This is a genomic window from Arcobacter aquimarinus, from assembly GCF_013177635.1.
Taxonomy (GTDB): domain Bacteria; phylum Campylobacterota; class Campylobacteria; order Campylobacterales; family Arcobacteraceae; genus Aliarcobacter; species Aliarcobacter aquimarinus.
Map to the genome: position 1 here is coordinate 115,343 of NZ_CP030944.1, position 57,671 is coordinate 173,013.

Consider the following 57,671-nt stretch of genomic DNA (forward strand, 5'->3'; position numbering starts at 1 on the left):
AAATAGAAATTAAAAATTAACAGTAAGTTACTTACTGTTAATTTTAATTAAGAGAAGTAGAAATAAATTTGATAAAGAAGTGATGCAAATATTCCTCCAGCAACACCCGCAATAAGATCATCCCCCATTACACCCCATCCACCAGATACTTTTTCATCAATTTTCCCAATGATAGAAGGTTTCCAAATATCAAAAATTCTAAATCCTATAAATGCTAAAATAGCCATAATTATGAAGTTTGATTCATTTATTCCACAAATAGATAAAGCTATCCACATACCAGCTAATTCATCAATTACAATCTCTTTTCCATCATGAATACCTGTTTCTTTTTCATAAATATCTATTTGTTTAACTGCAATGACTGTAATTAAAATAGCTAACATAAATAAAGTTGAAACATGTAGAAATTGAAGTAAAAAAACACCTAAGATTAATGAAACAAAAGAACCAACAGTTCCAGGTGCTTTGGGACTTAAACCACTAAATCCAACTGTTAAAAAAAACTTTCTAAAATTCATAACATTACCTACTTTTTCTTTTCAATATCTAGTTTTTTTCTTTTTTCCCAAAGAGATTTTCTTGAAATTCCTAGTTTTTTTGATAATTCTGTATCAGGATATTTATTTTGATAAGAGATAACCATCATTTTCACGTAATCATTTATAGTCATGATATTTGCATTACCAAGCAGTATTTTTTCATCATTAAACTCTATTTTTCTAAAAGGAAATTCATCTTCTACTTCTAAACTAGAAATAACACAATTTTTATCTTCAATAATTTTATGTAATTGTTCTTTCATATTTTTTTTCAAAGAGTGATAATTTGTTAGATAAATGATAACCTTACGCGATATAGAATTTAACTCTTTTAACCAATTAGAAGAAGTTAAAGAGATAAAACAAATTGGTAAATCTATTCTTTTAGATAGTTCAAAAACCAATTTATCTGCACATTTTTGAGAATTAGTTTCTATCAATGTTGGAAAAGATGATGGTAATAAAATATCACTTGTATCTATATCTTCCATAGTAAAATTAAAATACTCTCTTAGTGTTTGAAGTTCTCTTCGCATACTTCTACACTCTTTATAATGATAAATTTTTCTTACAAGCTCGTCCATTATAAAAGGCTTCATAATATAATCTTTTGCACCATCTTTTATAGGGTTAGTAACTGTTTCATCCGAGATATAAGATACAAGAAGTAAAATAATAGAAGTATCGCAATATTTTTTTATAATACTTTTACATAAACTAGATGGCAAAGAAGTAGAAAGTAGCACGGTATCATAATCTTTTGTTAGATTGTCAATGTTAGGTGATTCTATATAATCACAGCTATGCCCATCATCAAGTAATCTTGAAACTACTTTTTGAGCTAAATAGATTTCATTTTCGATAATTAATATATTCATTTTTGTTTCCAATTATAATATTTCAATGTTGCTATACTTTGAACAGCTAAACCTTCCGCACGACCTATAAATCCCATCTTTTCAGCAGTAGTAGCTTTTATATTTATAAACTGTTTTTCAATATTCAATAACGCAGATAAAGAATTTTTTATTTCATGTTTAAAAGGATTTATTTTTGGTTTCTGAGCAATAATTGTTGTATCAATATTTACAATTTCATATCCAACATTATAAATAAATCTAACAATATGTTCTAACAACAATTTTGAATCAATTCCTTTATACTTTAAATCAGTATCAGGGAAAAATTCACCAATATCTCCAGCTCCACAAGCTCCCAATAGTGCATCAATAATAGAGTGTATTAAAACATCACCATCACTATGTGCTTTAAATCCATAATCATAAGGAAGTTTAACTCCACCTAAAAACATCTCTTTATTATCTTCAAAAGCATGTATATCAAAGCCTATTCCTGTGAAGAAATTATTTGAAGGTTCTTTTAAGCAAGGAAGTTCTTCTAACTCATTTCCAAGAGTAAGTTTTTTACTTTCATTACTTCCTTGAATATATTTGATTGTTCCATTTATTGCTTTTATAGCTGAACTTTCATCTGTAAATTCAGTATTAGTATTTAAGGCTTTTTTTAAAGTTGAAGTTAGGGAAAGTTGAGGAGTCTGGATTAGTTTAACTTCATCGCGATTAATAGTATTTGTTTCATAAATTACTGTATCAGTAACATTTAAAATAGGAACAATGCAATCAGCACAATTTTTTTGGTCTAAAAGATTTTTAATTACATTTTGGGGAATACAAGCACGTGCTACATCACTTATCATTACATATTTTGTTGTTACAAATTCTAATGAGTTTAAAATAGATTTTTGTCTAGTCTCCCCACCTTTTACAAAAGTAAAATCATCAGTGAAGTTTTTCATATAGTTTAATTCATCTTCGTGAGAAGCTACAATAATTTTTGCAAAATTTGAAAAAGAAGCCAATCTTTGTGTAACATTTAGCCATAAAGGAATATTATCTATTCTTATCCATTGTTTTTTTGTTTTATGTTCAAAACGTGTGGAATTACCAGCGCAAAGAACTATAAGTGTAACATCTAACAACAAAACCCCTTTGTGTAAAAAAGTTACAAATTATACAATAATTTTACTTATCTTTGCTTAAGTATTCTCTTCTATTACAGCTTTTATAACATCAATAGAATTTAAAAAATTTTCGACATCAAAATTATAAAGTGCCACTTTTTCTAAGGCTTTTTCAATATTTTTATCACTAAGTGGATATCTAACATCACACAATATTTTAATTATTTGGAGAATTTGTGCTTTTTGTTGAAACTCTTTTGGACAATTTTCTATATCTTCAGCAAAAGCAATAGGAAATATTATATTATGGCTCAATTGCCAATTCTTGAAGATATTAGCTGTAATTCTAGCACAGGTAAAACCAGTAAATGTTTCTTCACAATAACTAGTATCTTTTGTTTCTTCTAATTCTTTTAAGAATTCTTCAGTTTTTTTCTCGTTTTGTATGGCTTGAGAAATTACAAATTTACCAATTTCTTGTAGAAAAGCAGGAAGTAATAGTTCATTTTTTAAATCAAAATTTATTGTTGAAATCCAAGTATTTACTATATTTGTGGCTAAAGAACAACTAAATAAAAAGTCATCATTAGTAACAGCATACGCAAGAAGATTTGATTTTATTGATTCATTAATTGAAGAACCAATAGCAATAGAAATAGCAAATTTTATTCCTAAAAGATTTATCGCACGACTAAGTGTTTCTACCTTACTTCTAAATCCAAACATACTAGAATTTGCTACTTTTAATATATTTGCAACAATTAAAGGATCTTTTTTTAAAATTTCTAAAAGTTCTTCTACATTTGTACTATCTTTTTTTCTAAAATTATCAAGTTCTATTATATTATTTGGTAAAGGAGGCAAATTATTAATTTGATTAATTATATGTTTTTTCATTTCAATCCTAAAATATTAATAATTTAGTTCTATTTCATCATCATCAAGATAAAAATTTAATTTTTTTTGATTAAATATTTCAATAATTGTTGAAATTTGAAGTTTAATTATTTCAGAATAATGATAAAAAATTGTATAAAAATTATTTTCATTAGATTTTGGAATTAAAAATTCTATATTAAAATTGGAATTTATATTAATAATTTCTTTTTTTAAATCATTTTCTAAAATTATTGTTTCATTATTCTGAGTTAATAAAACTTTACATAAATTATAAAAAATTTTCTCTTCAATAAAATTAGTTGAAATTTTTTCTATTTCTTTAAAATCTCTATTTTCATTGAAACTTTTATCTTTCAATAAATCAAAAAAATGTGATATATCTTTTTCTTTTTTTATTAAGAATTCTTTTATTAATTTACTTTCATTTGTTATTTCCAAATTTTTAACTATAAGTTCTTTATTTTTAGAGTAAATTTTATCATTACTATAATTCCCACTTAAAAAAAGGAAAATTACATAAAAGTTTTTTGATTTATTAGTATAAGAAATATTTGATGAATATAATAGAGATAAATTAAGATAAATTCTTGAATATATAGATACAAGATGCGAATTAAAACTATTTTGAAGAGTATATGACGCAATTTTTGAAAATAGTTCGTCTAAATTATCATCAAGGGGTTTATTTAAAAATTTTTTTATAAAAAGATTAAAAATTGCTAATTTAAAAAATTCTAAATAATCATTTTTTATTATATTTGAATCAACTAAAATTTGTGCAATATGAATAAAAGTGTAAGATTTTATTTCCGAAACAAAAAACAGTATTCTATAAATAGTCTCTAGATTTTTGTTATCAAAATTTTTATTAGATAGAATGAAATCATTTATTACTTCTTGATATGTGTATATTTTATTAGAAGAAGAAAAATTGTAATTGTATAAAAAAGATTTAATTAAAATTTTTTCAAATTGCTCAATACTATTAGGAATCTTCTCATTTTCATCTATAGAAAATTTCTTATAGTAAGTTTTTACTATTTTTTGAAAATATTCATTATTAAAATAAAAATCTATTTTTTTGTTCTTCAATTCTTTTATCATTTTCAAAAGAAGAATAGAAGCATAATTTCTAAATTTAAAAAACTCTAAATCTTTATCTATATCTTTTTCATATCCAAAATTATTATTACTTGATAAAGTAAAACCATCTTCTTGTTTTTCAAGAGATAATAAATAATTTTTGAAATAATCATCTAAATCATTGTTTTTTAAAGTGATGTTTTCCAAATGTGAAAAATAATAAAGATATTTTCCTTGTAAGTTATTTATTTTACAAAGTTCATAATCATCAAGCTGTATAGTGAATTTTATTATATTTATAGTTTCTGTCATTAGTTCAATAATTTCAAAAATATCAGATTTTTTTATCATATTTATTGAATAACTAGCGATTAATTGAATTAATGTTTTTAATAAAATAATGTATGAAGTAAATGTTACAAAAAAAAGCTTTTTATTTGTGAAAAACAAATCTTTTAAATAGCTTTCATAAAACCTAAAAATTTCACTTATAGGTTGTAAATCATCTGCATTTGATATGTTCAAAATATTTTTATTTGTTCCAATAGAAGTTATAAAAATTATCAAATTTATTTCATTTGTAAAATCAATATTATCATTGTCATTTATTAGATTATGGAGTTTTTTATTTAAAAAATCATTTATTTGTTCTTTAAAAAATATATTATTTAAAAAAAGTGATTCTATATCTTTTGGTATCTCTTTTTTTTCCATAAAAAGATTGAGAGTATAATTTATAATATATAAAAAACTTTTTTCTGTGGAACTGATAAGTTTATTTTCATTTTCTAAAATAGAGTATTTTTCAGTTAAAAAATTTATTTCTTGTATGTTTGATTGATATTGTAATTCCTCATTTGTAAATAATGAAAAATTAGAGGTATGATTATTATTTTCATTTTGAATCATTGTACACTCCATATCTATTTGTTGAATATTATATAGAAAAGAAACTTATATCAATAATAATTTCAAAATATCTAAACTACTTAAGATTATATAAATATATTTGGCTATAATCACTTTACAATTTAAAAAATATTATAGGATTTTAAAATGAGAAATTGGTTAGACAATCATAAAAATGACAAAGTTAGAACTCAAATGTATTATGCAAAACAAGGAATTATTACTCCTGATATGGAGTATGTAGCAAAAGTTGAAAAACTTGAACCTGAACTTGTAAGAAGTGAAATTGCAAGGGGAAGATTAATAATTCCAGCAAATGTAAATCATAAACATTTAGTTCCAATGTCAATTGGAATTGCATCTTCTTGTAAGATAAATGCAAATATTGGTTCTTCAGCTCTTGCTTCAAATGTTGAAGGTGAAATAGAAAAAGTAAATGTATGTTTAAAATATGGTGCTGATACTATCATGGATTTAAGTACAGGTGGTGACTTAGATATGATTAGAACAGCTGTAATTGAGCACTCAACAGTTCCAATTGGGACAGTTCCAATTTATCAAATTTTACACGATGTAAAAGATAAAATTGAAGATTTATCAATTGATGTTATGCTAAAAGTTATTGAAAAACAAGCTCAACAAGGTGTTTCTTACTTTACAATTCATGCAGGATTCTTGCTTGAGTTTATGCCTCATGTTGCTAAAAGAAAAATGGGTATCGTTTCAAGAGGTGGTTCTTTAATGGCTGCTTGGATGATGCATTATCACAGAGAAAACCCATTTTATGAAGCATTTGATGAAATTTTAGATATTTGTGCAAAATATGATGTTTCTTTATCTTTAGGAGATTCATTAAGACCTGGATGTTTAGCTGATGCATCTGATGAAGCACAATTAAGAGAATTAAAAGTTCTTGGAGAATTAACTCTAAGAGCTTGGGAGAAAAATGTTCAAGTTATGATTGAAGGTCCAGGTCACGTTCCTTTAAATCAAATTGAAAGAAATATGAAACTTGAAAAAGAGTATTGTCATGAAGCACCGTTCTATATTTTAGGACCATTAACTACTGATATAGCTGCAGGTTATGATCATATTTCATCTGCAATTGGTGCAGCTGTTGGTGGATGGCATGGTGCATCTATGTTATGTTATGTAACTCCAAAAGAGCACTTAGGTTTACCAAATGCAGAAGATGTTAGAAATGGAATTATTGCATATAAAATTGCTGCTCATAGTGCTGATATTGCAAGAGGTAGAAAAGGTGCAAGAGATATTGATGATGAAATGAGTGATGCTAGATATGCATTTAACTGGAATAAACAATTTGAACTTTGTTTAGACCCAGATAGAGCTAGAGAATACCACGATGAAACTCTACCTCAAGATGTATTTAAAGAAGCAGAATTCTGCTCAATGTGTGGACCAAAATTTTGTTCATATAAAATTACACAAAAAATCGTAAAAGAACATGGTCAAGCGATGGTAGATATAGCTGGTTAATTAAGATAAAAATTATCCTATTTAAAATATAATACAGTGATTAAAAAAATATAAAGGAATTTTTATATGTCAAATGTAGAAAATATTAAAAAAGAGTTAGAAAATATTAAATATCCAGGTTTTGCAAAATCTATTGTTGATTTTGGCTTTGTTAAAGATATTCAAGTGAATGGAACAAATTGTTCTATTCTTCTTGATATAACTTCAACAGCTCCAGAAGTTGAAGCACAATTGAGAAAAGAAATTACATCATGTATGAATAATCTTGGATTAAACGTAACTTTGAATTTTAATAAACCTCAGGAAATTAAACAAGCAAGTAATAGTGTAAGTGGTAAAAATATTGCTCCACAAATCAAAAAAATTGTGATGGTTAGTTCTGGAAAAGGTGGAGTTGGAAAATCGACTACAACTGTTAATTTAGCAGTTGCTTCTGCAATGCAAGGTAAAAAAGTTGGTATTTTAGACGCTGATATTTATGGACCAAACATTCCTAGAATGATGGGTTTAAATGGAAAAGAAGTTGAAGTAGTTGGAGATAAAGCAAAACCATTAAATGCTTATGGTGTTGATGTTATGTCTATGGGAATGCTTATGGAAGAAGGTCAAGCTCTTATTTGGAGAGGTGCTATGATTATGAAAGCAATTCAACAACTTTTAAGAGATATTTTATGGGAAGAGTTAGATATTTTATTTATTGATATGCCTCCAGGAACTGGTGATGCTCAATTAACTTTAGCTCAAAGTGTACCTGTAAGTGCTGGTATCAATGTTACAACTCCTCAGCATGTTGCTTTAGATGATTCAAGAAGATCTTTAGATATGTTTAAAAAACTTCATATTCCAGTTGCTGGAATTGTTGAAAATATGAGTGGATTTATTTGTCCTTCATGTAATACTGAATCTGATATTTTTGGAATGGGTACTTGTGAAGCATTAGCAACTCAATACAATACTCAAGTATTAGGAAATCTTCCTATTGAACCTGCTATTAGAGAAGGTGGAGATAGTGGAAAACCTATCGTTTATTTCAATCCTGAATCTGTATCTGCGAAAAGATATATGATAGCAGCTGATAAATTAATTCAATTTTTAGCAAATGTTGATGACAATATTGATAATTCAGCAATTCAACCAATTATGCCAGCAGGTGTAAGTGCTTGTTCAACAGAAGGACAAAAAATAAAAGCAGAGCATGAAAAAGCTCAAAAAAGTTCTGGAAGTTGTGGAACAGGATGTGGTTGCCACTAAGAAACAGATAAAAAGAGATTAAAAACTCTTTTTATCCACATTTATAATATTCTTGATAAAGCTCTTCGATTTTCTCTTTTACAAGTTTTTCGTGCCAATTGTGTCTTTTTGCAAATATTTTTATTTCAAATTCTCTTTGTTCACTAGAACAGAAAAAATACAGTTTTTTAATAAAAGGTTTTGGAACAGAGATTACAATTTTCTGAAAAAAACTCTCTTTGCATTCATTAGAACAAAAAACTTTTGATATAGGTATCTTTTTAGAGCAGTATTGACAATTCGTCATAGTAACTCCTTTTTTTAAAATTTACATTATAACAATGCTTGATTAAATGCAACTTAGTTGCAATGTATTTATGTATATTCAAGAATCTTTTCTGCTATTTTTCTCTGCTATTCCTGAAATACCAAATCTTCTTGCTAATTCTTGTTTAATCCTATCAGGATTTATGTTTTTAGAAGCAAGAGCAACTAACATGTGGTATGTAACATCAGCAGCTTCATAAATTATTTCTTCTTCATTATTGTCTTTAATTGCAAAAGTAAATTCTCCAGATTCTTCTACTATTTTTTTTAGCATAGAATTTTCTTTTCCTTGAAGAAGTTTTGCTGTATATGATTTCGTTGGGTCATCATTTTTTTTCTTTTGTATAGTGTGATATAAAGTATCAATAACTCCATAAGCTGCACTAGTATTAACTTCTATTTCACTTATAGTTTCATTAGTTGTTAGATTTGTAAAAAAACAAGACTTTCTTCCTGTATGACATGCAACACCCTTTTGATTTACTTTTAAAAGAATTGTGTCATTATCACAATCTAGTAGAATTTCTACAATTTCTTGAAGATGATTTGAACTTTCACCTTTTTTCCAAATTCTTTGTTTACTTCTACTGAAGTAGTGTGCATAATTTGTATTTATACTTAACTCTAAAGCTTCTTTATTCATATATGCAAGCATTAGAACTTCATTGGTTGTTGCATCTTGTGTAATTACTGGGATTAAATCATTCATCTTTACCCAGTCAATTTTATTTAATTGTTCCATTAATTACCTTTAAAACTTTGTTTTAATATCAATTCTAAATCCTTCTATAGTCATTAGTTCAGGATTTAAGTCAATATCTATACCAAAATCATAATTATTTTTTTCATCTTCTTTTTTTTCTTTATATTTATTGATGTTTTCGTATTTTAAGCTTTGTTCATATTTCGTTTCGGGTTTTATTCTTAAAATCGATTCAATTTCACTTCCATTTAAATAGGAAATTAAGAAAAAATAGAAAATAAAAAAAGATTTTTTCATAGATTTTCATTTTCAAGAAGTAGAAAATTCTACTTCTTTTTTATTGATTTATTGCTGCATCTCTTGATTTGTCTTTTGTGTCAACCCAAATATTTGGAGTTGAACCACCAGGAGTTAAGAAAATTTTAGCATCTTTGTTTTCTCTAAGTGCTTCATTAAATTTACCTTGAACTTCAATTTGTTGCATATGTAATAAATTAGGAGTTAAAGATTGAGCAATTTCTTTATTTGCTGCTGCTTGAGCTTTTGCTTCAATAGTTACAGCATCTGCTCTACCTTGTGCTTCAATTCTTCTAGCTTCAGCTTCTCCATTTGCAAGGGCTGCTCTTTTTTCAGCTTCTTGTTTTGCTCTTAAAACTTCGTATCTAACTCTTTCAGATTCTTGATTTGCAATTTGAACTCTTTCAATTTGCTCTTTAATTTTTGCTGGAAGAACAATTTCTCTTAATTGAACTGATTCAATTGAAACTGGTTTCCCATCAAGTGATTCAATTTGTGATCTAATTCCATTTTCAATCATAGTAGCAATTTCATTTCTTTTTGTTGGTAACTCTTCTGCATTAAATCCACCAACAACGTTTCTCACAATATTTCTTACCACAGGATTTACAATTTTATCTTCCCAAGCTGATCCCCAAGTTGCAATAGTTGCAGGAGCACCAGATGCTGTTAATCTATATTGAACAGTAAGTTCAATAGAAACAGGTAATCCTCTTGCATCTAAAATATTAATTGCAGGATTACTTTTAATACTTTGGTCAAATCCAGTACTAGTTTCAATAGTAGCAAAATTCATAAGTCTAACTTTTGTATCAACTACTGTAACTTTTTGATATCCAGGAAGAATAAAGTGAAAACCTGGATTTAATGGTTGTTCATCATATTTTCCTAATGTTTGTTTGATTCCTACATTACCAGACTCAATTGTCATAAATGGTTTGAATAAAAATAAAGCTCCAATTATAATAATAACTAAATATAACATTCCTGCTTTTTTACCAAAATTTTTGAAAATTTCTGGTGTTTCAAAAGGTGGTTGGAAATTTCCACCATTTCCACCTCCTCCATTGTTTTGCTGTTGACGGTTTTTAAAATAGTCGTTGTCTATCGGCATTTTTTTCCTTATTTAAAAATATAAAATTATTCAATAATAGTTAAGTTTAGTTAACGTAAGTTAAATACTTAATATATTTCTCATTTTTCCCTGCAACTACATCAAAGTATGCTGATTGGATTTTTTCAGTAATTGGTCCTCTTGAACCACATCCTATAGTTCTTGCATCAACATCTCTAATTGGTGTAATTTCAGCAGCAGTTCCTGTGAAAAATGCTTCATCAGCTATATAAACTTCTTCTCTTGAAATTCTTCTTCTAACAACTTCAATTCCCATGTCATTAGCTAACTCAATAACTGTTGCTTGAGTAATTGATTCAAGTGAATTATCATTTGGAGGAGTAATTAATTTCCCATCTCTAACGATGAAGAAACAAGCTCCAGAAGCTTCTGCAATATAACCTTGGTCATCTCTTAATAATGCTTCATCATATCCTGCTTCAACTGCTTCAAATTTGGCCATTTGAGAGTTTAAGTAATTTGCAACAGCTTTTGCTTTTCCCATTCCTGAAGTATTAGGAGTTCTTGTAAATGAAGAGATTTTAACTCTAACACCTTTTTTAAGACCTTCTTCACCTAAATAAGCTCCCCATTCCCATGCAGAAACAGAAACTTTTACAGGTGCTTCTTTATGATAAAGTCCCATAACTCCATAACCTAGATAAACTAAAGGTCTAATGTATGCACCTTCAAATAATTCATTTTTTTGTAATAATTCAATTTGTGCTTTATTTAATTCTTCTAAAGAAAAAGGAACATTCATTAGTGTCATTTTTGAAGAGTTTATTAATCTTTGTGTGTGTTCATTTAATTTAAAAATTGCACATCTCCCATCAACTGTTTTATAAGCTTTAGTACCTTCAATAGCACCATTTCCATAATGTAAAGTATGACTTAAAACATGTACTTTTGCATCATGCCAATTTACAAATTCTCCATCCATCCATATATATTTTGCTTCAGTCATTTTATAAATTCCTAATGATTAGATTTTTTTAGCATTTATTTTATCTAAGATAATTAAAAATAACTCTTAAATGAATTAAAATTAGAAATTTAAGAGTTTTTTATGTATATTAATCTATAAATAAAATTTAAAAGGTAGTTACAAAAATGTTTAAAAATATTTTATTATTATTTATGGTTTTAATTTTTATTGTAGGTTGTAGTGTTAATCAAGTTAACGTTAATAATTTATCCAAAGAAGATAAAAAAGTAGAAAGAGAAGCTATTTCTAAAGAGTTTTTAGATGAGATTTCATATATGTTATTTTTATTAAAAAACAATGATTTACCTACTTTAAATTCAAAATATATAAATCCCAAAATTGGTGTTTATGAAGTTTTTAAAAGTGATATTAGTAATAAAATAGTTTTTAGAAGAAGTATTCAAATAACTGAAATAAATGATATTATAGAAGATTTTAATATAAAACAAGAAACAGTTGATTTTAATTGCAGTCCAAATGATGATGCTTATTATGGCTGGAATAAAGAAGGAACATTTTTATCAGTAAATATAAAACCTTATCTATCACAAATAATAGAACAAGAACATAAAATTTTGCCAAATAAATATAAAGAAAATGAGTTAAAAAATGTAGAGTTGATTGAAAAAACAAGCTATGAATTAATTGTGACTAATAATGTGATTTTTTACTTAACAAAAATTGATGGTAGATGGTATATTACATTGATTGATAATTTAAAAACTGATTGCAGTCAATAAATTTGCAACTAAGTTGCAAATAAGAAATCTTAGATAAAATTCATAAAAATTTTATGGAAAGAATTATGAATATACAAATATCAAATATAGCAAAATTACCAACTAAATATGGAAAATTTAAAATAAAAGCATATAAACAAGAAAATCAAGAGCATTTAGCAATTATGAGTGAAGATTTTGAAACACTTGATTCTCCTTACATAAGAATACATTCTGAATGTTTAACAGGAGACACTTTAGGAAGTTTGAAGTGCGATTGTCAAAATCAATTGGATTTATCTTTAAAATTTATCTCATTAAATGGTGGTTTAGTGATTTATCACAGACAAGAAGGAAGAAATATAGGTTTAGTAAATAAAGTAAATGCTTATGCTTTACAAGATTTAGGAAGAAATACTATTGAAGCAAATCTTGAATTAGGATTTAAAGAGGATGAAAGAGACTATTCAATAGTAAAATATATATTTGAAGATTTAGGAATTAAAAAATTAAAATTAATAACAAATAATCCTAAAAAAATTGAATATGTTGAGAGTTTAGGAATAAATATTGTGGAAAGAATTCCAGCTATTACAAAATCAAATAAGTATAATGAAGGTTATATATCAACAAAAAAAGAGCAAATGGGACATATGTTTTAAAATAAAAGGTAAAAAATGGATCAACAAGAGTTTTGGAATACAAAGTTTTCAAAAGCTGATTATTTTTATGGAATAAATCCAAATGAATTTTTAGCTTCAAATATAGAAATATTAGAAAATCATAAAAAGCTTTTATGTTTAGGTGAAGGTGAAGGAAGAAATGCAATATTTTTTGCAAAAAATGGATTTGAAGTTACTGCAATTGATGCTTCTAATTTAGGTTTAGAAAAACTTGAAAATAGGGCGAAAAAAGAGAATTTAAATATAAAAACTATTTGTATGGATTTGAATCATTGGCAAACAAATGATAAGTATGATGTTATCGTGGCTTCATATTTACATATGTATAAAAATGAAAGGGAAGATTTATTTAAAAAAATAGAAGATTCCTTGATCAAAAATGGTTACTTTATAGGTGAATTTTTTTCAACAAAACAGCTTACTTACAACAGTGGTGGACCTAAAGATTTGGATTTGCTTTATACAGTTGAAGATTTTAAAGAGCATTTTAATAATTGCCAAAAAGAGATAAAAGAAGAGATAGTTGTTTTAAATGAAGGAATAGGGCATCAAGGGGAAGCTTGTGTGATTAGAGTTATTATAAAAAAAATCTCTTAACAGCTTTTTAACTACGATTTTAGTACACTATTCTAATAATAAATATAAAATAATTAATAGTACAAAAGAAGTATATATGTTAGAAACAATAAAAAATTTGATTGAAAAAAAAGTTTTGATTATAGATGGCGCTATGGGAACACAGCTTCAATTAGCTCAAATAAAACCAGAAGAATGGTTATTTGAAGATAAAGATTTAGAAGGTTGTAATGAACTTTTAAATCTTACTGCTCCTCATGTTTTAGAAAAAATACATGATGATTATGCACTAGCAGGCGCTGATTTGATATGTACAAATACCTTTGGTTCAATGCCTTGGGTTTTAGATGAGTATGATATAGGTCATATGTCTTATGAATTATCACGTCTTGGAGCTAGTTTAGTAAAAAAATCTTGTGAAAAATATAGCACAAAAGAAAAACCTAGATTTGTTGTAGCTTCAATCGGTCCTGGAACAAAACTTCCATCACTTGGTCATATTAAATATGATGAGATGTATGAAGGTTATAAAATCATGGCTAAAGGATTAGTTGATGGTGGAACTGATATATTTTTACTTGAAACTTGTCAAGACCCACTTCAAATAAAAGCAGCACTTCATGCCTTGAATGATACAGCACCTCATATTCCTATTATGGTATCTGTTACTATTGAGTTAAGTGGTACGATGTTAATAGGAACTGATGCTATGACAATAGCAGCAATCATGGCACCTTTTAATATCTTATCTTTAGGGTTTAATTGTGGAACAGGACCTGTTCAAGTACATAAACATATTAAAACTTTAAGTCAAGTTTGTAAGTTTCCAATTTCAGTTCATGCAAATGCTGGACTTCCTCAAAACAGAGGTGGAAAGACTTATTATCCAATGCAACCAGAAGAGTTTACAAAACTTACAAAAGAGTTTTTACAAATCAATGGAGTTAGTTTTCTTGGTGGTTGTTGTGGAACAACACCTGCACATATAGAAGCTTTGGCAAATGCAGTTGAAAATGAGATTCCACTAAAGCCTTGTGGATTTTTGAAAGCTTCATTAGCTTCACTTTTTGGAACAGTTCCATTAAAACAAGAACCTGCTCCACTTTTAATTGGTGAGCGTTCAAATGCAACTGGAAGTAAAGCTTTTAGGGAGTTGTTAAAAGCAAATGATTATGAAGGAACTTTAAGTGTTGGTCAACAACAAGTACGTGCAGGGGCACATGTAATTGATGTTTCTGTTGGATTCGCTGGACGTGATGAAAGAGAAGATATGGATGCGGTTACTGCTCTTTATTCTCAAAAAGTATCACTTCCTTTGATGCCTGACTCTACTCAAATATATGCTTTAGAAGCAGCACTTAAGCAAATAGGTGGAAGAGCAATTATCAACTCTGTAAACCTTGAAGATGGTGAAGAAAAATTTGATGCAGTTTGTAGCCTTGCTAAAAAATTTGGAGCAGCTTTAGTTTGTCTTGTAATTGACGAAATTGGAATGGCAAAAACAGTAGATAGAAAACTAGAAGTTGCGGAGCGAATCTATGATTTATGTGTAAATAGACATGGTTTTGACCCAAATGATTTAGTATTTGATATGCTTACATTTACAATTGGAAGTGGAGATGATGAGTACAGAAATGCTGGAATTGACACCCTTGAAGCAATAAGAGAATTCCAAATTAGACACCCTGAAGTTGGAACTACCTTAGGTTTATCAAATATTTCTTTTGGATTAAGTACAGATGCTAGAATTTATTTAAATTCTATCTATCTTGACCATTGTGTAAAAGCTGGATTAACAAGTGCTATTGTAAATGTAAAACATATTTTACCTCTAAATAAAATTAGTGATGAAGATAGAAAAGCTTGTGATAATTTGATTTTTAATATTTGGGAAAATGGTGCTGATCCATTATTTGCTTTTATTGAACATTTTTCAAATGTTGGTGCGCAAGAAGAACAAAGTGATGAAGAGTATCAAAAACTTGAACCAATTGAAAAAGTAAAAAAACTTCTTCTTGATGGAGATAAAGATAGATTGATTCCTTTAGCTTTGGAGTTAAAAGATAATATTAGTCCAGAGATTATTGTAAATGAGTGGTTAATTGATGGGATGAAAATTATTGGAGAGTTATTTGGTAGTGGGCAAATGCAGTTACCATTTGTTCTTCAAAGTGCTGAAACAATGAAGGCAACAGTTGATGCACTTAATCCATATTTACCAAAACAAGAAAAAGCAAGTGAAACAACACTTATTTTAGGAACTGTAAAAGGTGATGTTCACGATGTTGGTAAAAACTTAGTTGATATAATTTTAAGTAACAATGGATTTAAAGTTGTAAATATTGGTATAAAAGCTGGTTTAGACTCTTTTGTTGAGAAACTTCAAGAGCATAACGCTCATGCGATTGGAATGAGTGGATTACTTGTAAAATCAACAGCCGTTATGAAAGAAAACCTTGAAGAGTTACAAAAAATGGGAATAAAAGTTCCTGTACTTCTTGGAGGTGCGGCTTTAACTAAAAACTTTATTGATGAGTATTGCCGACCATATTATGATGGTCCGATTTTTTATTGTAGAGATGCTTTTGATGGTGTTGTTTCTATGCAAAGAATTGAAAAAGGTGATGAAAATAATACTGCACTTGCTGCTGATTTAATCCAAATTCATGATACAAGTGATAGAGTTGAAGAAGAGGTTGTTGAAATTCCACCTTATGAAGAAATACCAATGCCCCAAAGTGGAAAATTTGTATTTCCTCCAATTTGGGATAGAATAGCTAGAACTGGTAAAAAATTAGATAAAGAGTTGATTTTTAAATGGATAAACCATAGGGTTTTATTTAGACAAAGATGGGGATACAAAAGAGGAAAACAAGATTCAGCTAAATTCTTACAATATGAAAAAGATGTAATTGAACCAACTTATGAAGCTTTAAAAGCAGAGTTAGTTGATAAAGATATTTTTGACCCAATTGCTATTTATGCTTATTATCCTTGTATTTCTTTTGATAATAAACTTTATATTTTTGATAGAAAATATCTGTTTAATTCACTTGAAGAATCAAAAAATGTACCACCACTTGAAGAAGCTATAAAAGTTTTAGAATTCCCTAGACAAAAAAGAAAACCATTTAGATGTATTCCTGATTTCTTTGCAAATGATAGACTTGATGTGGTTGCCTTTACACTTGCAAGTGCTGGACTTAAAATCTCTGATTATGAAAGAAGTTTATACGATAAAGGTGAGTTTACAAAATATTATCAAGTTCATGGACTTGGAGTTGAACTAGCTGAAGCTTTAGCTGAGGTTTTACATAAACAAATAAGACTTGATTTAGACATAGTGCCAAAAGAGGGACATACTTTAAATGATGTTCAAATGAAACAGTATGTAGGTTGTAGATATTCTCCAGGATATGCTGCTTGTCCTGATTTAGCTATGAATAGAGATATTTTTGATTTATTAAATCCAGAAGAGTTTGGAATAGAATTATCTGAAACATTCCAAATGCATCCAGAACAAACAACTTGTGCAATAGTGGTTACTAATCCAGAAGCAAATTATTATAATATATAAATAAAAAAAGGTTAGGAAAAACCTAACCTTTTTTCTGATAATTATAAGTGGATTTAAATATAAACAAAAAAATATTAAGACATAATCTCTTCAACAGTGATATAATCACCAACTCTTCCCGTCATTTGTTCAACATCAGTGTTTACTGGAAGTGTTTTTTTACCTGGTACCCAACCTGCTGGACAAACTTCACCTGTTTTTTCTGCATGTTGCCAAGCTCTAACTTGTCTTAAGAATTCATGTACATTTCTTCCCACCATTGGAGCTTGAACTTCTTGAGCTACAACAACACCATCTGGATTGATTAAAAATCTTCCTCTTAACGCAACACCTTGCTCTTCAATCATAACGCCAAATGCTCTTGAAACAGCACCAGTTGGGTCTGCACCAATAGTAAGTTTTAATCCTTTTAATAAAGGTTCTGTTTCAACGAATCTTTTATGAGAGAATTTTGTATCAGTTGATACAGCTAAAATTTCAACACCAAGTTCTTGAAATTCATCATATTTTGCATTCATAGCAGCAATTTCTGTTGGACAAACAAAAGTAAAATCAGCTGGGTAAAAACAAACTACATGCCATTTTCCTTTATAATCTTCACTACTTACGTTTGTATAGTGACCTGTTTTTGAATCATACGCATCCATTTTAAACTCTGGAACTTTTCTTAAAACTAAACTTGAACTCATATTTTTTTCCTTTTTTATTTCATTATTATTTTCATTTTTTACAATATTTTTATTTTCTTCAATTGGTTTTGAACCTGTATCACAAGCCATATTATTCTCCTTGTTTACAAAGGATAATCTTTTTCCTTTGATAAAAGAATTCTACATTAATGGAAATAAAATTTAACTTAAATATAAAATAAATTTATAAATTTATGATAACTAAAACTTATAATAATAAATCAGACTACATAATTACAAGCATATTGTTATTTGATGTTATATATAATCCCAATTTATTTTATATATAACATAGGATTAATATTGACAAATAGTGCAAAAGGTATTGCCTTAACATCAACTGGTATATTAATAATGAGTTTAGAATCATTATTTATAAAGTTTACAAACATATCATCTTTTCTTTTTTCATTTTATATTGGAATATTTATGTTTGCTTCAATGGCTTCAACATTTTTATTTAAAGATTTTGATTATTTAAAAAAGGCTTTGAAAACATCTTTTCCATTTTTATTAATTTGTTCAACATTTATGGCTGTATCAAATATATTTTTTATAACGGCTGTAAAAACAACAACTGTTGCAAATGTAGTTATTATTTTTAGTACTTCTGCACTTTTTTCTGCGTTAATTGGATATTTGATTTACAAAGAAAAAGTGAATAAAAACATCTATTATGCATCTTTTTTTATGTTTGTAGGATTATTTATAATATTTAACGATAAGTTAGAAATAGGAAGTGTAGAAGGTAATATATTTGCTTTATTATGTACTTTACTTTTTTCTGTTTCATTTGTTTTATTATCAAAATATAAAGATATGAATAGAGTGGTTTTAACAGCATTTAGTGGAGCTATTTTAAGTATCATTGCATATTTTTTCTGTGATGAATTAGCAATTGATTTTAAAACATTGATGATAGTAATGATTATGGGATTGTTAATAAGTCCAATTTCAAGAGTTTTATTAGGAACAGGTGCGAAATATATAAATGCTAGTGAAGTTAGTCTTTTGATGTTAATAGAGACAATAATGGCACCTATTTGGGTTTGGATATTTTTGGCTGAAGTTCCAAGTTCTTATACATTTATTGGAGGATTTATAATTATTTTAACTTTAATAATAAACTCTTTATATACTTTAAAACAAGAGAGAAAAAATCTCTCCTTATAGTTTTATTATCTTCTATCAAAACTAAATCTTCCCGCTCCAATGAACATTAAAGAAATAGAAGTTAAAAGATAAATCAAAGCAAGTTCAATAACAGGACCACCTGTCTTACCAAGAGTAAACAAGTCATTTCCATGTGCTAAAAATATAGCAAATACCATTGTTAGTGCAAAAAAGAAAGAAGAAACTCTAGTATATAAACCTATGATTATCAAAATTGGGAAAACAATTTCACCTAAATACACACCATAAGCTAGAAATTCAGGAAATCCAGCTTTTACAACTAAACCTTTAATTCCAGCTATTCCATTTATTAGTTTGTGGTAACCATGAAATAACATAAGTGTAGCAATACTTACTCTTAGTATTAGTTTTCCAATATCTTCATTTAAAATGCGAGATAATAGATATTCAAAATTTCTCATAATAATCCTTTATATTTTTTCAGATTGTAACTTTTTTATTATTAAATTAACTACTAATTAGTATTAAAATATATATTCATTGCAATCATTTAGAAATAATAATCTATAATAATTAATAAATATCAAAAAAAGGATTTATCGTGAAATATACATATTTTAATCCAACAGCTGTTGAGTTCGGAGAGGGAAAAATAGAGTCAATAGTTAATTATATTGATAAAAATCAAAAAATTTTAGTTGTTTATGGTGGAGGAAGTATCAAAAGAAATGGAGTTTTTGAACAAGTTTCAAAAGTTTTAGAAGATTATACTTGGTTTGAGTTTAGTGGAGTTGAGCCAAATCCATCGGTTGAAACACTAAATAAAGCAGTTGAATTTATAAAAGAGAATAAAATAGATTTTGTTTTAGCAGTTGGTGGTGGTTCGGTTATTGATGGAAGTAAATATATAGTTGCAGCATCTGTTTATGAAGGTGATGGATGGGATTTTTTAGAAGGAAAAACTATAGAAAAAGCTCTTCCTTTAGGTGCTATTTTAACACTTCCTGCAACAGGGAGTGAATCAAATCCTACGGCTGTAATCTCAAAATATTCAACTAATGAAAAAAGATATTTTGCTTCACCTTTGGTTTTTCCAAAGTTTGCTGTTTTAGATTCAACAGTTATGAATAGTTTAGATGATAGACAATTAGCAAATGGTTTAGTTGATGCTTTTGTTCATACTTGTGAACAATATTTAACATATCCTAATAGCTCTCTTTTACATGATGGTTATGCACAAACTATTTTAAAAGGCTTACACACTTTAGCACAAGATTGGCAAAACAGAAGAACAGCTTTATGGCAAGAAAATCTTATGCTTTTAGCAAATCAGGCATTAAATGGATTTATAGGTTCAGGAGTTCCACAAGATTGGGCAACGCATATGATAGGACATGAGCTTACAGCATTTTATGGACTTGACCATGCAAGAAGTTTAGCAGTTGTTCAACCACATCTTTTAAGAGTTATGATAAAAGATAAACAAGAAAAATTAGTTCAAATGGGTAAAGAAGTTTTTGATATGCCACATAACTATGAAATGGTAATAGAAGCAATAGAATATATGTACCATAGTATAGGAGTTTCAACAAAACTAAAAGATTACAATATCGATGATAAAGTAGTTGAAAATGTAACAAAAGCTTTAGAAAAACATGGAATGAGCAAAATAGGAGAAAGAGGAACTATCACTTTAGAAAAAGTGGCTCAAATTTTAGAATTATCAATGAAGTAGTTTTAAGCTACTTCATTTTCTAAAGGAATAGAAATAGTAAAAATAGCTCCTTTATGGCTATTTTTATCAAATTCAAAACTTGTATTTGAAGCTTTTAAAGAACTTTTTAGATGTTTTTCTACTAAAAGTTTACTCATATAAAGACCAATTCCTGTTCCATTAAATTGATGTTTAGTTGTAAAATATGGTTCAAATATTTTATCTATAATATTTTCATCAATTCCATTTGCATTATCTTTTACTTCAATAACAATATTATTATCTTGTTTTTGTGCATTTATTAAAATAATTCTATCTTCATCAGGTTTTTTTGATAGTTTTAAAGCATCTTTAGAATTTACTAAAATATTCATTAGAACTTGGACAAGTTCATTTTCTAGTGATAAAAAGTTAATATCTTCTACTTTTTTTATAACTTTTATATTATGAGTATTAAAAGAGGGAGAAACTAAATCAAGAGTTCTGTTTATTAGTTCTTTTAGATTTATTTTATTTATAGTTTTTTCTTCACTAAAAAAGTTTCTAAAATCATCAATTGTATTTGAAAGATAAGTTGTTGATTGTTTTATATGTTTTATTGATTGAAAAAACTCTTCATCACTTAATTGTTCTAACTCTTTTTTTATTTCTATTCCTGAAGCACAAACGCTTATTGTTGAAAGTGGTTGTCTCCATTGATGAGCTATATTTTCAAGCATTTCACCCATTGAAGCCATTCTTGATTGTTGGATTAAAATCCTATTTTTTTCTTCATTTTTATTTATTTCAATAGCCACTTTTTCCAAAAGTTCTTTATTGAGTTTTTTTAATAAGTATTCTCTATAAATTAAAACAAAAATTACAATAAAAATAAGTAAAACAACCAAAACTTTGTTTAAAAAAGTATAGTTAACCTCTTTTTGAAGATTAATTGAAATCCATTTATTTATGATTTCTTGTTTTTGTTGTTCACTTATATTTGAAATAGCTTTATTTAAAATGGTTAAAAGTGTTAAATCATCATTTCTAACAGCAATTCCTAGTTTAAAAGTTTCATCAAATTTGGCACTAATTTTTAATTGTCCAATATAATTATTTTGTATTTGGTAACCAACAGTTAGTAAACTTCCTATAAATCCATAAACTTTTTCTTTTTCTACTAAGCTAAGTCCTTCTTGTACATTTTGAACATCTATAAAATTTATATCAGGAAATTTGATTTTTAATAGTTCAGCATAAGCATAATCTTTTACAATTGCTAGTTTTTTATTTCTTACATGGCTTAGGTCATTTATAAATGGTGTATCTATTTTTGAGGCTAAAACTAACGGTATATCCAAATAAGATTTTGTAAAATTAAGATAAGTTTCTCTTTGTGGAGTTGGCATAAGTAAAGAGAAGATATCACACTCTTTATTTTTTCCCTTTTCCATAGATTCACTCCAAGTTTTTGTAGGAACTAAAGAAATAGGAATTTGAATGTTTTCTTGGATGATTTTTAAATAATCAGCAGAAATACCAATATGTTTACCATTTTCAATTTTTTCAAGAGGCATCCAATTTGGGTCAACACAAACACTAATTTTTTCTTTTTTATTTAGATATAATTTTTCTTCATTTGAAAGATATATAGTATTATTAAGATGGTCTGTGTAGATTAAATCATCAACATCAATATGATTTTCAAGTAATCCCATAACTCTATAAGTATTGATGATTAAATTTATTCTTTCAGGAGTAATTGTTCCAATTTTTCCATGTTTATCATAAACTAATTTTTTCATCTCATTAGCTTCATATATTAAACTTTTTAAGGTTTTATTTTGAGGGTTATATTTTTCATAAATTAATTTTGCAACTTCATCAATATTTTCAAAAGCATATTCCCAACCTCTAATAGTTGCACTATAAAAATCTTTTACTAACTTAGGATTATTTAAAGCAAACTCTTTTGACGTGAAAATAATTCCTTCGTAAAAATCAAAACCATAATCTTTAGGTGCAAATATTTTACTTTTATAACCTTTTTCTTTGAGTATAAAAGGTTCATTTGTAATATATGCAAGCATTAAATCAGTGTTTCTATTTATTAAGTTATCAACATTGAAACTATGCTCTTGTACTTTTAAATCATCAATTCTTACACCTTTACTATTTAACATTGATTTAAAAGTTGCAAATTTTTGCTGTTCTTGTGTAATCATCAAAGATTTGTTTTTCATATCTTCAACATAGTTTATATTTGAGTTTTCTAGGGCAAGTAAAATTAAAGGAGAAGATTGAAAAATAGAACCTAATAAAACAATATCTTTTCCATTTGATTTATCAACTATCAAAGAGCTTGAACTTGTCCCAAAATCTGCATTTTTATTTAGAACTTCTTCAATAATATTCATTGAAAGGTCATATTTTTTTAGTTCAACTTCAAGACCAATATCCTTATAAAAGCCTTTTTCGACAGCAACATAAAATCCTGCAAATTGAAATTGGTCAAGCCACATCAGTTGAATGGAAGTTTTTCTTAAAGGTTCTGCTTTTAGTGAAAAAAGAAAAAGAAAGAAAACAGAAATTGTAATTAATAATTTTTTTATAAGATAACCTTTTAAATGCTTTTTAACGCAATATTATATCAAAGTAAGATAAAATATATTTAATTTATAAGAGGAAGATATATGTCTAAAGAAAAGAGTATTAAAAGTAGTATATTAGAATATATTTATACTATTTCTAAGCAGCCAGTGTTATTAAAAGATTTATTAGTTGCTAATAGACAGCATAATGAAGGTATGCATGTAGATCCAGCAAAACTAGGCTTTAGAATAAGATTAACAAGAGCATATTTTGTTTATATCTTGATTGTTTTAGCTATTTTAGTTCCAATTTCTCTTTTAACTCATAAACCTTTAGCAAAAATTGACCCACATATTTCAATATTAGGTGCTATGATTATAACAGCAGCAATATTTATTGGGTTTAATTTTTTCAGAGATAAGATGAGAGATGTTATGACAAAAGAGCTTATCAAAAAAGGTTGGAAGTTACACTTTCCATTTTTTTCTTATGAAGAATATTCAAAGAAAATAGATAAAATTTTTGAAAATTCTATAAAAGATGAAATTTCAAAAAGAGATTTAGAAAAATATATTTTAGAAAAACTAACTAAAATTTAGTTAGTTTTACTTTTGTTTCATAATTGTATCAAGAGCTAGTTTCGTATTTTCCCATCTATTTTGAGCATTTAACATAACAACTAAAATATCTTTTTTACCCTCTTTTGCTCTTGCAATTAAGCAAGGTCCTGCTTGATTTGTATAACCTGTTTTTACACCAACTATATATTTTTCTTTATCTAAAAGTTTGTTGCTAGTATGTATTTTATAAAGTTTTTTTGTATTGATTGCTCTAAAAGAGTAAGAATTCATTTTTACAATTTTGTTAAAAGTTTTGTTTTTTATAGCATATTCTGTAAGTTTAAGTAAATCACTAGCAGTGCTTTTGTGATTTTTTGCATCAAATCCTGAAGGATTTTGGAAACTTGTATTTTTCATACCAAGTTTTTTTGCTTTTAGATTCATCATATTTACAAATTTTTGTCTGTTTCCATTTCCTAAATAAATGGCAATAGCATTAGCAGCATCATTTGCTGATTTGATTAAAGCTGCATTTACTAAATCTTTTAGGTAAAACTTTTCACCGACTTTAAAATTCAAAATTGTAGGTTGAACTTTTTTCATTTCAGGAGTAATAGTTACAATACTATTCATCTTTCCACTTTCAATTGCAAGAATTGAAGTCATAATTTTTGTAAGACTCGCAGGGCTTATTTGTTGGTTTGCATCTTTACTAAAAATAAGTTTTTTAGTATTTAAATCTTTAACAATTATAGAATCTAAATCCTTTTGGATTTTTTGAAAGACTTTTGTTTCATTGTATGAAAATGCTAATGTTGGAATTAAAACTAGAAAGAGAAGTGAACTTAATAACTTCATTGGTACCTACTATTTTGGGATGTGATTTATAAAAAAATCTTGGTTTGAATTATATAATAATTTACTCCTTTTTTATTAAAAAAAATAAATTATTTATCATATAATGCGCTTGCTTCTTTATTTCTTTGTTTTTTTAATTCCATATCTACATATTTTCCAATGATGTTTTGTTTAGTTTTTGAGGCTATTGTTATTTTTCTTTTTGTTGGTATATGTTGATATATAAAAAATTTAGCTTCATACATAGATAATCGTATAGAAGTTGCAACAGCATAAGAACTCATAATAAAATCATCTTTTGCAAGTTTATAAATATCATCAAAATACTCTTTTGTCCAAAGTTCAAAATTTACCTCACTTGAAAAAGCATCTTGAAAAACTATATCAAAAGAGTTTTCTTTTAGGGTTTTTATATATTTTCTAGCATCACCTATAAAGAGTTCTATTTTTATTTTTTCATCTTCGTATTTGTTGTTTTTTGCAATTGATTTTATAATGTGTTTTATATCTTCAAACTCTTTTGGAAACTCAAAATTTTCTAAAGACTTTACTAAGTTTCCATCAAGTTCTGGCGAATAAAAGTTTAGTTTTACGTCAAGATTATTTTTGATTACATAATAAATAGTTGAAAAAGTGTTATATCCAATCCCGAAACAAATATCTAAAATAGTAAGCTCTTTTTTGTTTTGATGATAAGTAAAAGCTGGAATTATGTGTTTTGTAAGAGCTTCGTTTATAGCACCATCATCAGGATTGTGATAGTGCTGATTATATAGTTTTGAAAATAGGGTGTTTGAACCATCTTTTGTGGTAACCATTGAGTTTTGATTATCTTGCAATTTTATTCTTTATAGACCATTGTCCCAATGGTGCATTTTTTTTGCTGTAAAAATATGAAAATCATCAAAAAGTTCGATACAGTTCGGTGCTTGAAATCCAATATTTTCTAAAAGTTCTAAAATCTCATATTTATTATCATTTGAGATTTTTTCAAGTATTATGATATTTCCTGAGTTTTCCAAAGCTTTATACATTAGCTTTAAAATCATCTCTTGATTAGAACAATATGAGAGAATATCTCCTAAAACTACATATTCAAACTCTCTTGCTGTTGCTTTTAGTTTGGCAGAGTTTTCATCAATAAAAGGAATATATTTTATATTCCCATTATTTTGAACTTTTATCTCTTCAAGAGTGTTATTTATAAGTTCCAAAGAGTTATTTATATGTAAAATAGCTATATTTGGATAATCAGTAAATAACTCTTTGAAAAGTGAAAGTTTTTTTTTCACTTTTTTAGTTACCTAAAGCTTTTAATTTTTCTTCAGATAAATATAACTCTTCATTTGACATAACACCAATTTTAGAAGATAAGATATCACGTGCTATATCTTTTGCTTCATCTAAAGAGTGCATTGCACATGTTCCACATTGGTAAATATTTAGTTCTGGAATATCATTTTGTTCTTTTACTTCAAGTACATCTTTCATAGCTTTTTCCCAAGCATTTGCTACTGTTGATTCATCAGGAGTTCCTATTAAACTCATATAAAAACCTGTTCTACAACCCATTGGTGAAACATCGATGATTTCAACTGTATCAGAGTTTAAATGATTTCTAATAAATCCTGCAAATAGATGTTCTAAAGTGTGGATACCTTTTTCACTTAACATCTTTTCATTTGGTACACAAAATCTTAAATCAAATACTGTAATATTATCACCTTTTGGTGTTTTCATCTTTTTTGCTACTCGCACAGCAGGTGCTGGCATAATAGTGTGGTCAACTCTAAAACTATCTAATAATGGCATAATAATTTCCTTAAAATTTATAAAAATAATGGAAAATTATAGCTAAAGAAAAGTAAAGGGGTATTAAATCGTAGATTTATAATTTTCAAGTAGTTCTTTTAGATATTTAGTAGCTTTTACTTTTTGAAAATATGTAAACATAATAATAGGAATAATCCCTAAACCATAAGTAAAGGCAATAGCAAGGACAATAAAAATAGTCAAAATCAAAGTATCTTGTAATTCTGCTGTGATGATGGCTTGTGATGTTTTCTCTTTTTTATTTGTTGAAGTTGTGATATTTAGTTTATATCTTAGAAATGAACCTAATTGTAACTTTTCAATATCTAAACTATCTTTTTCTATTTTTATTTCATAATTTTTGTTTTTTAAAAACTGCTTTTTGAAAAACTCAAATAGATTTGAATTTCCCTCTTTTAGATTTAAATTTTCGTGAAACTCCACATCAAACATACCCATAAATAGCCTTTTTTATTTTGAGTATAACAAAAAAAGTGAAATGAATAAAATGTTATTTGTATATAAAATAATCTATTGTATAAAAAAGATAGGAATAAGAAAAAGAGAAAATAAATAATATTTTAACTAAGATTAGTAATAAAATTATTTATAAAGAGTTTTTGATGGAATTGGTTTATTTGTGGCTTGAAGAGTATAAAAATATAGAGAAACAAGGGTTTAATTTTTCTCCTAGGTTTGGGTGTGAATATGATGAAAAAAAGAATAAATTAGAAATTATTGATAAAGAAAAAACGGGTGAATTTTATCCTAAGAATTTTTTTGGTGATAATATAAATGTTACTGCTATTGTTGGAGAAAATGGGAGTGGGAAAAGTAGTTTACTGCTAGGAATTACCAATGATAAAATTTTAATAAAAAAAGATGAAGAGTTTTTTACTAATGATTTTAAAAGTAATAAGTATAATTTTAAAGAGATTAATAGAGAAAAAGATTATGATATTGTTTACTTAGATTACGATTTGATTAAATTACATGAAGTAAAAGATTTTTGGGGTTATGCCTCTCAAAATATATATGATAAAAACTTATATAGAAAAATTGAAAATGCTTTTGGATGGGATTCAAATTTCAATATAGAAAAATTTAGAGAACATTTTTTTAATATTATTATTGACCAAATAGATTCTTTTGCTTTAAATATATTTTTTTACAATCCATTAAAAATAATTTTTGCTGATTATTTACATTCTATAACTGGTGAAGAAAAATTTGAACATATAAATAAACTTATAAAAGAAGTAGAAAAAAGTAATTTTACAAAAGAAAAGTTTTTAGTTTTTTTATATTCAAATATAAGTATGAAAGTTCCTCCTGATGTTCAGAAGGTAGATTTAATTCCTGAATTACTAAAAATTGAAAATGATATTATTGAAAATGCACATCATTATAAACTAGATAATATTGATGAAATTTATGAATTTTTAGAAGAATTAAATAATCATGAATTACTAATTGAAGAATTCAAAAGTATATATAAAAAACACAAAAAAGCATTTTTAAAATTAATTGAAATAGGTTACTTAAGAATTGATTTTGAAGATGAAATTACTAGAAAGTATTTTGATTTAAGTTTTGGAGAAAGAAAACTTTTTACTGAAATGTTAATGATATTTGATGCAATAAGAAAAAATAATAGAAATGATATTTTAGTAGTTTTAGATGAACCTGATTTAACACTTCATCCTGATTGGCAAAAAAAATATATAAATGAAATGATTAAATTACTATTAACTTTTTCAGACAAGAAATTTCATTTAATAATAACTTCCCACTCCCCATTCATTCTTTCAGACCTACCAAAAGAAAATATAATATTCCTAGAAAAAGGAAAACAAGTTTATCCTTTTGAAGATGGAAAACAAACATTTGGAGCAAATATTCACACCTTACTTTCTCATGGATTTTTTATGAAAGATGGACTTATGGGTGAGTTTGCAAAAAGTAAGATAAATAATCTAATAGAAAATTTAAAAGATAGGAATTACAACCATTCAAATAAAGAAAAAGAGGAAATTCTCTCTGCTATAAAGATTATTGGAGAAGAATTTTTAAAAACAAAACTTTTAAATATGTTTTATAAAAAGTATGATGATGATTTTATAAAAAAACAACGAAAAGAAGATTTACTTATTCAACAAGAAAAAATAAAAAAAGAGTTGGAAAATTTATGATAAAAATTCCATATCCATCTCAATATGATTTAGATAATTATTTTGATGAGATAAAGACTGAACTTTTAAAGAGAATTAGATATATAAAATCTCAAAAAAATATTAGTATTGATGATAAAAAATTTCGAGTTACAAATAAAATAAAGAAAATACTTGTATGGCTAGAAATTGAGAATAATTTAAAAAAATTAATCCAGTTAAAGCCAAATGATATGATTTGTTTAATAAAAGATATGTATAAAAAATTTCCTAAATCACATTATAAAAAAGAAAGTTTAAATAGAATCTTTTATAGAATTTTTGTTGATTATGGTTATGATAAAATAGATAAGTTAAAATTCATTCAGAAAATTAATCTTGGAAGTTGTCCTTATTGTAATAGAAATTATATTTTTTCTATAAATAAAAAAGGTTCTGTTAAACCAGAAATTGACCATTTTTATCCAAAATCTATTTATCCTTATTTAGCAGTCTCATATTTCAATTTAATACCATCTTGTCCTACTTGTAATGGATTTGGTGTTAAAGAAGCAAAAGATACATTTTATGTTTATCCTATTTCAAATCCATATGAATTAAATGAAAATGATTTTAGATTTTCAATTAGTCCTGAAAGTATTGATTTTTTTAATGTTGAAAATAAAAAATATGATTTTAATAGCTTTGAAATTGAGTTATACGGTAATAAAGCAAATTTAGAAATCTTTAAATTAGAAGAACTTTATAAACAACATAAAGATATAGTTCTTGAACTTTTGATTAAGAAAGCTTATTATCCAAAAAGTTACATTAATGAATTAAAAGGTTTTGGATTTAGTGAGGATGAAGTTTATAGATATTTATTTAGTAATTATCTAAAAGAAGAAGACTTACACAAACGCCCACTTTCAAAACTAATAAAAGATATAAGTGAAGAGTTAGATTTGATATAAAATCAAATCTAGCTTTTTATATCTTAAAGCCCAAAAGTTACCAAAAGTTCTGAATCTTCGATTTTTACATCTTTTACAAAAGAGCCTTTGAAAGATGATTTATCGATTTTATAAACGGGAATCGTATTAAAAATATTATCAACGATAGGTTTTATATTTGCTACAACATTATCTAAGATTGTTTTATCGATATTTAGATTTGTCATTTTTAATTCATTTAGTTCAATATCTTTTAGATAAATTGCTGATTTTTCTTTATCAAAATATGGTATTCCACTAAAAGTTAACGTTCCATTTGAGTTTGGTATAAAAATAGCAGAGATATTTAGATTTATATTTGCACTTAGTCTATTTGTTCCATCTTTTATAAACAGATGAGGTTTTAAAAGTTCGATATTTGCAACTACAAAATCTTGTCTTATTGGGAACTCTTGTGAAAAGTTGTTTAGTTCGCTTTCTTGAACTTTTAAAGTCAATCCATCACCATCAAATTTTTTTATACAAGCAGTAAAAAATATAAGTGAAAATAAAACCAATAGTAAATGAAATTTTTTTTGAATGTACATTTTTTGCCTTTAAAATTTTAATGAAATAATACTAAGATAAATAAAAAGTTGGCTTTTTTATTATTTGACTTAAAATAAACATTGGGATAAAATCATTTCTATGAATACTTATTTTGAAATAAAAAATTTACAAAACAATACTTTTGAACTTTTGTTATTTGATATTTGGACAAAAGAAAATTTAAATAAAATTATACAAAATTTAGAAAAAATGCAGATACCAAAAAACGCATCTTTGGTTGTAGATTTTGAAAATCTAAAAGAGTGTGATAGTAGTGCTGTTATATATTTGATTTCATTTGTAAAAAGATTTTCAAAAGATTCAGTATTTTTGAAAAATAGCCAAAACTATCAAAAAATTTATACTTTTTATGAAAAACATTATCAAGATAGTTTTGATGAAATAGAAAATAAAAACCAATTTATAGAAAACATAGGAAGAAAAACCTATGAATTTTACAAAGGAAGTAAAGCTTTTATTGATTTTATTGGAAAAGTTTTTTATTTTTTTATTCACTCTTTATTTAATCCAACAAAAATAAGATTTAAAGCTACACTAAAATATATAGAAACATCAGCTTTAAATGCACTTTTAATTGTGGCGGTTACCTCTTTTTTGGTGGGAGTGGTTATTGCTTATCAAGGAGCAGTTCAACTAGAAAAATTTGGAGCAAATATTTTTGTAGTTGAAATGATAGCTATTACAATGTTTAGAGAAATTGCGCCACTTGTTACAGCTATAGTAATAGCAGGAAGAAGTGCTAGTGCATATACAGCTGAAATCGGTGCTATGAAAATAACAGAAGAGATAGATGCTATGAGAACTATGAATTTTGAACCAACACTTTTTTTGACTCTTCCTAGAATTTTTGCTTTATGTATATCTTTGCCTTTGTTGGTATTTTTTGCTGATGTTGTGGGAGTTTTTGGAGGAATGGTTATTGCTTATACTCATTTGGATGTCTCTTTTTTAGAGTTTATTACAAGATTACACAATGAAGTTGCTCTAAAACATTTTGTTTTAGGGATTTTTAAAGCTGTTTTTTTTGGTTTTGCTATTGCAATAATTGGTTGTTATAGAGGTTTTCAAGTACAAAATAACACTACAAGCATAGGAAAATTTACAACAATAAGTGTTGTAAATGCTATTTTTGTTGTGATTTTAATTGATGCAGTTTTCTCTGTAATATTTACTCAAATGGGAATATAAATGTCGATTATAAAAGTAGAAAACCTAAGTACAGCTTTTGGGGATAATTTAGTTCATAATAATATCTCTTTTGAGGTAAATAAAGGTGAGATTTTTGGAGTTTTAGGTGGAAGTGGCTCAGGAAAAAGTGTATTAGTAAAACAAATAGTGATGCTAAATGAGATTCAAAAAGGTACAATAAAAATCTTTGATAAGGATATTTCAAAACTTTCTCTTGATGAAACCAAAGAGATAAAACTAAACTTTTCATATCTTTTTCAGTTCGGAGCTTTATACTCTTTTTTGAATGTGATAGAAAATATAAGTGTTATGCTAAAAGAGTACACAAACTTACCAAAAGATTTGATAGAAAAGATAGCATATACAAATCTTGATATTGTAGGACTTCCAAAAAGAGTAGCAAAACTTTATCCTTCTGAATTAAGTGGTGGAATGAAAAAAAGAGTAGCTTTAGCAAGAAGTCTTGCTATGCAACCAAAGATTTTGTTTTTGGATGAACCAACAAGTGGATTAGACCCTGCTAGTACACAACAGATAAATGAACTATTACTTTATTTAAAAAATAGTTTAGATATGACAACAGTTATTATAACTCACGATTTAGAGACTATAAAAACTGTGCTTGATAGATTTATAATTATCAAAAAAGATAAAATTTTTGATGGAAATATATCAAAAGCTATGAATTCAGATGATGAGTTTATAAAAGATTTTTTAACAAATAAAAAGGCTATGTAATGGATACTAAAATTAATTTTTTCAAAATAGGAATATTTGTTTCAACTTTTTTTGTTCTTCTTGTTTTTGCAATATTTTGGTTAGGAAAATATGGATTAGAAGATAAAAAATATGATGAATATTCTATCTTTTTTTCTGAATCAATTTCGGGATTAAATATAGGTTCTTCTATAAAATTTATGGGATTTGAAGTGGGAACTGTAAAAACAATAAAGATAAATCCAACAAATTCAGAAGAGATACAAATAGATATTCAAATTCAAAAAGGTACACCTATTAAAGAAGATAATTATGCAATTTTAGGAAATCTTGGAATTACTGGACTTAAATATATTGAGTTAAAAGGTGGAAGTAACAATTCAAATCTTTTGAGTGAAAATGAAAATGGAATAAAAGTTATAAAATCAAGAACATCCGCTTTGACGACTTTTGTGGATTCAACTGAAGATATTACAAAAGAGATAATGATTTTATTATCTCAAATAAAAAAAGTTTTAAATGATGAAAATGTTTCAAAATTCTCTTCTCTTTTATCAAAAAGTGAAAGAAGTATGGAAAATATAGAACAATTTTCTAGTTATTTAGTAAAAAATGAAGAAAAAATTGATGAGGTTTTAAAATCAATAAATGAACTCACAAAAAAAGGTGGAAGTTCTTTTGATGCGATGAAAAATACAGCAAATAATTTTACTAATTTATCAAATGAGTTAAAGAACGAGTTAGACAAGGGAACATTTGATTTTAAAGGTATGACACAAGAAAGCTTAGATAATCTAAATAGAGTTTTAAATGGTTTAGAAAATAGTTTGATACAAACCCAAAATCTAATAAATAACATCAATGAAAGTCCAAGTGATTTAATACTAAAACAAAAAAATATAAAATATGGACCAGGAGAATAAGATGAAACAAAATAAAATCATATTTACATTTAAAAACACTCTTTTAGTTTTTATAATTTGCTCATTTTTTGTAGGATGTAATTTAAAACAAAATAGTATTGATATAAATCATTATGCTATTTTATTTAAAGCAAAAGAGTTAAATGAAAATAAGAAGTTAAATAATATTTTTATAGAAGAGCCAAATATAAATAGAAGTTTCAATTCAAATTCGATTTTTTATACTACAAAACCATTTTTATTTGAAGAGTATGCAAAAAATAAATGGATAAATCTTCCAAGTAGTATGATTTATAATCAACTTATTGATTCATTTAATACAAGTAAGATTTTTGCAAATGTAATTTCAAGAGATTCAAAAATAGAGCATAGATATAGATTAAAAAGTGAAATAATAAAACTTTATCATAGTTTTGAAGAAGATAAATCATACGCTATTTTAAAAGTAAAGTTTGATTTGATTGAAGATAAAAAGATTATAAAATCATTTACTTATGATAAAAAGATATTATCTAATTCAAATAACCCTTATGGTTTTGTAGAGTCTATAAATAAAGGATTTGAAGAGAGTATAAATGATTTGTTATTTAATATTTCTAAAATCTAATCTTTGAATTTTTTTGCAATAATTGGAGCAATATTCATAACAATAAAAAGTCTTACTATATGATGTAAAGTTATATAAGGAAGATTTGCTCCTACTAAAATAGCAATTAGATTTATTTCAGATTGCCCACCTGGTCCAAAAGCCAAAAGAGTTGAAACAATTGGAAAATTAAATAAATAATAACTAATCAATACAAATAGTGTACATAAAATTATCAAAATAATAAAATGTCCAAAAGTTGAAAAGAGAGTTTTTACAATAGTTTTTAATTCCACACCTTTAAATGTAAAACCTATAATTGTTCCAAATACAACTTGTACAAATTTTAAAAATTCATCTGGAACAATAGTTGTTATAAGTCCTGTTGAATGTACAAATATACTTATAATCATAGGACCAATAAGTAAAGCAGCAGTTACTTTATATCTTTTAGCAACAATAGCTCCTATATATCCTAATATTAAAAGAATAAAAAATTCAAATAGATTTATTTCTAAAATAGGTGTAGTAATTAGTTTATTTCCACTAATATCTATATCAAAGCCATATTGAATTATCAATGGAATAGAAATGACCACAAAAAAAAGTCTTGAACTTTGCATAAGAGTTATTTTTGTAATGTTTGCTTTAATCTCTTCTCCTATTATTACCATTTCTATAACACCACCTGGCATAGAGCCTAAATATGAAGTTTTAATATCATATTTTAAAAGTTTGTGATAATAATAAGTTCCTAAGACTATTGTTAAAATGGTAAAAGGAATTACAAGTAATAAACTAAAAAAATAAACACCTATATAATCTAAAATTTCAGGAGTAAAGGCACTTCCTATTGTAAGACCAATTAAAATCCGTGCAGGAGGAGAAAAAGTCTTTGGACTAATAATGGGTATTTTTTCAAATCTCATAGCAATTGTAGTTGCAAAAATTGAGCCTAAAAGCCAAGGAAGAGGTAAATGTAAATATATAAATAATACTGAACCACAAGTTCCAATAAATAGTGCAAGTAACATTTGTAAAAGTGATTTATAATTTATATTTATCATTCTAAAAATTTATATACATTGGCAAAGTTCAGGTTTATCTTTTGAACCCCATTCACACATAGAATTTAATATTGGAATCAAAGATTTACCTTTTTCAGAAAGACTATATTCTACTTTTGGAGGAATAGAAGGATATTCTTTTCTTATAATCAATTTATCTTGTTCTAGTTCTTTTAGCTGAGAACTAAGCATTTTATATGTAATTGAGCCAATTTTTCTTTGTAATTCGTTGTATCTTATTATTTTATATTCATCTAATAAATATAAAATCACCATTTTCCATTTACCTGAAATTAGAGATAAGGTATATCCAAAAGGTGTGTCTATTAGGGGTTGGAATTCTCTTTTTTTCATTTTACACTTTCATTTTCGATAGTATATTACATAAATGTACATACTTACATTATATTTTTAATTTGACTACAATTCTATCAAAATATATTAAAAGGATTTAAATATGAAGAAAATATTATTAAATTTGGTTCATCCAGATATTAATCAATCAGTAGTAAATAAAAGATTATTGGATGGAATAAAAGATTTAGAAAATATAACAATCAATAATTTGTATCAAAAGTATCCTGATTTTAAAATAGATGCAAAAGTTGAACAAAAATTACTTGAAGAAAATGATATTATTCTTTTTCAATTTCCTATGTATTGGTTTAGTTCACCTGCTCTTTTAAAAGAGTGGTTTGATGTAGTTTTAGAGGCTGGATTTGCTTATGGTGGAAGTTATAAATTAGCAGATAAATCTTTTGCTGTTGCAGTTAGTTGTGGTGGTTCAAAAGAAGCATTTAGTGAGACAGGAAAAGAGAAAAAAATAGTGGAAGAGTTTTTATATCCTTTTGAAATTACAGCAAATTACGTAAAAATGAATTATAGAAAACCTTATATTACTTATGATGCTGAAGCAGGATTAAGTGAAGAAACTTTAAATTTATATGTAAAAGAGTATGTAAAATATATAAAAGAGCTGTGATTTTTAATTAAAAGTTTTAAAGTTGATTGCTACTCTAGATTAAAAAATCTAGAGTAAGCAAGAAGAAATTACATTCTAATTTCTTCTCTTTTTTGTAAGAATGCCCATCTTTCATCAATTCTTTTTTGCCATTCATCAATTAAATATTCATATTCAGGTTTGAATAAGTGTTTAAATCTAGGTTGAGCTCCTAAATAATCTCTTACAGGAATAATGTTTTTTGGTCTATAAGTGATATTTAATTCTCTTCCATCAATGATTTCATATAATGGGAATACAAGTGAATCAACTGCTAAATCAGAAACTTCAATAGTTTGATTTGGAGCAAATTTCCATTCAGTTGTACAAGCTGACATTGCATTTATAAATACAGGACCATGAGTATCAAATCCTCTTTGGATTTTTTTAACCATGTCTTTCCATTTATTTGGAGCAACTTGAGCAACATAAGGTGCACCATGAGCTGCCATAATAGATACGATATCTTTTTTCTGTCTTTTTTCACCATAAGAATGGCTTCCCGCTGGTGCAGTTGTTGTACTTGAACCAATTGGAGTAGATGAACTTCTTTGACCTCCTGTATTTGCATAAACTTCGTTGTCTAAACAAACATACATAAAGTCATGTCCTCTTTCAAAACATCCAGAAATCCATTGGAATCCAATATCATAAGTAGAACCATCTCCACCAAATGTTACAAATTTTGGTTGAGGAGTATCAGCACTTATTCTTCCTTTGTTTCTTAAAGCTTTGTTCATTGTCTCAACTCCTGCCATTGCTGTTGATGAGTTTTCAAATCCGATATGAATCCAAGAACAATCCCAAGAAGTATGAGGATAAATAGCTGTACAAACTTCTAAACAACCAGTTGAAGCAGATACTACTAAGTTATCATTTGTTGCATTTAAAACTTCTCTTACAATAATTGAGTGAGCACAACCTGGACATAAAAGGTGTGAACCTTCAAATCTTTCTGCTGCTGTTGAGAAACTTTTTAAGTTTTTAATCTCTTTTTGTGTATTTACTAATGTACTCATTTTTGTACTCCTTGAGCATCATAGAAGCTAAGTTCTGGACCTCTAACTCCTACAAATCTTTGAATTTTACCAGCTAATTTACCTTCTTTAGCCTCTTTGTCTAAAGTTCTATAAATATTTTTAAGTACAGAAACAGTCATATCTCTTCCACCTAATCCATAAATTAAGTTAGATACTATAGGTCTATTTTGTGTATTTATTAATGCACCTGAAATTTCATTAAATAATGTTCCAACAGTTCCACCAGGAGCACTTCTATCCATACAAGCAATTGCTTTTACACCTTGTAATGCTTCAGCTACTTCTTCAAGAGGGAATGGTCTAAATACTCTTGGAGCTACAACCCCTGCGTTTATACCTTCTGCTTTTAACTCTTCAATAGCGACCATAGCTGTTTCATAAGTAGTTCCTAAACAAACTATAGCAATATCAGCATTTTCCATATTATAAGTTTCAACAAGTTTATATTCTCTTCCTGTTAACTCTTTAAATTGAGCAAAAGTTTCTAATATAACTTTTTTAGAAGCCATTAAAGCTGCGTGTTGTTTTGCTTTATGTTCAAAGTGCCAATCTTGCTCTGTTTGAACTCCATGAGTAACTGGTTTATCGAAGTTCAATAAAGCATTTACTTGTAAATATTCACCAACAAAATTACAAGCAACTTCATCAGGAAGTGGTGTAACATTTTGTGCAGTGTGAGATGTCATAAATCCATCTTGATTAGAAATAACTGGCAATCTAACTGCTGGATGCTCAGAAATCTTAAATGACATTAAAGTCATATCATAAGCTTCTTGAGGATTAAATGCATCAAGTGATATCCAGCCTGAATCTCTTGTAAGATATAAATCTGAGTGGTCACCATTTACATTTAAAGGTGCTGCTAATGCTCTATTTACTAAACATAAAACAACAGGAATTCTCATTCCAGATGCTTGGTATAAAACCTCAATCATTAGGGCTAATCCTTGAGATGAAGTTGCAGTTGCAACTCTTCCACCAGCAGCTCCAGCTCCAACACAAGCAGACATTGCAGCATGTTCAGATTCAACCATAATTACTTCACCATCAATATAACCATTTGCATGGAACATTGCATAGTTTTCAACTGTAGCAGTTGAAGGAGTAATAGGATATGCAGCAACAACGTCAACATCAGCTTGTCTTAAAGCCTGAGCATTTGCCATATTCCCATCCCAAACTTCAACTGTTTTTAATTCCATAACTTTTTTATTCATTATTCACCCTTTTTTTGTTTCACTGGCCATTGAGATAAGGCTTCTTCAACAGTAACAAATTCATTAAACATTAACAATGATTTTGGATTAGTAGGACAAACACTTACACATAATCCACAACCTTTACAGTGTTCATAATCTACACCTTTCATCTCTTTATTTCTAGCAATAATAGATGTATCTGGGCAGAATATCCAACAGTTTTGACAGTCAATACAAGTTTCACTGTTCCAAACTGGTTTAATAACTCTCCAATCTCCAACACTCATACTTTTTGAACTTGTTTCAGAATATTTTCTATCTTCTGGTTGGATTTCAGCTATGTTATAATCTATACTTCCATCAAATGTATAAAGAGCAGCACCAGGTACTAACTCATCCCATCCCATTTCACTAATTGGTTTATTCATTTTATATCCTTTAGTTCACTTCGTCATAAGCTCTTTGGATAGCTACCATATTTGCTTCAATCAAATTAGGTGGTAACTTCTTTAGAACACTCTTCATTTTATCTTTAAAATATTCTAACTCATACATTCCGCTAACTTTCATAAATGCACCAAGCATTGGTGTATTTGGAATAGCTTTTCCAATAGTTTCTCTTGCAATTAAAAAACAATCAAGTATAAAAACTCTATCTTTTATATCTTTTAATTTAGGAACTAATGAAATTAATTCATCTTTGCTAAGGTGAGTAGTAATAATATATTTTGTTGTATCTTTACCATTAGCAGTAATATCATCAGTTAGTGCAAGACCTGGATCTAGTATAAAAACAAAATCAGGACACATATATTTTTCGTGATTTAAAATAGGTTTATCATCAATTCTATTATAAGCAGTCATAGACGCACCTCTTTTAGCTGAACCATAGAATGCAAAAGCTTGAACTTGTTTACCAGATTCAGCAACAATAGATCCAAGACCTTTCGCACCAGTTACAGCACCTTGACCTGCACGGCTATGCCATCTAATCTCTAACATAGAGGCTCCTTAGTTAATATTAAATTTGACTTAAAAAATTTAATTAGTCTGTGACATTATAGATAATTTTAGCTTAAATGAACTTTTATTTTAAAATTTGTGTCGTAATCAAAAAGAAATTATTTGGTTTATTGTTGAAAAATGGGACTTTTATGCCAAATGCCGAACTGCTTCTAAAGAATTTTTCTTTATAAATGGAGTATATTTTCTAAGTTCCTCTTCTTCTCCATAACCACATAAAACTCCAATTGAGTTTATATTTGCTTCATTTGCTGCTATTAAATCAAGTTTTGTATCTCCAATCATCCAAACATCATGAACATTTTTATCATAGTTCATTTGTTTAAGTGTTACTAAAATTGGTTCAGGATGTGGTTTTGGATTTTCAACATTCTCTCTTCCTGTTACTATCTCGAAAAATTGTGAAATATTAAAATGATCTAATAAAGGCATCGTATACATTCTCGTTTTTGTAGTTACTACGCTTACTCTTGCTATTTTTGATGCAAGTTCTACAGCTTCAAAAGCATTTTCAAGTAGTGTAGTTTGCTCTTTTGAGATTATTTTATATCTACTTTTATATGCATCCACAAAATCCCATACTTTTGACTCTTCTATACCTAGATGTTTATACATAATATCAAGAGGATATCCTATTAAATCTTTTATGTTTTTGTCATTTCCTTTAAAATCAAATTGTAATTCTTTAAAAGAGTGTTTAAAAGTTGAAATAATTGCATCGGTTGAATCTATAAGTGTTCCATCTAAATCAAAAAGTATAATTTTATCTTTACTCATTTTTATCCTTATTTTTAATCTTTAATAACCCAATCTTTTTGGTTATGCATAATCCCTATAAAAGAGGGTTCTATATTTTCTATTTTTTTATTAACTACAGTGATACCATCTGGAATATATAAAAATAAATATGGTAAATCATCACTAATTATTTTAAATATCTCCTTATAAATAGTTCCAAGTTCTTCTCTGTTTACTGTATGAATTCCTTTTTCAATTAACTCATCTACTTTTTTATTTTCATAACCTACAAGATTAAAACCTCCAAGTTTAGAACTAGAACTGTGCCAAAGAGGATAGGCATCAGGCATTAAAGCTAAAGACCAACCAAGTAAAACAGCTTCAAAATTTCTTGGATGAACAACTGTATTTAAAAATGCTTGCCATTCCATAACTCTTATTTTCATAACAACACCAGCTCGTTGTAGTTGATGTTGTAAAATTAAAGCTGTATTTATTCTTATATCATTTCCTGTATTTGTTACTATTTCAAAAGTAAAAGGATTTTTCTCATCATAACCTGCTTCTTTTAATAACTCTTTTGCTTTTTCTATGTTTTGAATTATTGGTTTTACCTCTTCATTATAAGCAAATGAATCTGGTAAAAAAGGACCATTGCAAACTTTTCCATAACCAAAAAATAAAATATCAACTAATTCTTGTCTATTTATTGCTAAAGATAAGGCTTCTCTTACTTTTTTATCTTTAAATTTCTCATCTTTTAGATTAAAACCTAAATAGGTAAATGAAAATGAAGGTTTTTGAATTATTTTATAGCTATTTTTAAAATTTTCATCTATTTGTCTATCTATTTGAATAGGAGTTAATCCTCCAATATCAAGTTTGTTTTGCTTTAAATATAAAAAAGAAGTATTTGCATCAGGCAGAAATTTATATAAAATTTTGTCAATTTTTGGAACTCCTTCAAAGTAGTTTTCATTTGCAATAAGTTCTATATCTTGTCCCGTTTTAAACTCTTTTAATTTATAAGAACCTGTTCCTATTGGATTTTTATTGAATGAACTTGTCATTAAATCTTTTTCATCTTTTAAAATATGATAAGGTAGAATTCCTACCATCCAAATTTCTAAAGCTTTAAAATATGGTTGATTATAAACAACCTCAATAGTAAACTCATCTAAGGCTTTTACACTTTTTACTTCTTTAAAGTTTGATTTTATTGAATTAAATACTTTTGGATTTATGATTTGTTCATAAGTAAAAATTACATCTTTTGATGTGAATTTTGTCCCATCATGCCATAAAACATCTTCTTTTAATTTTATTATTAATTTTGAAGGTGTTTCAAAATAGTAAGATTTTGCTAAATCAACAGTAGGGTTTCCATTTTTATCATATTTAAAAAGACCATTAAATAACCAATCAGAGATTTCACTACTAGCACTATCATTTGCTAATATTGGATTTAATCTACTAGGACTTGAACTCATAGATAAATTTAATGTTGAAGCTGTTAAATATGTAAATAATAATAAGTAAAAAGTTAAAAATTTCATAAGATATTGTATAGTTTTTTTATAAAAAAAGGCATAAAAAAAGGAGCAACTCTTGTCGCTCCTTTTTGAGAAATAGTAAGAAATATACTCTTTTGAAAATTCCAATTATCTTTTTGAGAATTGAGAAGATTTTCTTGCTTTTTTCTTTCCGAATTTCTTTCTTTCAACAGATCTTGAATCTCTTGTTAATAAACCATGAGGTTTTAAGATAGTTCTGAATTGCTCATCAAAAGCAACTAATGCTCTTGAAATACCATGTCTAGCAGCATCAGCTTGTGCAGAATATCCTCCACCTAAAGTTTTAACAACGATATTTACTGAAGTTTCTTGTTTAGCAACATTTAATGGTTGCATTACTCTTTTTTTGATAGATTCATGTCCACCTAACCATGCATCTAAAGATAGACCATTGATTGTTAGTTGACCATTACCATTTTCTAGCCATACTTTTGCTATAGCAGATTTTCTTCTTCCAGTTGCATATACTTTTGCCATTACTATTATCCTTTAATTTGCGCAGTATGAGGGTGTTCACTTCCTGCATATACTTTTAATTTTTTTAACATAGCTTTACCAAGAGTAGTTTTTGGAAGCATACCTCTAGTAGCTAATTTGTATAGTTTCTCTGGATTCTTTTCAAACATTTCAGACATTTTGTGAGTTTTTGTACTACCAAAGTAACCTGAGTGAGTGAAGTAATTTTTTTCTTCTAATTTTTTACCAGAAAATTTTGCTTTTGATGCATTTATAATTACAACAAAATCTCCACAGTCAACATTTGGTGTGAAGCAAGGTTTATTCTTACCTCTTAAGATAGTAGCAACTTCTGTAATTATTCTTCCGAATACTTTACCTTCTGCATCTACTACTACCCAATCTCTTTCGATTTCGTTAGCTTTTGCCATTTGAGTAAATTTCATTTATTTTCTCCGCTTTTTTAATGAGGTGGAATAATAGTGCAATAATACTTTAGAATAGCTTAAATTAAGTATTTCTTAATATTTTATAGAGAATTTAGACCATTTTTTAAATTCTGAAGTTATTTCAAGTCTAAAATTATGTAAATTGAGTATTGATTGAACAATAAAAAGTCCTAATCCTAAAGAGTTATTCCATCCATTATTTGAAATACGATAGAATTTTTTATTTATTTTTTCTAATTCTTTTTCTTCTATTCCTATTCCTTTATCTAAAATATCAATAGAATTTAATGAAATATTTATGATTACTTCATGTTCTGAATATTTTAAAGCATTTTCTATAAGATTAGTAATTGCTAATGAAATAAGTGTTTCATCAACTTTTAAAATTAAATCTTCACCGGTGATTTCAATTTCTCTATTTTTATATTTATCTTTTAAATCACTGACACAATTTTCAATAATTTTTTTCATAGAACAAGGAAGAAGAAGTAACTCTTGTTTTCCTTCTTCAAGTTTTAAAGTAAGTCTTAATTTATCAATTATTTGAGACATTTTATTTGAGTTAGAGTATATTTTATTTAAAAATTTTATTTTCATAGCTTCAGGAATTTGACTATCATTTAAAATTGTTTCACTATATCCTGAAATGATTGCTATTGGATTTTTAAATTCGTGAGAAATTGCAGAAATAATTTCATCTTTTTGTCTATTTGAAATTTTTAATTTTGCAGTTTGTTTTGCTTTTTGTTTTTCTCTTTTTGAGAGTTTTGTGGCTACTTTGTTTAAAAGTTTTGTTATTTTGTGAAATTCATAAGTGTAAGTAGATTCTATAGTATTTAAATTTTTCTTATTTGAAAGTTGTGTTAAAAAATCCAAAATAGAATCTGTTTCCTTTTTTATTTGCAAACTGATAAAATAAGTTGCTAAAAAAGCAATAATTAAAAAAAACGTCATATATATAAAAATTTCAAGGGTTAATTTAACAAAACTATCAGTAATTTTGTTTGTATAATCAGCCATTCTAATATAATAAATTTTTTCATTTATAATTATCTTTTTTGCAACATATAACAAATCTTTTTTGATAGTATCTGATTTTCTTGTATCTTTTCCTAATCCAATATTATTTGCTTCTATTATTTCCGGTCTATTTGCATGATTTTTGATAAATTCTATATCTTTATCACTTTCAGCAATTACGTTACCAACATCATCAATAATTGTTATTCTTAGATTTAGTTGTTCATGTAAATCTTTTGTAATAGTTTTTAGATTATTTAAATTTGGTATTTCTTTTAATACAATAGATAAAGAGTCAATATTTTGAATAAGATTTTTTTCAATTTGTTTTAGATAAAGATTCTTTGCCCAAAAATATGTAACTAGTGTTAATGTTATTAAAATTGCTATAAATATTGAGATATAAGTTCTAAGAAATAATTGATGAATTTTTAACAAAAAATATAACCTTCTCCCCTAATAGAACGAATATACTCTTTTTTCCCATCAGGATCAATTTTAGCTTTTAATCTTTTAATTGCAACGTTTACAGTTTTCTCTTTTTTCTCAAAAGAGTCTTGCCAAACTTTGTTTAATAGATGTTCTCTAGTCATTAAAATATCTTTATTTTTAATAAATTCTAGAAGTAAATCATGCTCAAGATGAGTTAATTCAATCTCTTTATCCTCAATATAAAATTTTTTATTTGAAGATTTATATACAATATCTTTTACTTTTAAAATATCAATCTCTTTTGAAGTTCTTTTTATTACAGCCTTTACTCTTGCACATAATTCTTTTAAATTAAAAGGTTTTGTAATATAATCATCAGCGTGAGAATTAAAACCTTCAAGAATATCTTCATCATTATCTTTTGCAGTTACATAAATAACAGGATTAGTAAATCCTAGTTTTTTAATTTCATTTATAAATGCACTTCCTTCGATTCCTGGAAGATTCCTATCCATTAAAATTAAATCTATTTCTTCTTCTTCTAAAACTTTTCTAACATTTTTATCAATAGTTAAAAAACCAATAGTTTCATACCCTTCTTTTTGTAAGGTATATTCAAGAAGTTCTAAAATATCTTCTTCATCTTCTATAATTAGAATTAGTTTATTATTCATCTTGATTTGACTCTTTAGTAGTTACAACTTTTTTATTTGGTCTTCCATCCTCATATTCAATAACAGTATCTTGAGAAACTTTTATAATACCAGGTGAAAATTTGATAGCTAGAATCCTAAAAATAAAGAATACAAAAATAACAATCAATAAGAATGTAATATCAAAATAATCCCTTGATTTATTTGTACTTAAAATAATAACTTCACGGATTAAAAAAATGATAAAAATATCGATGATGTATCTTAATCGAAGAGTTTCTCTTTTTATAAAATCAGAAACCATTTTAACAACTTCCATAATAACAATAAACTCTAACATAAGAATAATTGCTTTATAGAACTCTTTACCTGAAGCGATTATTCCTATAAAAATAATCGCTGCTGCTAAAACTTCAAAATTTGAACTGAAGTAATCTTTTATTTTATTAATAGCTTTTTTCATAAGGCAAGTATATCATAAAGATTATGATTGTACTATATCTCCTCCAACTTGTGCGAACTGTAGAAGATTTGCTATAGAAACAGCTCTATCAGCTATTTTTTCTAATCTTCTTAGGCTACTTAATAAATCAAAATATTCTTTTGATAAATCAAGATTTTTTGTAATTAATTTTAATATATTTTTTTCAATCATTAAATATAAATCATCAGTTTTACTCTCTTCAACAATAACTCTATGATATTTTTCTTCAATATGTTTAGGGTCAATTTCATCAATAATACTCGTTGCAGTTTGTAAAGATAAAAGAGCAGATTTTAATAAAGGAATAGTGTATTCTAAAATCATACTTGTATTTAAATCATCACTATAAGATTTTTTGAACATTTTTGCAAAATCTTTTGTATTTGAACCTGTTCTTACAAGTTCATTAGTGATTTTTAAAAATGAAACTAATTGTCTTAAGTCTTTAGCTTCAGGTGAATATAAAGCTAAAGTTGTAACTATGATATTGTCAATCTCATTTGATTTAAGTAATAATTTTTTTTCTGTTATTTCAACGTCTTTTAGATTTTCAATCTTTTTTTCAACTAGTGCTTGTTGACAAATTTCTAAAGATTCAACTACTTCTAAACCAATTTTTTGAATCTCTTCTTTGATACTTTTTAGTTTTGTTTCATAAGGCTTTAACATTATCCAAATCTCCCTGTAATATAATCTTCTGTTTTTTTATTGTGTGGATTAACAAAAATAGTTTCTGTTACATCATATTCTATTAATTTCCCTAAATGGAAAAAGGCTGTATAATCAGCAACTCTTGCTGCTTGTTGCATATTGTGAGTTACTGTAATAATTGTGTAATCTTGTTTTAATTCAAGCATTAAAGCTTCAATTTTTTCCGTACTAATTGGGTCAAGTGCAGATGTTGGTTCATCCATTAAAATAACTTCTGGTTTAATTGCAATTGTTCTTGCAATACAAAGTCTTTGTTGTTGACCTCCTGAAAGTGAAGTTCCAGGTTGATTTAATTTATCTTTTACCTCATTCCAAAGTCCTGATTTAATTAAAGAAGATTCAACTAATTCATCACACTCTTTACCTTTTCTTACAATTCCATGTTTTAATGGTGCATAAGCTACATTGTCATATATTGATTTTGGAAAAGGATTTGGTTGTTGAAAAACCATACCAACTTTTTTTCTAACACTTACTTCATCAACATCTTTATCATAGATATTTTTATTGTCAATTATAATTTGACCATCAATTTTTACTATTGGAATTAAATCATTCATTCTATTTATACATCTTAAAAATGTTGATTTACCACAACCAGATGGTCCAATTAATGCTGTTATTTTATTTTCATATAAACTAGCTGTTATATCAAAAAGAGCTTGATTTGAACCATAAAAAAGGTTTAAGCCTTTTACATCAATTTTTGTTTTATTTTCATTATTTATCATTTTTTTCCCTTACCACTTAACTTCAAATCTTTTTCTTAAATAAATTGCTATTGCATTTAATGAAATTAATATTGTTAATAACACCATAATTCCAGCAGCAGTTTTTTCTATATACATACCTTCTGGCATTCCCGCCCAAGTAAATAATTGTGCAGGCATAACAGTTGCTGCTTGAGTAACCATTGTTGGAGCATCAGGAATAAAGGCAATCATACCAATGATGATTAAAGGAGCTGTTTCTCCCATAGCTTGTGCTAAACCAATAATAGAACCTGTTAAAACTCCTGGAAATGCTAAAGGTAAAACGTGATCTCGTGTCACTTGAATTTTATTTAACCCTAAACCATATCCCGCTTGTCTTATACTATCTGGAACTGCTCTTAGTGCTGCTCTTGAACTTACAATAATAATTGGTAAAGTCATAAGAGCAAGAGTTAAACCTCCAACTAAAGGTGAACTTCTAGGCATTCCAAAAAGATTAATAAATATTGCTAGACCTAAAAGACCGAATAATATTGAAGGAATAGCTGCAAGGTTATTTATGTTTATTTCAATAAATCTTGTAAATTTATTGTCCCCTGCAAACTCTTCAAGATAAATAGCTGTCATAACTCCAATTGGAAATGCAACAGCCATTGTAATCACTAAAGTTAATATTGAACCAATTACAGCTGAATAAAGTCCTGCATATTCAGGAATCTTTGAATCACCGTTTGTAAAGAAAATTGAATTAAATTTTCTTTCAATTAGTCCTTGAGCATTTAATTCTTCAATAAAAGCTATTTCTTTATCTTTTAGCTTGTAATGGTGACCTTTTAAATACTGATCAACTTGGTCATCTGCTAATACTAAAGTTGTTGTTGTAGTGTTCATTAAAGCTGGATTTTCTTGAACTAATTTTTGAAGATCTCTTAACCAAGCTCTAGAAACAATATTTCTATACTCTTTTGGTACAGCAAATCTTGTATCTTCTAGAGTTTTTTCGTTGTATGTAACATCTACTTTTATATAAGCAACATTAAAAGCAGGAATACCTTTACTAATAATATCAAATAAGAAAAATGCTAAAAATGCTATAGAGAAAATTAATGAAGTTAATGTAAACTTCTTAAATCTTTTTGCACTAGCATGTCTTGATTTTAAATTCGGATCGTAAAATGGATTATGTTGTTTAGTTTTCTTTTTATTTTTAATCATAATGTATTCACTTTATATTTTTCTTTAAATTTTCTAATTAGAGATAATGAAATCATGTTAAGCACTAATGTAACTATAAATAGCACTAACCCTAAAGCAAATGCTGAAAGTGTTTCAGGTGAATTAAATTCAAAATCTCCAACTAATGAGTTTACAATTGTAACAGTAACGGTAGTCATATCTTCAAGTGGATTCCATGAAAGATTTGGTCTTAATCCTGCTGCCATAACAACAATCATAGTTTCTCCTAAGGCTTTAGATAAACCTAGTAATGATGCTGAAATAATTCCTGGCATAGCTGAAGGTAAAACTATGTTTTTAATTACTTCACCATGCGTCATACCAAGTCCAAATGCTGCTTTTCTTTGACTATCAGGAACTGATTTAATAACATCATCTGAAAGCGATGAAATAACTGGGATAATCATAATACCCATTACAATTCCAGAAGCTAAAGCTGAGTTAAATGTAGCTTCAAGACCTACGGTCTCTGCTGCTTTTACAACTAAAGGAGCAACAGTAATAGCAGCAAAGAATCCATATACAACAGTTGGAATACCCGCTAAAACTTCTAAAATTGGTTTTAAATAATCTCTAACAGTAGGACTTGCATATTCACTCATATAAATAGCACTACCAAGTCCAATAGGAATTGCAACACCAAGTGCAATTACAGTAATTACAAATGTCCCTGCAAAAATTGGTAAAGCACCAAATTGACTACCAATAACTCCTGGTGACCATGTAGTTCCCGTTAGGAAATACCAGAAACTTCTTAATTGGAAAAATTCTATTGCTTCAAATAAAATAGAAAATAAAATCCCAAAAGTTGTTAAAATAGAGATTGCAGCTGCACTAATCAATGCAAATTTGATTAGTTTTTCATTTAGCTCTCTTTGTCTTTTTCTTGATTCAAAAGTGCTCAATACTTTAACCTTTGTGTTAAATTTTTTATAATTTTAAATAAAATTGATTACATCATGGTTACATATAAAATGAGACAGGGAAGTTAGATATATAAATTTCAGTTTTAAGTTTTTATCTCTTTGTTCGCGTTAACAGATAAAAACTTAAAACTAAAATTGAACAAATAAAGAGAAGGCAAGCCATCCTCTCTTTATTTAAATTTTAATTAATGTTTTAATTGCTCAATAGTTAATTTTTCATTATTCATAACTTTAGTTCTTGCAATTTCTCTTGTTTTGTCATCTAAAGTAATTAATCCGATTTCTCCTAAGATTCCATCTTTACCAATCATTTTTTCAGACATAAATAAATTTGTAAATTCTTTTAAAGCAGGCACTTCTTTATTGTGTGCATTTTTGATATAAAAATACATAGATCTAGCAACTGGATATTTCCCTGTTGAAATAGTATCAGCTGTTGGAGCTATACTATCAATTGTAATTCCCATAACTTTATCTTTATTTTCTTCTAAAAATGAATATCCAAAGATACCAATTGCAGCTTCATTTTTAGTAAGTTTTTGAACGATTAAGTTATCATTTTCACCTGATTCTACATAAGCTCCATCAGTTCTAATAACAGAATAAGCTTTATATTTTTTATTCGCTTTTTCATCTGCTTTATATAAATTAGTATAAACTGGCATTTTTTCAAATACAGATTGTAAAACTAACTCTTCAAATGAGTCTCTTGTTCCTGAAGATTTTGGAGGACCATAAACAGTAATTTCTCTATTTGGTAATGATGCATCAATGTCTGACCATTTTTTATATGGATTTTTAATTAATGTTTTTCCATCAGCACTTGGTACTTCTTCTGCTACAGCTAAAGCTAATTGTGCTTTTGTAACATTAAATCCAGCAACTTTTGCAGATTGTGCAATAGCAATTCCATCAAATCCAATTAATGCTTCAGTTATATCTTTAACACCATTTTCTTCACACATTTTTAATTCTTTATCTTTCATTCTTCTTGAAGCATTTGTAATATCAGGCGTATTTAAATCAACACCAGCACAAAATAGTTTCATTCCTCCACCTGTTCCTGTTGATTCTACAACTGGAGTTGGGAATTTTGTAGTTGCACCAAACTCTTCAGCTACAGAAGATGAAAAAGGGTAAACAGTTGATGAACCTACGATTTTGATTTGTTCTCTTGCAGTTAAAGTTGTTGCTAATAAAGCACTTGCAATTAAGGCCATTGATGTTTTTTTGAATGTCATTATTTTCTCCGATAATTTTATTTACCGTGAAAGTTTAATAACTATTGATTACAATTTGGTTACTATAGATTTATATTTAATGTTTTGTAAATTTTTTTTCAAACTCTTTGTAACTTCTTACAAAAAGTTCATCACAATCATTTGGTTTGTAAATGACAGCTTTAATCCAAATATTATCTTCTTGTAGCTTACAAAAGTTTAGGGGAGTATAAAGTTTTTTATTTTTGTAGTGAATATATATTTTATTAAGTTCAATCATAATTTAAAAAAGCTAATGGATTATAGTCCATTAGCTTCGATAAGTTTTGATTGATGATCAGCAATAAGAGGATCAATCACTTCATCAAACAAACCATCATTCATGATGTAGTCAAGTCTGTACAGAGTTAAGTTAATTCTATGATCACTGATTCTATTTTGTGGATAGTTATAAGTTCTAATTCTTCCACTTCTATCACCAGTTCCTACTTGCTCTTTTCTTGTAGCACCTTCAGCTTCCATCTTTTTTTGCATCTCGACTTCATAAAGTTTTGCCTTTAAAACTTTCATAGCTCTGTCTTTATTTTTGTGTTGAGATTTTTGGTCTTGATTTGTTACAACGATTCCAGATGGAATATGAGTGATTCTAACAGCCGAGTCTGTAGTATTTACAGATTGACCACCATTTCCACTGGCTCTCATAACATCAATTTTTAAATCATTTGGATCTATTTCTACTTCAACATCGTCAACTTCAGGCATAACAGCAACAGTAATGGCAGAAGTATGAACTCTACCTTGAGATTCAGTAGCAGGAACCCTTTGAACCCTATGTGTACCACCTTCAAATTTTAATTTTGAATATACGTGGTCACCTTTTACTAGAATTACAATTTCTTTGTAACCCCCAGATTCACTCTCACTTGAACTCATGATTTCAACTTTCCAATCATTGTTCTCTGCATATCTTAAGTAACCCCTAAATAAATCACCTACAAATATTGCAGCTTCATCACCACCTGTACCAGCTCTTAGTTCCAAATAGATGTTTTTGTCATCATTTGGATCTTTTGGAATCATTAAAAACTTTATTTCATCTTCAAGTACTGGTTTTTTCGTTTCTAATTCTTTTAGTTCTTCTTTTGCTAAATCACCTAATTCAGGATCATCAAGCATCATTTTATTTTCATCAATATTTTCTATTAACTTAATATATTCTCTAGCCTTAGAAACAATTGGTTGAATGCTTGACTGTTCTTTAGAAAGTTCAGTCATTCGTTTTATATCATTAGTGATATCAGGAGCCATTAATAAGTTATTAATTTCTTCGTATCTATTAATGAATGGTTGAAGTTTATCTTTTAACATATATATTTAATTCAAATTATATAGCGTTAACTTTTACTTGTAATCTACTTACTTTTCTAGCAGCTGTACCTTTTTTTAAGATACCTTTAGAAACGCAGTGGTGTAAGTATTTGTTTGCAGTTTTCATAGCCTCAACAGCTTTTTCTTTATCAACACCTTCAATAGCTGCTAATACATTTTTAGTAACATTTTTGATTCTTGTTTTGTAAAATCTGTTTCTTTCAGTTTTAATTTTCGTTTGTCTAGCTCTTTTTTCGCAAGATTTATGATTTGCCATTTTTTTAACCTCTTTATAAAAATTTTAAGGGTAGAATATTACCTAAAGTAACTTAAATAGAGTTTAATTTTAGGAAGATTTAATGAAACTATTCGGAACTGATGGTGTTAGAGGAAAAGCAGGTGATTTTTTAGATGCGATAACTGTATTAAAGCTAGCTAAAGCTGCAGGTATATATTTTAGAAAGCATTCTACTACAAAAAGGATTCTTGTTGGAAAAGATACAAGAAGAAGTGGTTATATGATTGAAAATGCCTTAGTTAGTGGCTTAACAGCTGTTGGCTATAATGTAATTCAAATAGGTCCAATGCCAACTCCTGCAATTGCATATTTAACAGAGAGTATGAGATGTGATGCTGGTATTATGATTAGTGCTTCTCACAATCCCTTTGAAGATAATGGAATAAAGTTTTTTGATAATCATGGAAATAAATTAAGTGTAGCATGTGAAAAAGCTATCGAAGAAATTTTCAATGATGACGATTTAATGACTAGTGAACAAGTAACAGGAAGAGAAATAGGTTCATCTAAAAGAATAGATGATGTTATTGGAAGATATATTGTTTCTATTAAAAGTTCATTTCCTAAAGATTTAACTTTAAGTGGATTAAGAATAGTGCTTGATTGTGCAAATGGTGCTGCTTATAAGGTTGGCCCAACTATTCTAGAAGAATTAGGAGCAGACGTTATAACAATAAATAATAAGCCAAATGGTTTTAATATAAATGATAATTGTGGAGCAATGCATCCTGAAACTGTTGCCAAATTAGTAAAAGAGTATAGAGCTGATATTGGACTTGCTTTAGATGGTGATGCTGATAGATTAGTTGTTGTTGATGAAAAGGGTGAAATAGTTGATGGAGATAAACTAATAGGGGCATTATGTAGTTTTTTAAATAATGAAAAATTATTAAAAGGAAATGCTTGTGTTGCTACTGTTATGTCAAATAAAGCCCTTGAAGATTATTTAGCTAAACAAAAAATCGAGTTATTTAGGTCTGATGTGGGTGATAAATATGTTCTTGAAGTTATGAAAGAAAAAGGTATCAATTTTGGTGGGGAACAAAGTGGGCATATTATTTTTTCTGATGTTGCAAAAACAGGAGATGGACTAGCTTCTGCACTTCAAGTTTTAGCATTAGTTATAAAATCAGGTAAAAAAGCAAGTGAAGTTTTAAATCCATTTAGTTTATATCCTCAAATTTTACATAATATGAAAGTAACAGAAAAAATACCATTAAATCAGATAAAGGGTTTAGATGAGATATTAAAACCTATCAGAGAAAAAGGTATGAGAGATTTGATTAGATATTCAGGGACTGAAAATAAAATTAGATTGTTACTTGAAGGAAAAAATAAGAAAGATGTTGAAGATGGAATGCAAACATTAATTTCATTTTTTAAAAAGGCATTATGAAAAAAAATTTAAAAATAGCAACAACAATTTTTATTGTTGTTTTTATAATAGATCAAATAGTTAAATATGGTTTTGCAAATTTAGGCTGGGATGTTAATGGTCCTTATATGTCTTTAAAATTAGCATATAACTATGGAGTTGCTTTTTCAATGTTTTCTTTTCTAGCAGAATACTTAAAATATATTCAACTTTTTATGGTTTTTGCGGGAACGGTTTATTTGTTTATGAACAAGGATGTTTTTAAAGAATATTATATTCCCATAGCTTTACTTTATGCAGGAGGTTTGTCTAATATTTTAGATAGATTTACTTATGAAGGAGTTGTTGATTATTTTTATTGGCATTATGGATTTGAATTTGCAATATTTAACATAGCAGATGTGATGATAAATATTGCTGTTGCAATAATTATTTATAAACAAATTAAGCAATCAAGAGAAGAAAAAAAAGAAAAAGCAAAAAATAATTAGTTTTGTAGCTTAAAATAAATTTAGCTATAATCCAATAAATTTTAGAAAATAATAGGAATATTTTATGGGTCAAACAATAACAGAAAAGATTTTTAGTGAACATGTAGGTAAAAAAGTTTTTGCAGGAGAAATCGTAAGAAGTCCAATTGATATGGTTATTGGAAATGATATTACTACTCCAATTTCAATTAAAGCTTTTGAAGATGGTGGTTTTGAAAAACTTGCTAATCCGGATGGTTTTGCAATTGTTTTAGACCATTTTATTCCAGCAAAAGACATAGCAAGTGCAAATCAAGCAAAAATTTCAAGAGACTTTGCAATGAAACACAATTTGAAAAATTTCTTTGATGAAAAAGATATGGGAATTGAACATGCCCTTTTACCAGAAAAAGGTTTAGTATTACCAGGAGATGTAATTATTGGTGCAGATTCACATACCTGTACACATGGTGCATTAGGTGCATTCTCTACAGGTATGGGTTCAACTGATATCTCTTTTGGAATGATTACAGGTGGTAACTGGTTTAAAGTTCCTGAATCAATCAAAGTTGTATTTAAAGGTAAACCAGCGCCATTTGTAACTGGGAAAGATTTAATTTTAGAAATTATTAGAATTTTAGGTGTTGATGGAGCTTTATATAAAGCTTTAGAATTCACTGGTGATACAATTGCTTACTTATCAATGGATGATAGATTTTCTTTATGTAACATGGCTATTGAAGCTGGAGCCAAAAATGGAATTGTTGCATATGATGAAATTACAAAAGAATTTTTAGATAAAGTAGGTGAAGCAAATGGTGGTTTAAGAGCAGAACCTAAAATTCACTATTCAGATGATGATGCAAATTATTGTCAAATAATTGAAATTGATGTTGAAAAATTAGAACCAGTTATCGCATATCCATTCTTACCATCAAATGGTCACTCAGTTTCTCAAGCCGTTAGTGATAATATCAGAGTTGACCAAGTATTTATAGGTTCTTGTACAAATGGAAGATTAAGTGACTTTAAAATTGCAGCTGAAATCTTAAAAGATAAAAAAGTAGCAAGACATGTGAGGCTTATTTTAACTCCAGGAACACAAAAAATTCTTAGAGAAGCTACAAAATTAGGATATATTGATACTTTAGTTGATGCAGGTGGAGTTGTTTCAAATCCAACTTGTGGAGCTTGTTTAGGTGGATATATGGGAATTTTAGGAGATAATGAAGTTTGTATCTCTACAACTAATAGAAATTTTGTAGGAAGAATGGGTTCAAGAAGCTCAAAAATATACTTAGCAAATAGTGCAGTTGCAGCAGCATCAGCGATTTCAGGTTATATAACAGACCCAAGAAGTTTATAATGATAGATATACCATGCGTGATTCTTTGCGGTGGTAAAAGCTCAAGAATGAAAGAAGATAAAACTCTTCTTCCTTTCTTTAACTCAAATTCTCTAGCTCAATTTCAATACCATAGATTAAAGTTGTACTTTCAAAATATTTACATTTCATCAAAAAATGACAAGTTTGATTTTATAGATAAAAATTATCTTATATTAGATGAAAATAAAGAAATTTTTTCACCAATTTTAGCTCTTGATACCATTTTTAAGAAATTTTTCAATCAAAAGATATTTATTATAACTGTTGATTCTCCTTTTGTTAGTATAGAATCAATTAGAGCACTAATTGAAAATTCTAAAGATGTTGATATTTGCGTAGCAAAAACAGAAGATAAAGTACATAATTTATGTGGAATATTTGATTCAAATATAAGTTTAACTATTAAAAATATGATTAATCAAGATATACATAAAATAAATTATTTGATAAAACAAAATAAATTTAAAATTATAGAATTTCCTAATAATGATGAATTTATGAATATTAACACTCCAGATGACTATAAAAAATCTTTAATTTGTATAAATAAAATTTATAATTCTAATTAATAATAATATACAATTTATAAGTGGCTTATTATCTCTTTTTTGTTATTCTAGTACTATAGTTTTTACAAAAATAAAGGAATTTAAAATGGTAAAAAATGAGCTAGAAAAAGCACTAGAAATTGTTGATTCAGAAATAAAAAAAGCAGGTATTTCAAGAAGAGATGCATTTAAGTTAGCAGGATTAGGAACAGCAGCTTATCTTGCAAATGGTGGAACTGATGCAAATGCTGCAACAGAAGCTAAAGCAAGTGAAGCTACTGGAAAAATATTGATAATTGGAGGAGGATTAGCAGGTATTTCAACTGCTGCTAGATTAGTTAATACTTTATCAAATCCTGATATTACAATAGTTGAACCAAATCCTAAATCAGTAACTTATCAACCAGGAACAACATTAATTGCTTCAGGTGTTTATACTAAAGAAGATGTTGATTATGACACAAAAGATTTTTTACCTAAAGGTGTGACTTTATTAAAAGATAGAGCTGTAGAATTTAATCCTGAAGCAAACAAAGTTGAATTAGCATCAGGTGAAACATTGACTTATGATTTTTTAGTTGTTGCAGCAGGTGTTACTCTTGATTTTGGTTCAATCAAAGGTTTAGAAGAAATAGGGGATGCATATACATCTGAAGATGCTTCTAAAATATTAAAAGTATTTGGTGATTCAGGAATAACTTCTGTTTATAATATTGATTCATCAGTTGCAATGTGGGAACAAACTCAGAAATTTATACAAAAAGCTAAAGATGGACAAAAAGTAAAAGGTATATTTACTGATCCAAATACTGCTATAAAATGTGGTGGAGCTCCTAAAAAAGTTATGTATTTAATGAATTCAAGGTTAAATGAAGCAAAAGCAAGAGCAAATGCAGAACTGTCATTTTATGCAGATAGTAATAAACTATTTGGAGTAAAAGAGTATGCTGATGCAATTGAAAAACAATTTATAGAAAGAGATATGAAATGGAATTTTAATCATAATTTAATTGGAGTAGATATTGCTAAAAAAATTGCTATATTTGATAAACATTGGCAAGAAAAAGGTGAGTATGATAAAGATTTAGAAGAGTATGAGATGGTAACTAAACATCAAAATGTAGAAGTACCATTTGATTTTTTACATATTACACCTCCACAAAAAGCACCTGATGTAATTGGAAAATCAGCAATTGGTTCAGCAAAAGGTTGGGTTCCTGTAAATAAAGAAACTTTACAACATGTTAAGTATAAAAATATTTTCTCTTTGGGTGATGTTGCAGCTGTTCCTATGGGTAAAACAGGTGGGACAGTAAGAAAACAGTATAAAGTATTGGTTGATAATTTAATAGCAGTTATGGAAGGTAAAGAGCCTACATCTAAATTTGATGGTTATACAGTTTGCCCTTTAATTACAGATATTGGAAAAGTTATGCTTGCAGAATTTAATTGGACAGCAAAACCAACTCCATCTTTCCCCCTTGACCCAACACAAGAGAGATATATTTGGTGGTTATTAAAAGTATATTTACTTAAGCCAATGACTCAATACGGAATGTTAAGCGGAAAAGCATAGAGTTTATTTTGAAAAAAGAGTTTTTTATTTTTATAATGATAATTGTTGTTTTGACAATAGTTTTTCATTATAAAGAGTTGTTGGAATATCCAATTCAACACGTAAAAAACTTTCCTAATTCAGGAACTTATGGATTAGGAATTTTTCATCCATTAGTTTTTGGTGCTTTTGTATATATTATGCTTTTAATACCAAGAGCAATATTCAAACTTTTAAAAGGAAATAGTCATGAAGAAAATATTAAGTAGTTTTGTAGTTGCAACATTGTTAACAATAAGTCAATCTTATGCACAAGAAAATAAAGTTACACCAGAAATTGCACAGTTAATCAAAAAATATAATTTAGAGCAAGTAGGTTTTGATTATGTAGAGAAAAAAGTAGGTATTGGATTTAGAGGTGATGCTGAAGCTATTTTAATTGATGCAAGACCAGCTGTTAAATATGAAAAAGGTACAATTCCTTCTAGTTTAAATATTACAGATACAGATTTTGAAAATGGATATAAACAGATAGTAGATTTAGCGAAAGATAAAGAATTGATTGTTTATTGTGCAGGGTATAATTGTGAGAAAAGTCCAATTGTTGCTCAAAAATTAAAAGAAAAAGGGCATAAAAATATAAAATTGTATTCAGCAGGTGAACCTGAATGGTCTAAAAAAAGTTATTTAGAAATCGGTACAAATGTTGTAAAAGCATATCAAGAAAATAATAGTGCTTTACTAGTAGATGCAAGACCACAAATTAAGTTTTTTCAAGAAACAATTCCAGGAAGTATTTCAATTCCTGATACTAATTTAGATAAGTTAATAGGAAGATTTCCTATTGATAAGAATGAAAAAATAGTTACTTTTTGTGCAGGATTTTCTTGTGAAAAATCAAATATAGTAGCAAATAAATTATACACTTTAGGTTATAAAAATGTTTCAGTTTATGCAGGTGGAGTTCCAGCTTGGAAAGAGGCAGGATTAGCTACAACGGCTAGTTCTAAAGTTAAAACTGAAGTTGCAGTAAAAGAAAAAAAAGAATTTACTCCAAATGGAGCTAAATTAGGTGAAGATGAAGGTAGTGTGGATGGTGAATGGTTAAAAGCGTTAATATTAGAAGATAAAGTTCC

The 57,671-nt window shown here is 27.3% G+C and carries 64 protein-coding genes (2 of these 64 running past the window's edge); 24 read left to right on the top strand and 40 right to left on the bottom strand.

Annotated elements, in window-relative coordinates:
• On the top strand, positions 1–6 hold the end of the coding sequence (locus AAQM_RS00575; protein ID WP_129095223.1) for a hypothetical protein. The gene continues 303 nt to the left of window position 1, outside the view; only the last 6 of its 309 coding nucleotides appear in the window; its start codon lies beyond the left edge, outside the window; it ends in the stop codon at positions 4–6.
• A 41-nt stretch (positions 7–47) separates the two neighbouring features.
• Here the strand turns inward: AAQM_RS00575 and AAQM_RS00580 are convergent, their stop codons facing one another.
• Genes AAQM_RS00580 through AAQM_RS00600 form a run of 5 tightly spaced genes read right to left on the bottom strand, consistent with a single transcriptional unit; the run spans position 48 to position 5,415 of the window.
• Positions 48–521 (bottom strand): phosphatidylglycerophosphatase A family protein, encoded by a 474-nt coding sequence (locus tag AAQM_RS00580; RefSeq protein ID WP_129095222.1) that lies wholly within the window; start codon positions 519–521, stop codon positions 48–50.
• Positions 522–529: 8 nt separating this feature from the next.
• Positions 530–1,420, bottom strand: a complete 891-nt coding sequence (locus tag AAQM_RS00585) for a response regulator (protein ID WP_129095221.1) — start codon at positions 1,418–1,420, stop codon at positions 530–532.
• The gene (locus tag AAQM_RS00590; protein ID WP_129095220.1) at positions 1,417–2,541 is read right to left on the bottom strand and encodes a bifunctional 2-C-methyl-D-erythritol 4-phosphate cytidylyltransferase/2-C-methyl-D-erythritol 2,4-cyclodiphosphate synthase; all 1,125 of its coding nucleotides are present in this window, start codon (positions 2,539–2,541) and stop codon (positions 1,417–1,419) included. The genes AAQM_RS00585 and AAQM_RS00590 overlap by 4 nt, the downstream gene beginning before the upstream one ends.
• 57 nt (positions 2,542–2,598) lie before the next feature.
• Positions 2,599–3,420: an HDOD domain-containing protein gene (locus AAQM_RS00595; protein ID WP_171920631.1), complete on the bottom strand. Its 822-nt coding sequence runs from the start codon at positions 3,418–3,420 to the stop codon at positions 2,599–2,601.
• 15 nt (positions 3,421–3,435) lie between these two features.
• On the bottom strand, positions 3,436–5,415 hold the full coding sequence (locus tag AAQM_RS00600; protein ID WP_171920632.1) for a hypothetical protein: 1,980 nt from the start codon (positions 5,413–5,415) through the stop codon (positions 3,436–3,438).
• A gap of 147 nt (positions 5,416–5,562) precedes the next feature.
• On the opposite strand from AAQM_RS00600, the gene thiC reads away from it, so the two are divergent.
• Together thiC and AAQM_RS00610 are read left to right on the top strand one after the other, a co-directional pair.
• The gene (gene thiC, locus AAQM_RS00605) at positions 5,563–6,915 is read left to right on the top strand and encodes a phosphomethylpyrimidine synthase ThiC (protein ID WP_129094147.1); all 1,353 of its coding nucleotides are present in this window, start codon (positions 5,563–5,565) and stop codon (positions 6,913–6,915) included.
• Positions 6,916–6,981: 66 nt separating this feature from the next.
• Positions 6,982–8,166, top strand: coding sequence for an Mrp/NBP35 family ATP-binding protein (locus AAQM_RS00610; protein ID WP_129094146.1), 1,185 nt, complete (start codon positions 6,982–6,984; stop codon positions 8,164–8,166).
• A 31-nt stretch (positions 8,167–8,197) separates the two neighbouring features.
• Here the strand turns inward: AAQM_RS00610 and AAQM_RS00615 are convergent, their stop codons facing one another.
• From AAQM_RS00615 to AAQM_RS00635, 5 genes are all read right to left on the bottom strand, one after another.
• Complete coding sequence (locus tag AAQM_RS00615) at positions 8,198–8,452, bottom strand: DUF2116 family Zn-ribbon domain-containing protein (RefSeq protein WP_128985987.1); 255 nt, start codon at positions 8,450–8,452, stop codon at positions 8,198–8,200.
• 78 nt (positions 8,453–8,530) lie between these two features.
• Complete coding sequence (gene hisIE, locus AAQM_RS00620; RefSeq protein ID WP_129094145.1) at positions 8,531–9,214, bottom strand: bifunctional phosphoribosyl-AMP cyclohydrolase/phosphoribosyl-ATP diphosphatase HisIE; 684 nt, start codon at positions 9,212–9,214, stop codon at positions 8,531–8,533.
• 9 nt (positions 9,215–9,223) lie between these two features.
• The gene (locus AAQM_RS00625) at positions 9,224–9,472 is read right to left on the bottom strand and encodes a hypothetical protein (RefSeq protein ID WP_129094144.1); all 249 of its coding nucleotides are present in this window, start codon (positions 9,470–9,472) and stop codon (positions 9,224–9,226) included.
• Positions 9,473–9,512: 40 nt separating this feature from the next.
• Positions 9,513–10,586 carry an SPFH domain-containing protein gene (locus tag AAQM_RS00630; protein ID WP_129094143.1) on the bottom strand — a complete coding sequence of 358 codons (1,074 nt, stop codon included), beginning with the start codon at positions 10,584–10,586 and terminating at the stop codon, positions 9,513–9,515.
• 46 nt (positions 10,587–10,632) lie between these two features.
• Positions 10,633–11,553, bottom strand: coding sequence for a branched-chain amino acid transaminase (locus AAQM_RS00635; RefSeq protein ID WP_129094142.1), 921 nt, complete (start codon positions 11,551–11,553; stop codon positions 10,633–10,635).
• Positions 11,554–11,699: 146 nt separating this feature from the next.
• Between AAQM_RS00635 and AAQM_RS00640 the strand changes: the two genes are divergently transcribed.
• The 4 genes from AAQM_RS00640 to metH all read left to right on the top strand — a co-directional run bounded on the left by AAQM_RS00640 (position 11,700) and on the right by metH (position 17,129).
• Positions 11,700–12,314 (top strand): hypothetical protein, encoded by a 615-nt coding sequence (locus tag AAQM_RS00640; RefSeq protein ID WP_129094141.1) that lies wholly within the window; start codon positions 11,700–11,702, stop codon positions 12,312–12,314.
• Between the two features lie 65 nt (positions 12,315–12,379).
• Entirely contained in the window at positions 12,380–12,955 is a 576-nt protein-coding gene (gene ribA, locus AAQM_RS00645) for a GTP cyclohydrolase II (RefSeq protein ID WP_129094140.1), read from the top strand.
• Positions 12,956–12,970: 15 nt separating this feature from the next.
• Positions 12,971–13,573, top strand: a complete 603-nt coding sequence (locus AAQM_RS00650) for a methyltransferase domain-containing protein (RefSeq protein ID WP_129094139.1) — start codon at positions 12,971–12,973, stop codon at positions 13,571–13,573.
• Between the two features lie 76 nt (positions 13,574–13,649).
• On the top strand, positions 13,650–17,129 hold the full coding sequence (gene metH, locus AAQM_RS00655) for a methionine synthase (protein ID WP_129094138.1): 3,480 nt from the start codon (positions 13,650–13,652) through the stop codon (positions 17,127–17,129).
• A 74-nt stretch (positions 17,130–17,203) separates the two neighbouring features.
• Here the strand turns inward: metH and AAQM_RS00660 are convergent, their stop codons facing one another.
• Complete coding sequence (locus AAQM_RS00660) at positions 17,204–17,908, bottom strand: peroxiredoxin (protein WP_129094137.1); 705 nt, start codon at positions 17,906–17,908, stop codon at positions 17,204–17,206.
• Between the two features lie 213 nt (positions 17,909–18,121).
• On the opposite strand from AAQM_RS00660, the gene AAQM_RS00665 reads away from it, so the two are divergent.
• Positions 18,122–18,991, top strand: a complete 870-nt coding sequence (locus tag AAQM_RS00665; protein WP_129094136.1) for a DMT family transporter — start codon at positions 18,122–18,124, stop codon at positions 18,989–18,991.
• 5 nt (positions 18,992–18,996) lie between these two features.
• Here the strand turns inward: AAQM_RS00665 and AAQM_RS00670 are convergent, their stop codons facing one another.
• Positions 18,997–19,413, bottom strand: coding sequence for a DoxX family protein (locus AAQM_RS00670; protein ID WP_129094135.1), 417 nt, complete (start codon positions 19,411–19,413; stop codon positions 18,997–18,999).
• Between the two features lie 140 nt (positions 19,414–19,553).
• Between AAQM_RS00670 and AAQM_RS00675 the strand changes: the two genes are divergently transcribed.
• Complete coding sequence (locus AAQM_RS00675) at positions 19,554–20,687, top strand: iron-containing alcohol dehydrogenase (RefSeq protein ID WP_129094134.1); 1,134 nt, start codon at positions 19,554–19,556, stop codon at positions 20,685–20,687.
• A gap of 2 nt (positions 20,688–20,689) precedes the next feature.
• Here the strand turns inward: AAQM_RS00675 and AAQM_RS00680 are convergent, their stop codons facing one another.
• Positions 20,690–23,167, bottom strand: a complete 2,478-nt coding sequence (locus AAQM_RS00680; protein ID WP_129094133.1) for an ABC transporter substrate-binding protein — start codon at positions 23,165–23,167, stop codon at positions 20,690–20,692.
• Positions 23,168–23,338: 171 nt separating this feature from the next.
• On the opposite strand from AAQM_RS00680, the gene AAQM_RS00685 reads away from it, so the two are divergent.
• On the top strand, positions 23,339–23,836 hold the full coding sequence (locus AAQM_RS00685; RefSeq protein WP_129094132.1) for a hypothetical protein: 498 nt from the start codon (positions 23,339–23,341) through the stop codon (positions 23,834–23,836).
• 6 nt (positions 23,837–23,842) lie between these two features.
• Here the strand turns inward: AAQM_RS00685 and AAQM_RS00690 are convergent, their stop codons facing one another.
• The 5 genes from AAQM_RS00690 to AAQM_RS00710 all read right to left on the bottom strand — a co-directional run bounded on the left by AAQM_RS00690 (position 23,843) and on the right by AAQM_RS00710 (position 26,926).
• Positions 23,843–24,655 (bottom strand): D-alanyl-D-alanine carboxypeptidase family protein, encoded by an 813-nt coding sequence (locus AAQM_RS00690; RefSeq protein ID WP_129094131.1) that lies wholly within the window; start codon positions 24,653–24,655, stop codon positions 23,843–23,845.
• An 89-nt stretch (positions 24,656–24,744) separates the two neighbouring features.
• Positions 24,745–25,494: a tRNA (5-methylaminomethyl-2-thiouridine)(34)-methyltransferase MnmD gene (locus tag AAQM_RS00695; RefSeq protein WP_129094130.1), complete on the bottom strand. Its 750-nt coding sequence runs from the start codon at positions 25,492–25,494 to the stop codon at positions 24,745–24,747.
• A gap of 9 nt (positions 25,495–25,503) precedes the next feature.
• Complete coding sequence (locus tag AAQM_RS00700; RefSeq protein WP_129094129.1) at positions 25,504–25,947, bottom strand: hypothetical protein; 444 nt, start codon at positions 25,945–25,947, stop codon at positions 25,504–25,506.
• 4 nt (positions 25,948–25,951) lie between these two features.
• Positions 25,952–26,467: an S-ribosylhomocysteine lyase gene (gene luxS, locus AAQM_RS00705; RefSeq protein WP_129094128.1), complete on the bottom strand. Its 516-nt coding sequence runs from the start codon at positions 26,465–26,467 to the stop codon at positions 25,952–25,954.
• 63 nt (positions 26,468–26,530) lie between these two features.
• Positions 26,531–26,926, bottom strand: coding sequence for a hypothetical protein (locus AAQM_RS00710; RefSeq protein WP_129094127.1), 396 nt, complete (start codon positions 26,924–26,926; stop codon positions 26,531–26,533).
• Positions 26,927–27,090: 164 nt separating this feature from the next.
• On the opposite strand from AAQM_RS00710, the gene AAQM_RS00715 reads away from it, so the two are divergent.
• Positions 27,091–28,659 carry an AAA family ATPase gene (locus tag AAQM_RS00715; protein WP_129094126.1) on the top strand — a complete coding sequence of 523 codons (1,569 nt, stop codon included), beginning with the start codon at positions 27,091–27,093 and terminating at the stop codon, positions 28,657–28,659.
• Positions 28,656–29,591: an HNH endonuclease family protein gene (locus tag AAQM_RS00720; RefSeq protein WP_129094125.1), complete on the top strand. Its 936-nt coding sequence runs from the start codon at positions 28,656–28,658 to the stop codon at positions 29,589–29,591. Before AAQM_RS00715 ends, AAQM_RS00720 begins: the two co-directional genes overlap by 4 nt.
• A 23-nt stretch (positions 29,592–29,614) precedes the next feature.
• Here the strand turns inward: AAQM_RS00720 and AAQM_RS00725 are convergent, their stop codons facing one another.
• Positions 29,615–30,157 (bottom strand): DUF1439 domain-containing protein, encoded by a 543-nt coding sequence (locus tag AAQM_RS00725; RefSeq protein ID WP_129094124.1) that lies wholly within the window; start codon positions 30,155–30,157, stop codon positions 29,615–29,617.
• Between the two features lie 100 nt (positions 30,158–30,257).
• Here AAQM_RS00725 and AAQM_RS00730 point away from each other — a divergent pair, with 100 nt between their 5' ends.
• From AAQM_RS00730 to AAQM_RS00745, 4 genes are read left to right on the top strand one after another with little or no spacing between them, the layout of a single operon-like run.
• Positions 30,258–31,367 carry an MlaE family ABC transporter permease gene (locus tag AAQM_RS00730; protein ID WP_129094123.1) on the top strand — a complete coding sequence of 370 codons (1,110 nt, stop codon included), beginning with the start codon at positions 30,258–30,260 and terminating at the stop codon, positions 31,365–31,367.
• Positions 31,368–32,105: an ABC transporter ATP-binding protein gene (locus tag AAQM_RS00735; protein WP_129094122.1), complete on the top strand. Its 738-nt coding sequence runs from the start codon at positions 31,368–31,370 to the stop codon at positions 32,103–32,105.
• A complete protein-coding gene (locus tag AAQM_RS00740) occupies positions 32,105–33,007 on the top strand; it encodes an MlaD family protein (RefSeq protein WP_129094121.1) in 903 nt (300 codons plus the stop codon). The genes AAQM_RS00735 and AAQM_RS00740 overlap by 1 nt, the downstream gene beginning before the upstream one ends.
• 1 nt (position 33,008) lies before the next feature.
• Positions 33,009–33,614, top strand: coding sequence for an ABC-type transport auxiliary lipoprotein family protein (locus AAQM_RS00745; protein ID WP_129094120.1), 606 nt, complete (start codon positions 33,009–33,011; stop codon positions 33,612–33,614).
• Here the strand turns inward: AAQM_RS00745 and AAQM_RS00750 are convergent.
• Positions 33,611–34,660 carry an AbrB family transcriptional regulator gene (locus AAQM_RS00750; protein WP_129094119.1) on the bottom strand — a complete coding sequence of 350 codons (1,050 nt, stop codon included), beginning with the start codon at positions 34,658–34,660 and terminating at the stop codon, positions 33,611–33,613. The genes AAQM_RS00745 and AAQM_RS00750 overlap by 4 nt on opposite strands.
• A 9-nt stretch (positions 34,661–34,669) precedes the next feature.
• Positions 34,670–35,014: a winged helix-turn-helix transcriptional regulator gene (locus tag AAQM_RS00755; protein ID WP_129094118.1), complete on the bottom strand. Its 345-nt coding sequence runs from the start codon at positions 35,012–35,014 to the stop codon at positions 34,670–34,672.
• A gap of 103 nt (positions 35,015–35,117) precedes the next feature.
• Between AAQM_RS00755 and AAQM_RS00760 the strand changes: the two genes are divergently transcribed.
• Positions 35,118–35,642, top strand: a complete 525-nt coding sequence (locus AAQM_RS00760) for an NAD(P)H-dependent oxidoreductase (RefSeq protein WP_129094117.1) — start codon at positions 35,118–35,120, stop codon at positions 35,640–35,642.
• Positions 35,643–35,710: 68 nt separating this feature from the next.
• Here AAQM_RS00760 and AAQM_RS00765 read toward each other — a convergent pair whose 3' ends face one another.
• From AAQM_RS00765 to rpsT, 19 genes are all read right to left on the bottom strand, one after another.
• Positions 35,711–36,679, bottom strand: coding sequence for a thiamine pyrophosphate-dependent enzyme (locus tag AAQM_RS00765; RefSeq protein WP_129094116.1), 969 nt, complete (start codon positions 36,677–36,679; stop codon positions 35,711–35,713).
• Complete coding sequence (locus AAQM_RS00770; protein ID WP_129094115.1) at positions 36,676–37,917, bottom strand: 2-oxoacid:ferredoxin oxidoreductase subunit alpha; 1,242 nt, start codon at positions 37,915–37,917, stop codon at positions 36,676–36,678. The genes AAQM_RS00765 and AAQM_RS00770 overlap by 4 nt, the downstream gene beginning before the upstream one ends.
• Complete coding sequence (locus AAQM_RS00775) at positions 37,917–38,327, bottom strand: 4Fe-4S dicluster-binding protein (RefSeq protein ID WP_171920633.1); 411 nt, start codon at positions 38,325–38,327, stop codon at positions 37,917–37,919. The genes AAQM_RS00770 and AAQM_RS00775 overlap by 1 nt, the downstream gene beginning before the upstream one ends.
• A gap of 10 nt (positions 38,328–38,337) precedes the next feature.
• Complete coding sequence (locus AAQM_RS00780) at positions 38,338–38,901, bottom strand: pyruvate flavodoxin oxidoreductase subunit gamma (RefSeq protein WP_129094114.1); 564 nt, start codon at positions 38,899–38,901, stop codon at positions 38,338–38,340.
• Positions 38,902–39,051: 150 nt separating this feature from the next.
• Complete coding sequence (locus AAQM_RS00785; protein ID WP_129094113.1) at positions 39,052–39,699, bottom strand: HAD family hydrolase; 648 nt, start codon at positions 39,697–39,699, stop codon at positions 39,052–39,054.
• A gap of 14 nt (positions 39,700–39,713) precedes the next feature.
• Positions 39,714–41,216, bottom strand: a complete 1,503-nt coding sequence (locus tag AAQM_RS00790) for a peptide-binding protein (protein ID WP_129094112.1) — start codon at positions 41,214–41,216, stop codon at positions 39,714–39,716.
• A 105-nt stretch (positions 41,217–41,321) separates the two neighbouring features.
• Entirely contained in the window at positions 41,322–41,711 is a 390-nt protein-coding gene (rpsI, locus tag AAQM_RS00795) for a 30S ribosomal protein S9 (RefSeq protein ID WP_129094111.1), read from the bottom strand.
• 5 nt (positions 41,712–41,716) lie between these two features.
• Entirely contained in the window at positions 41,717–42,136 is a 420-nt protein-coding gene (gene rplM / locus AAQM_RS00800) for a 50S ribosomal protein L13 (RefSeq protein ID WP_128986020.1), read from the bottom strand.
• A 75-nt stretch (positions 42,137–42,211) separates the two neighbouring features.
• Complete coding sequence (locus tag AAQM_RS00805) at positions 42,212–43,597, bottom strand: sensor histidine kinase (RefSeq protein ID WP_129094110.1); 1,386 nt, start codon at positions 43,595–43,597, stop codon at positions 42,212–42,214.
• A complete protein-coding gene (locus AAQM_RS00810; RefSeq protein WP_129094109.1) occupies positions 43,591–44,265 on the bottom strand; it encodes a response regulator transcription factor in 675 nt (224 codons plus the stop codon). Before AAQM_RS00810 ends, AAQM_RS00805 begins: the two co-directional genes overlap by 7 nt.
• Entirely contained in the window at positions 44,258–44,707 is a 450-nt protein-coding gene (locus AAQM_RS00815) for a phosphate-starvation-inducible PsiE family protein (RefSeq protein ID WP_129094108.1), read from the bottom strand. The genes AAQM_RS00810 and AAQM_RS00815 overlap by 8 nt, the downstream gene beginning before the upstream one ends.
• A 21-nt stretch (positions 44,708–44,728) precedes the next feature.
• A complete protein-coding gene (locus AAQM_RS00820) occupies positions 44,729–45,397 on the bottom strand; it encodes a phosphate signaling complex PhoU family protein (RefSeq protein ID WP_129094107.1) in 669 nt (222 codons plus the stop codon).
• Positions 45,397–46,170 carry a phosphate ABC transporter ATP-binding protein PstB gene (pstB, locus tag AAQM_RS00825; RefSeq protein WP_129094106.1) on the bottom strand — a complete coding sequence of 258 codons (774 nt, stop codon included), beginning with the start codon at positions 46,168–46,170 and terminating at the stop codon, positions 45,397–45,399. The genes AAQM_RS00820 and pstB overlap by 1 nt, the downstream gene beginning before the upstream one ends.
• Before the next feature lie 9 nt (positions 46,171–46,179).
• Positions 46,180–47,367: a phosphate ABC transporter permease PstA gene (pstA, locus tag AAQM_RS00830; protein WP_164967013.1), complete on the bottom strand. Its 1,188-nt coding sequence runs from the start codon at positions 47,365–47,367 to the stop codon at positions 46,180–46,182.
• Entirely contained in the window at positions 47,364–48,293 is a 930-nt protein-coding gene (gene pstC / locus AAQM_RS00835) for a phosphate ABC transporter permease subunit PstC (RefSeq protein WP_129094105.1), read from the bottom strand. The genes pstA and pstC overlap by 4 nt, the downstream gene beginning before the upstream one ends.
• Before the next feature lie 206 nt (positions 48,294–48,499).
• Complete coding sequence (locus AAQM_RS00840; RefSeq protein ID WP_129094104.1) at positions 48,500–49,555, bottom strand: substrate-binding domain-containing protein; 1,056 nt, start codon at positions 49,553–49,555, stop codon at positions 48,500–48,502.
• Positions 49,556–49,631: 76 nt separating this feature from the next.
• Complete coding sequence (locus AAQM_RS00845) at positions 49,632–49,814, bottom strand: DUF1653 domain-containing protein (RefSeq protein ID WP_129094103.1); 183 nt, start codon at positions 49,812–49,814, stop codon at positions 49,632–49,634.
• A gap of 20 nt (positions 49,815–49,834) precedes the next feature.
• Positions 49,835–50,902, bottom strand: a complete 1,068-nt coding sequence (prfA, locus tag AAQM_RS00850; RefSeq protein WP_129094102.1) for a peptide chain release factor 1 — start codon at positions 50,900–50,902, stop codon at positions 49,835–49,837.
• 16 nt (positions 50,903–50,918) lie between these two features.
• Positions 50,919–51,179, bottom strand: coding sequence for a 30S ribosomal protein S20 (rpsT, locus tag AAQM_RS00855; protein ID WP_129094101.1), 261 nt, complete (start codon positions 51,177–51,179; stop codon positions 50,919–50,921).
• 82 nt (positions 51,180–51,261) lie between these two features.
• Here rpsT and glmM point away from each other — a divergent pair, with 82 nt between their 5' ends.
• The 7 genes from glmM to AAQM_RS00890 form a co-directional block, all read left to right on the top strand.
• The gene (glmM, locus tag AAQM_RS00860) at positions 51,262–52,596 is read left to right on the top strand and encodes a phosphoglucosamine mutase (protein ID WP_129094100.1); all 1,335 of its coding nucleotides are present in this window, start codon (positions 51,262–51,264) and stop codon (positions 52,594–52,596) included.
• Positions 52,593–53,066, top strand: coding sequence for a signal peptidase II (gene lspA, locus AAQM_RS00865; RefSeq protein ID WP_129094099.1), 474 nt, complete (start codon positions 52,593–52,595; stop codon positions 53,064–53,066). The genes glmM and lspA overlap by 4 nt, the downstream gene beginning before the upstream one ends.
• Before the next feature lie 64 nt (positions 53,067–53,130).
• On the top strand, positions 53,131–54,411 hold the full coding sequence (locus tag AAQM_RS00870) for a 3-isopropylmalate dehydratase large subunit (RefSeq protein ID WP_129094098.1): 1,281 nt from the start codon (positions 53,131–53,133) through the stop codon (positions 54,409–54,411).
• Positions 54,411–55,001: a molybdenum cofactor guanylyltransferase MobA gene (gene mobA, locus AAQM_RS00875; RefSeq protein ID WP_129094097.1), complete on the top strand. Its 591-nt coding sequence runs from the start codon at positions 54,411–54,413 to the stop codon at positions 54,999–55,001. The genes AAQM_RS00870 and mobA overlap by 1 nt, the downstream gene beginning before the upstream one ends.
• Before the next feature lie 85 nt (positions 55,002–55,086).
• Positions 55,087–56,556 (top strand): NAD(P)/FAD-dependent oxidoreductase, encoded by a 1,470-nt coding sequence (locus tag AAQM_RS00880; RefSeq protein ID WP_129094096.1) that lies wholly within the window; start codon positions 55,087–55,089, stop codon positions 56,554–56,556.
• 8 nt (positions 56,557–56,564) lie between these two features.
• Positions 56,565–56,804: a hypothetical protein gene (locus tag AAQM_RS00885; RefSeq protein WP_129094095.1), complete on the top strand. Its 240-nt coding sequence runs from the start codon at positions 56,565–56,567 to the stop codon at positions 56,802–56,804.
• Positions 56,785–57,671 carry the 5' portion of a rhodanese-like domain-containing protein gene (locus tag AAQM_RS00890; protein ID WP_129094094.1) on the top strand. It continues 292 nt past the right edge of the window, so 887 of the gene's 1,179 nt are visible here — the first part of the coding sequence; it begins with the start codon at positions 56,785–56,787; its stop codon lies beyond the right edge, outside the window. The genes AAQM_RS00885 and AAQM_RS00890 overlap by 20 nt, the downstream gene beginning before the upstream one ends.

Bases quoted from the DNA above. Each gene is read 5' to 3' on its own strand.
- AAQM_RS00880 (WP_129094096.1), top strand. From the start codon at position 55,087: ATGGTAAAAAATGAGCTAGAAAAAGCACTAGAAATTGTTGATTCAGAA.
- AAQM_RS00660 (WP_129094137.1), bottom strand. From the start codon at position 17,908: ATGGCTTGTGATACAGGTTCAAAACCAATTGAAGAAAATAAAAATATT.
- glmM (WP_129094100.1), top strand. From the start codon at position 51,262: ATGAAACTATTCGGAACTGATGGTGTTAGAGGAAAAGCAGGTGATTTT.
- AAQM_RS00595 (WP_171920631.1), bottom strand. From the start codon at position 3,420: ATGAAAAAACATATAATTAATCAAATTAATAATTTGCCTCCTTTACCA.
- AAQM_RS00750 (WP_129094119.1), bottom strand. From the start codon at position 34,660: ATGATAAATATAAATTATAAATCACTTTTACAAATGTTACTTGCACTA.
- AAQM_RS00720 (WP_129094125.1), top strand. From the start codon at position 28,656: ATGATAAAAATTCCATATCCATCTCAATATGATTTAGATAATTATTTT.
- AAQM_RS00780 (WP_129094114.1), bottom strand. From the start codon at position 38,901: ATGTTAGAGATTAGATGGCATAGCCGTGCAGGTCAAGGTGCTGTAACT.
- AAQM_RS00790 (WP_129094112.1), bottom strand. From the start codon at position 41,216: ATGAAATTTTTAACTTTTTACTTATTATTATTTACATATTTAACAGCT.
- lspA (WP_129094099.1), top strand. From the start codon at position 52,593: ATGAAAAAAAATTTAAAAATAGCAACAACAATTTTTATTGTTGTTTTT.
- rpsT (WP_129094101.1), bottom strand. From the start codon at position 51,179: ATGGCAAATCATAAATCTTGCGAAAAAAGAGCTAGACAAACGAAAATT.
- AAQM_RS00745 (WP_129094120.1), top strand. From the start codon at position 33,009: ATGAAACAAAATAAAATCATATTTACATTTAAAAACACTCTTTTAGTT.
- AAQM_RS00680 (WP_129094133.1), bottom strand. From the start codon at position 23,167: ATGTGGCTTGACCAATTTCAATTTGCAGGATTTTATGTTGCTGTCGAA.
- luxS (WP_129094128.1), bottom strand. From the start codon at position 26,467: ATGCCATTATTAGATAGTTTTAGAGTTGACCACACTATTATGCCAGCA.
- AAQM_RS00740 (WP_129094121.1), top strand. From the start codon at position 32,105: ATGGATACTAAAATTAATTTTTTCAAAATAGGAATATTTGTTTCAACT.
- AAQM_RS00785 (WP_129094113.1), bottom strand. From the start codon at position 39,699: ATGAGTAAAGATAAAATTATACTTTTTGATTTAGATGGAACACTTATA.
- AAQM_RS00690 (WP_129094131.1), bottom strand. From the start codon at position 24,655: ATGAAGTTATTAAGTTCACTTCTCTTTCTAGTTTTAATTCCAACATTA.
- AAQM_RS00755 (WP_129094118.1), bottom strand. From the start codon at position 35,014: ATGAAAAAAAGAGAATTCCAACCCCTAATAGACACACCTTTTGGATAT.
- AAQM_RS00760 (WP_129094117.1), top strand. From the start codon at position 35,118: ATGAAGAAAATATTATTAAATTTGGTTCATCCAGATATTAATCAATCA.
- AAQM_RS00670 (WP_129094135.1), bottom strand. From the start codon at position 19,413: ATGAGAAATTTTGAATATCTATTATCTCGCATTTTAAATGAAGATATT.
- AAQM_RS00630 (WP_129094143.1), bottom strand. From the start codon at position 10,586: ATGCCGATAGACAACGACTATTTTAAAAACCGTCAACAGCAAAACAAT.
- AAQM_RS00610 (WP_129094146.1), top strand. From the start codon at position 6,982: ATGTCAAATGTAGAAAATATTAAAAAAGAGTTAGAAAATATTAAATAT.
- rplM (WP_128986020.1), bottom strand. From the start codon at position 42,136: ATGAAATTTACTCAAATGGCAAAAGCTAACGAAATCGAAAGAGATTGG.
- AAQM_RS00725 (WP_129094124.1), bottom strand. From the start codon at position 30,157: ATGTACATTCAAAAAAAATTTCATTTACTATTGGTTTTATTTTCACTT.
- AAQM_RS00870 (WP_129094098.1), top strand. From the start codon at position 53,131: ATGGGTCAAACAATAACAGAAAAGATTTTTAGTGAACATGTAGGTAAA.
- AAQM_RS00625 (WP_129094144.1), bottom strand. From the start codon at position 9,472: ATGAAAAAATCTTTTTTTATTTTCTATTTTTTCTTAATTTCCTATTTA.
- pstB (WP_129094106.1), bottom strand. From the start codon at position 46,170: ATGATAAATAATGAAAATAAAACAAAAATTGATGTAAAAGGCTTAAAC.
- AAQM_RS00810 (WP_129094109.1), bottom strand. From the start codon at position 44,265: ATGAATAATAAACTAATTCTAATTATAGAAGATGAAGAAGATATTTTA.
- metH (WP_129094138.1), top strand. From the start codon at position 13,650: ATGTTAGAAACAATAAAAAATTTGATTGAAAAAAAAGTTTTGATTATA.
- hisIE (WP_129094145.1), bottom strand. From the start codon at position 9,214: ATGGAACAATTAAATAAAATTGACTGGGTAAAGATGAATGATTTAATC.
- AAQM_RS00650 (WP_129094139.1), top strand. From the start codon at position 12,971: ATGGATCAACAAGAGTTTTGGAATACAAAGTTTTCAAAAGCTGATTAT.
- AAQM_RS00615 (WP_128985987.1), bottom strand. From the start codon at position 8,452: ATGACGAATTGTCAATACTGCTCTAAAAAGATACCTATATCAAAAGTT.
- pstA (WP_164967013.1), bottom strand. From the start codon at position 47,367: ATGATTAAAAATAAAAAGAAAACTAAACAACATAATCCATTTTACGAT.
- AAQM_RS00635 (WP_129094142.1), bottom strand. From the start codon at position 11,553: ATGACTGAAGCAAAATATATATGGATGGATGGAGAATTTGTAAATTGG.
- ribA (WP_129094140.1), top strand. From the start codon at position 12,380: ATGAATATACAAATATCAAATATAGCAAAATTACCAACTAAATATGGA.
- AAQM_RS00715 (WP_129094126.1), top strand. From the start codon at position 27,091: ATGGAATTGGTTTATTTGTGGCTTGAAGAGTATAAAAATATAGAGAAA.
- AAQM_RS00840 (WP_129094104.1), bottom strand. From the start codon at position 49,555: ATGACATTCAAAAAAACATCAATGGCCTTAATTGCAAGTGCTTTATTA.
- AAQM_RS00585 (WP_129095221.1), bottom strand. From the start codon at position 1,420: ATGAATATATTAATTATCGAAAATGAAATCTATTTAGCTCAAAAAGTA.
- AAQM_RS00710 (WP_129094127.1), bottom strand. From the start codon at position 26,926: ATGGGTATGTTTGATGTGGAGTTTCACGAAAATTTAAATCTAAAAGAG.
- thiC (WP_129094147.1), top strand. From the start codon at position 5,563: ATGAGAAATTGGTTAGACAATCATAAAAATGACAAAGTTAGAACTCAA.
- AAQM_RS00735 (WP_129094122.1), top strand. From the start codon at position 31,368: ATGTCGATTATAAAAGTAGAAAACCTAAGTACAGCTTTTGGGGATAAT.
- AAQM_RS00600 (WP_171920632.1), bottom strand. From the start codon at position 5,415: ATGATTCAAAATGAAAATAATAATCATACCTCTAATTTTTCATTATTT.
- prfA (WP_129094102.1), bottom strand. From the start codon at position 50,902: ATGTTAAAAGATAAACTTCAACCATTCATTAATAGATACGAAGAAATT.
- AAQM_RS00580 (WP_129095222.1), bottom strand. From the start codon at position 521: ATGAATTTTAGAAAGTTTTTTTTAACAGTTGGATTTAGTGGTTTAAGT.
- AAQM_RS00845 (WP_129094103.1), bottom strand. From the start codon at position 49,814: ATGATTGAACTTAATAAAATATATATTCACTACAAAAATAAAAAACTT.
- AAQM_RS00815 (WP_129094108.1), bottom strand. From the start codon at position 44,707: ATGAAAAAAGCTATTAATAAAATAAAAGATTACTTCAGTTCAAATTTT.
- AAQM_RS00770 (WP_129094115.1), bottom strand. From the start codon at position 37,917: ATGAATAAAAAAGTTATGGAATTAAAAACAGTTGAAGTTTGGGATGGG.
- AAQM_RS00730 (WP_129094123.1), top strand. From the start codon at position 30,258: ATGAATACTTATTTTGAAATAAAAAATTTACAAAACAATACTTTTGAA.
- AAQM_RS00765 (WP_129094116.1), bottom strand. From the start codon at position 36,679: ATGAGTACATTAGTAAATACACAAAAAGAGATTAAAAACTTAAAAAGT.
- AAQM_RS00775 (WP_171920633.1), bottom strand. From the start codon at position 38,327: ATGAATAAACCAATTAGTGAAATGGGATGGGATGAGTTAGTACCTGGT.
- mobA (WP_129094097.1), top strand. From the start codon at position 54,411: ATGATAGATATACCATGCGTGATTCTTTGCGGTGGTAAAAGCTCAAGA.
- AAQM_RS00640 (WP_129094141.1), top strand. From the start codon at position 11,700: ATGTTTAAAAATATTTTATTATTATTTATGGTTTTAATTTTTATTGTA.
- AAQM_RS00820 (WP_129094107.1), bottom strand. From the start codon at position 45,397: ATGTTAAAGCCTTATGAAACAAAACTAAAAAGTATCAAAGAAGAGATT.
- AAQM_RS00685 (WP_129094132.1), top strand. From the start codon at position 23,339: ATGTCTAAAGAAAAGAGTATTAAAAGTAGTATATTAGAATATATTTAT.
- rpsI (WP_129094111.1), bottom strand. From the start codon at position 41,711: ATGGCAAAAGTATATGCAACTGGAAGAAGAAAATCTGCTATAGCAAAA.